The organism is Bradyrhizobium canariense, assembly GCF_019402665.1.
In the GTDB taxonomy this organism is placed as follows: domain Bacteria; phylum Pseudomonadota; class Alphaproteobacteria; order Rhizobiales; family Xanthobacteraceae; genus Bradyrhizobium; species Bradyrhizobium canariense.
Map to the genome: position 1 here is coordinate 1 of NZ_VSST01000063.1, position 57,671 is coordinate 57,671.

The following is a 57,671-nucleotide window of genomic DNA, read 5'->3' on the forward strand; positions in this document are numbered from 1 at the left end:
TCGGCCCATAGATGCGCGCTGGTTTCCGCATCCACGAGCTGAACGTTTACGCGAAGTCGATCGCCGGCTCCCTGCATAGAACCCTTTAGCACGTACCGAACATTCAGTTCTCGGCCAATCTGCTTGAGATCGATCGCTTTGCCCTTGTACGCGAATGCGGTGTGTCGGCCGGTAACGAACGAGCCGGAGATGCGCGACAAATCTGTGGTCAAACTCTCGGTCACGCCATCGACAAAGTAGTCCTGCCCAGGATCGTCACTGAGGTTAGCGAAGGGCAACACAATGATGGAAAGGCGGGGCGGTGAAAGTGCGCTTGATCCCGCCCCTGGAGATAGCGCCGCCGTGCCGAACCCATCCAGAACCACAGCATAAGCTCGAACCGGACGCCCGATGTTTTTGAGGTTCTGTTCACCAATATCGGCGAACCTGTCGCCAAACTTGCCCTGGACCTGATCGTAAACAGCCGAAGAGATGCAGATGCCGCCGGGTGCTGCGACGCTCTCAAGCCGTGCGGCGATATTCACCCCATCGCCAAAGATGTCGTGGGGCTCGACGATGACGTCACCAATATTAATGCCCACTCGAAAAGCGATGCGCCTGTCTTCCGGGGCGCCGGCGGTAAGTTCGCGAACGCGCGCTTGGAATACCATCGCAGCCCGAAGAGCTTCGACGGCACTCGGAAACTCTGCGAGAAACCCGTCGCCGGTATTCTTGACGATCCGGCCGCTGTGTTCGGCGATTGTTGGATCAACAGCCTCCGCCAAGAGAACTGTCAGTTTGGTATGCGTGGTCTCTTCGTCATGGTGCATGAGCCTCGAATAGCCAGCCACATCGGCGGCCAATATAGCCGCCAACCTCCGTTCGATCCGTCCTAGCCGCTCCTGTGCCATGACCCGCGATCCAATCTGAATGCCATTCTACGCCGGATCGGAAGGAATGCCCACGCGGACCGACAATCGGTTATTGGCCCTAAGAAGAGCGGTTCAGCCTCCCTGACGTCCGCTGTCGCTGGATAAACCGGACGCCGAGCTGCGCGTGGCTCGCCAGCTGCTTTTGACCCACAGCAGACCTTCCCGGACCCCTCGCTCTGGCGGATTTCCTCTCTCACAGCTAGCCTTGGCATTTGTTTGAACGCACCCGGTCATCTGCTGAGAGGGAGGAAGATATGGTACTTCTCCGTGTGCTCGCTGCTGCTATTGTATGCGTCTGTTTTCAAGCTGGATTTGCCCTTGCGGAGGATACAGCGGGGCAACTCGCAGGTAGTTGGAAGCTAAGCTCATGGACAATTCAGATTATCGGTGGAGAGGCGACTGAGCCTTTCGGTCCCAATCCCAAAGGCAGGGCGGTCTTCGCGGCAGACGGATACGTGACATTCGTCATCGTGGCGGCAAATCGCAAACCGGCAACGAGCAATGAGGAGTCGGCAGTCCTTCTGAAGTCACTCCTCGCCTACTCCGGAAAATTTATGATCGAAGGAGACAAGTTTACGACCAAAGTTGATATATCGGGGAATGAGCGTTTGACCGGACAGGACCAAATACGATTCTTCAAGCTGGAAGGAGATAAGCTGACCATTCGAACGGCGGAACAAGTCAGCTCCGTTTTTCCCGGAAAGAGAGTGGTAGGAAGCCTGACTTGGGAACGCGAGCGCTAATAGCGCTGGGGTGGCACCTGTGTTCTGCTCCGCCCCGCGTCGATCAGGCATGAACTAAGAAACGACGACTTCCGTTATCGGACCAACGGAGCCAATATGCGCCGCAGGAAAGCTGCGATGCCAATCACCCTTTGAACCTTTATGGTCCCAACTTTGATTTACATTCATAAATGCGAGCAAATTCGCAGCGCTTGGATAGCGCGGGCTTCGGCCGCCACCGCGCGTGACAACATTAAGCAGTCAAGGAGGTTGAATGCTTTCACGCCGTCGTCTCCTCACCGGCACCGTCGTGACCGGTGTCGCGCTGTCAGTTCATCCGGCCACGACATTTGCGCAGCCAAAACGGGTGATCGTCGATTCGCAGGTTCACCTCTGGCCGGCGAGCACTCCGGAGCGACCTTGGCTACCCGGTGCCAAGCCGCAGCTTCCCGAGCCCTTCACCATCGAGCGGGTCATACCGCTGATGGACGAGGCCGGCGTCGATCGCGTCGTCATCGTTCCGCCGGCATCACTCGAAGGCGAGCGCGTCGACTATGCCCAAGAGGCCGTCAAACGGTATCCGAACCGCTTCGCGATCATGGCGCGTGTGACCCTCAACAAGCCCGAGGGCGCAGCGCGGCTTGCGACGTGGCGCGACCAGCCCGGCGTTCTGGGCGTGAGATTGAACTTCGGGCCCGACGAAGCCGCGTGGCTGACTGACGGGACCGCGGACTGGTTCTGGCCGGCCGCGCAGAAGGCTCGTTTGCCTGTGATGTTTCTCACATCGGGCCAGACGTCGCTGTTCGCACGTATCGCCGAGCGACACCCCGGCCTTACGCTTATCCTCGACCACATGGGCGTCGGCGCGGGTCTTCGCCCTCGTGCTGATTCATCACAATCCGGGAAAAACAACCAAGTGGCGGAAGCTATTGCCGAGGCGGCCGAGCTCGCAAAATACCCGAACGTTTCGGTGAAGCTGTCCTCGGTGCCACTGATCTCGACCGAGTCCTATCCATTCCGCGATACCATTCCGCATATTCAGCGCCTTTTCGACGCGTATGGACCGGAGCGCTGCTATTGGGGCACCGATATTACCAATTCGTTCGCCCGGGCCACCTATCGGCAGCGCGTGACGCAATTTACGGAGGAGCTTCCATTCCTCACCGAAAGCGACAAGGACTGGGTCATGGGTCGGGCGATCTTGGCGCGGCTTCGCTGGGCATGAGCTAACCTTGCGGCGATGCGCGAGTCTGCTGTTGGCCCTTCAGCGACCTCGGCAGACGTCCGCTTTCCCGCCGCTGGTAGGGGGTGAGCGGACATAAGGCGGCCAGCTGCTTAATGAGTACACAGCCTAGGAGGGTCCTGCTGCCAGTTAAATTCGGCGACTGTTCGCGATTCCTCGCCGTGCGCAGACGCCGCCCCTGCACTGGCGGTGATCCACAGGCGATGCTTGCGCTATTCCCGCCGCGGCATGCGGCACGGATCCGTAGCCCGCACATCGCCTGTTTCGTCCAGCCGTTTGCACGCAAATTCCCTGTTCACTACCGATAAATTCCCTGTTCGGATTCGGCGGATCGCGCCCCGGATGCGCTGAATTTCAAGGCAAATGTTCGCATTTCCATGGGATAGCGGCCTCACCGCAGGCGCGCTTTCCCTGTAAAATTCCCTGTTCGCAGGGAATTCGGACCGCATGTTGGCGCAGAGCGAAATGACAACCATCCAGTCGCGCACGAGCGTCCATTGCACGTCCCAGGAGAGATGGCCCGCGATTGGGACCACCCCTGAGACTAGTCAAATTGGGCCATCGGGTCTGTTCGCTTTCGCACTCGCGCGAGAGCCGGACCAGGGAGTCCTGATCGTCTCCCATGATGGTGCGTGCATCCGAACCGCCGATGAAATGGCGGCGGTCGTCGGATCGAACCTAACGATATGAGTTGGCGCATCGGCGCCATTTGCCTGGACGAAGCCACCGGGATCTCCGGTTGTCGTGTTGCGAATACAGCTCTTGGCTGCACTGCCGCGAACCCCGCAGCTGCGGGGCGAGACACCGGCTCGACCTGTGCGCCCGGTCGAATGAGTAACGCTACAAGTGCAGAGGAATGCCAGTCCTTTCTGCAGCAATGTTGTTGCTCATCTTGCGGCCAAATTTGTGGTGCAATCGATAACCGGGAACTTCAAGCGAGCGAGCGGGCGGCCCGGCACCGGCTCTCGCCCAAAAGCGACAAATCAAAGCCAAATGCATGAAGGGACACGGCAATGAATCATGGCGAAAGAACGCCCATTGATCGCCGCACCGGTTACGCTAGAGCCAAAGCCGAACGGTCGATGCCAACAACTCTGCAGGAACACCTTGAACAGGTTGAGCGCGACATCGAATTATACGCAGAGTTTGATAAGGCCGAGAAAGCTCGGTTCAATCGCGAGTCTTACTTATGGACTGCAGAAGAACGCATCGAGTGGCAGGAGACACAATCTGACAATGCCAAAAGAGTTCGTGAATTGCTCGAACAGCGCGGCGCCTTGCGCCGGCAGCGACCAGCAAAGTGGCTGTGAAGCGGAGAGTTGAAACTGTCATTCTAAGTACTTCCGCCATCTTTAATCCGACGGGTCGCCTCGCCACTTTTCTGCAGATGTTGGTATTTGGGTTGCAGCGGGATTATGTTTTGCGGGCGTCCGCCGCAAGTTTTTTGGCCTTCTCGTTCTCCACCTGCTCTTCGACGAACATGAGGATCCTGCGGCGAGTAGCTTCGTATCACACGCTGAAAACCGCAGCATCCAAAGGCCTTCGATAGCGTTCGGCATCAATTGTCCCGGGTAAAGCCGCAAGCGTGATAGGGCTCCGCGGGCTCACAATCGAGGTGCGCGATCGAGGCGTGTGGCTGCTCGGCGCCAGTTCTCCGGGCAACAGTTCGCCGCCGCTCACGACATCCCGACCCGTGCTGCGTTTTCGCGGGGATGAAGCGAATGACCGATTAAGGCTTCTGTCGTGTCGCCCGCCCGCGCCACATCGATTTTCGTCTGTGAAATAGCCTGTGCGGACCGTAGTCTCTTCAGCCCTCAACACGCGGAGTCTAAGGCTCTGAAGTTCGGCAAGCTCCGAACGGGCGCATCGCAATGCTGTCTCAGCAAAATTGCGGAATTATACGCCACAGCACGTTTACTCGTCGCACGCCCCTAGAAATATACGTTGATCAAAAAAGCGGGAACAACATGCAATAGAAGGACAACCTTTGAGTTTACATTAGTCAAGCTGCACCGCGGCGACGTGCGCGAACCACCTCGAAAAGAACTTCAGCAGCACCGCGCTCTTTGGCGAAATTCTGTAGGCGGCGGCCAGTGCAGTTGACCCAAATCACGACGATGGCGGCCGTTACGGTGACTGGGCTTGCGCACTCAGGCGCGATCGGAGCGGCCCGGCCGGTCGCTCGCGGCTGAGGTTAATCGCGGCACCGGAAGGAACTTCCTGCGTCTGTGGTGGATTTGCTGTTCAAACAAAGGGAGATCATCCATGATCAGAAAATCTGCACTCGTGGCACTTGCATGCATTGCTCTGTCCTCACCGGCCTTCGCGCAAGGAGGTGGCGGAGCAGGAGGAGCCGCTGGCGGTGGCAGCGCGGGGGCGGCGGCGAGTTCCGGCGCTGGCACCGGCACCTCAACGAGCAGCACTAATTCCGGAGCCTCAGCTCCCTCAGGCATGGGAACGCAGGACACCACGATTGGCGCCAGCCACAGCAATGCATCGCAGAACAATCCGAACGTCCAGCCGCCGACGCCAAACGGAACATCGCCGACCGCTGCACAGGCGGAGCGAAATAGCGGCGTAGGTCATGCCGCCAACGGGTTGCCGATCGGTAGTCCCGGTACGGGCACCAGCAACGAAGACCAAAAATAGCGCTTCCCTGAGACTAACGCCCGCAAGTTTTGTGGGCCTCTTTCGCGCGCATGCGGCGCGCACTCCGAACCGCGACTGGTGAGGAGCCTTGAAAGTAGGTAGGCAAGACGCTCCTGCATTGATGGGCACCTCCAACTCTATGGCCCGCCGAATGGCGGCAGCGAGATTCTTGAGCGGCAGACTTGAAGTGTTAGCCCGCCCAAGGGAAATGTCTTGGAAGGAGCGAGATCGGGTAGGAAAGCGATGGCGTCTCGACGCAAACTCGGATCACTTGTTCGGCCGATCGCTCATGCGTAGGCTCGTGTAGTCGCCCTTTTGCTTTGGCGCTTTTGCTGCGCGAGGCCCGCTTGCGGCCTTCTGTCTCTGCTTGGCATGGTTGAGACGAGTCTCATCTGCAATGGCCGTCGACAGACAGAGCTCATAATAGACGCTCCGTCCCGGGCGGCCACGCTTGGCCTTCAGCTTGCCACGGACGGCTTGCATGTCCTTTGACGCTTCGGGCGAACAGTCCGTGAAGCGTCGCCTCGTGCGGGTGTAGCTTGGTCGTTCGCCTGTCAAGCTTAACCTCAATCGGCTGCTCCAAAAATCTCGTAAGCTTCGACGGCCGCGGGAAGTGGGCGCTCTTCGGCCGGCCGCGCCGCTGAGGCTGTGGCCGGACTCCAAAGTGCGTTGCTTTAGGCGGCTTGCCGTAGCCGACCTCGTACGGACGTTCCTCGTGCTGCTTCGCAAGTTTGCGGCGGTCGGTGCCACCGCTCTCATCAGCTTCCATCATCTCAACTCCACTTCGGCATCAGCGCCTCGGAGTGAGAGGTCTTGCAGCAGAAAGCCACGAAGACGCCACACGCCCAGGCGCGACAATCGCGCATCTAAAGGCTTGATGACACTTTTTATTTTGACTTGGTTAGTTGGGATCAGCGCCGAATTTGCTTCATTTGCCCTGCTAATTCCCGTTCGGGCGTTCGCCTAAGATGATCGATGGTCGCCCGGCGCGCGCACCACTCCGTTTGAAGCGCTCCGAATAGATCGGACAGTCTGCGACCGGTGTGTTAAAGGCGGGGATGAAAAAATTCATTTTGGCGACGCTGCTCATTACGACGCCGGCATTGGCGCAGACCGAACCGCCAGCTCCGAAGGCCCCATTGACCGATCGCGAACGGGTTCAGGCCGATCGTGCGCAGGCCGCCACGCAGGAGAAGGACGCCCCAACAGCGCGCCCTTGGGACAGAGGGACGGACGGCAAGCGGCCCTGGGAGCGGGGCGCGTCGCCGAAGTAGCGGCCCTCGCGGCAATCGGCGGTCCTTCCTGACGGAGCGAAGTCTTATTTGCCTGGCCCGCTGGCGGTGTTCGGCTTGTGCCCGACCCTGCAGCGCGAGCTGCATGACCAGCTCAAGGCCATCATTCAAAGCCAACACTCAAGGCCAGGGTCAAATACAAGGCTCAAGGCCAAGACGCGCATTCGTGCGCGAGCGCATTCTCAATGGGATCCAAACGAAAACCGCCGCCGCTGGTTGCCCAGTCGTGCGGCGGTTCATTATCGGAGCGCAGCTCGGCTCTTGCCAAGCGCGCACATATCTAGCGGACGTACCAATATCCCCACCAACGCTGGGACACGGGCCGCGCTTCCGCCTTCATGGCCGCGACGTCCTCGACGGAGCGTAGCTGCGGGCCATAGATCGCGGGCGGATAGACGTCATCCCACAACACGACCCCGGTTCGGATATAGGCGGCGTGATGATGTGGCGGAACGAGTGTGAGCTCCGCGGCAGGGGCGGCAGTCGTGGTCAAAGCGAGGCCAAGGGCAGAAAGAGCAATGAATGTACCGGGAGCGCGAAAGTTCATTGGATTGAATCCCTCTCAAAATGCGGCGTGAAAATAATGCGACGGCTTCGGAATGGTTGCAAGTGTCTTCCTGAGCGTCGGCTCATTCCCGAGGGGGATAGTTCGCAACCGAACCGGCTTGAGCAACGCCGCCTTGGAGGCCGTCCGCGCCACTTGCGAAAGCTTGCGCCTCGACGGGCAGAAAGAATGCCGGAGCACCGCTGCTTCCCGACAGAGCAGGCCTGAACAATCTTTCGGCGTCCTCAATCATCGCGAACCATGATGTCGACACACTGCGTGCTCTTGATGGGCATCGCACCATCCAGGACGGTTTCCATGGCTTCTGGATTGTTGGCGTCGTCCCCGGACCTCAACCTTCCGGCATTCCGACAAGCGTTTCGGTCTCATGGGTTCGCGTGACGGGATCTCGTTCGGATAAGACGTCAAAAGAAGGTACAAGGGCATGACCAAGGCGAGGAAGGATGCTCCGAGGCGCTACATCGTAGATGGAGCCGGACAGCGTGTCCTGGTCGGGCTGACGAGTTCGGAAACCGTCGAGTTCGAGAGGCTGGATAGTCCGGAAGGGTCTCTGGGAGGCCCTTCTTTGCTCCAGGAGCACCTTCGCCTTGGTCAGAACAACAGCGATGAGCGCTGGTTGGAACTTTACCTCAAGCACGAGCGGGCCTGGAGCGTTTGGATGGCGGAAAGCCGAGCACGCTCGCATTCGCTGTGCATGCTCAATTAGGTGTCGGTTGGAGGCATATTCGCCCCTCCTCGTAGAGCTCGCCCCGGCCGATCGACAGCAGGCGAATGCGGATCGTTCACACCGCGAGCATTCGGCTTCCCTGGATGCTCATCAGCGTGAGATTGCCCGTCGCATAGGCGCCTGTGTCGATGTTGGCGCGATTGTTTCGCACGTCGGCGCTCCGCACCGGCGTGTGACCGTGCACGATATATTTCCCGAAATGCTTCTCGCTCTCCAGGAACTCCGCGCGAATCCACAAAAGATCGTTTTCCTGCTGTTCGGACAACCCCACGCCCGGTCGGACGCCCGCATGCACGAAGAAGAAATCCCCGCACGTAAAGCTCAGCCGCAGATTGTCCAGAAATTCCAGATGTTCAGTCGGCATTGCGCGAATCAAATCGCGCAAGATCGATGTTGGCTCATCGCGCTTCAGATCTGCCGGAGCGAGTCCATAGGACATCAATGTCTGGGTTCCGCCGACGGCAATCCAATCCTCGAACAGTGAAGGGTCTTCGAGCACCTCCACCAGAAATGCCTCGTGATTACCCTTGAGGAAGACCGCATTTCCTCGGCGACTCCGCTCGACTAGGATGTCGAGGGTGGCGCGCGTGTCCGGACCACGATCGATGTAATCGCCCATGAAGACCTCGATCGCATAGTGCGGGCGGCTGCGAGCCATGTCGGCGTCGATGACCCGCAACATGGGCTGCAGCAGATGCGCACAGCCGTGGATATCCGAGATCGCATAGATGCGAACCCCCTCGGGCAAGTGCGGCTTTTGGATTGGCCGACGTCGTCGGGCGAGAGATATCATGGCGCACAATCGATCAGGTGGTCGACAAAATCTCCCCAAGTCGCCGCACCTGAGAACTCTCCATCTGACGCGAACAGTGTGCGGTGGATAGAGTGACGTCCTCATTCTCCGGTGATCACGCCAAAAGAAGGGCGGAATTCTTTTGTGTGGTCCGCCGGACAACAGGGCCGTGGAAACTGCATTACTGAAGTGCACCGCGCGGCAAAGATGCATGCCTAATGCAAATCCGGGGTACATCCGTAGATAGATATCCGCCGGAGTTCGCGCAAATGACTCCAGTAGCAGTCTCGCAACACGATGGAAACGTCGCAAAGATGAGCGGACACCGCTCGCGCGACCATTGAAGCATCGTGTTGGAATGTGGAACTTGGTTCAGAACAGGGCAACGCGTCACCGATATGTCAGCACTGTGACGAGAGCTTTGAGCGCCACAAATTCGATGCGCATTTTCGACGCGACGCATATCCGGGCATCGTAAATTTGCGTGCGGCGCCACACAATCGCTGCGATCACTTAACACCCTCTGCTTGGGAAGCGGCAAATCTTCAGCATCACAATGACCGCCAGGCACCCTCCACACTTCGAGGATCGAATGGTTGTTGCAGCTTATAGCTCTGAAAGCGCTTATGCGGTGTCCTCCGCACGGGGCACGGCTCTTCAGAGGCCTTTTCAGCTTTTCGTTATCGCGGCCGACCTTTTGCAGATTTTGCTCTGCTACGCGCTAGCGTCGGAGCTTTATAACCTCGCCACGCCGTCATCCAGAGACGGAGCGCCCATCGGCGCCGGATTGATCGTCAGCACAGTGTTTGTTGTGATCGCCTATTCGCAGGGTGTGTATGCAACGCACCGTCTGCTAAATCTGGTCTGGCAATTGCGCAAAGCGGTGATCATCTGGCTGGTGTCACTGACAATCCTTGCGGTCGCGGCGTTTCTATTGAAATCGTCGGACAATCTGTCCCGCGGCACGTTCCTCATCTTTACCGGCGTTGGCGGTGTTGGGCTGCTCAGCCTGCGCTTTGCGTGGCAGTGGGCGCTTCAGACGAGCTTTGCCAAGGGCCGATTGGTCGACCGCAAGGTTGCCCTACTCAGTCTGAAGCCGCTTGATTTCACCTCGAGCCGTTTCAAGGACCTGCGCAAGAATGGGTTCGACGTGGTGCGCCATTTCGTGCTTCCCGCTAATAACGATGGGAACGGTTGGGAGAGGCAAATCCGCGATGTCATCCACCAAGCCCGTGCAGCAGATGTGCAGGAGTACCTGCTGGCGGTTGACTGGAACGAGCTACCGTTGTTGCAGCAACTCGAACTGCACTTGCGCGCCGTGCCACAGCCGATCCGGCTATTGCCGGATAATTCGATCGCCGATCTGGTATCGCGCCCGTTTTTGCCGGTCAGCGGCACGGTGGCAATTGAGATTCAACGGCCACCACTCAGCGTGTTTGAACGTCTCCAGAAGCGCTGCCTCGACATCGGTCTGGCCTTGTTTTCGCTCGTGGCCTTGGCGCCGGTGCTGATCACGGTTTCCATTCTAATCAAGCTGGATTCGCCCGGGAGCGTGATCTTTCGACAGTCGCGCCGCGGCTTCAACGGCAAGCCGTTCGACATTTGGAAATTTCGCAGCATGAACGTGTGCGAGGATGGTCACTCGATTACTCAGGCGACCAAGCGGGACGCCCGCGTCACGAGGATGGGGCGCTTCCTTCGCATGACCAGCATTGACGAGTTGCCCCAGCTCTGGAACGTGCTGCGAGGCGACATGTCGTTGGTCGGACCACGCCCACATGCGCTTGCCCACGACAACTATTATGACGAGATCATCAGCAATTATGTATACCGCCATCACATGAAGCCAGGCCTGACAGGCTGGGCCCAGGTTAACGGCTTTCGGGGCGAAACGCCGACCATCGACCTGATGGAAAAGCGGGTAGAATATGACGTTTGGTATGTAAGGAATTGGAGCATTTGGCTCGACCTGAAAATCATGGCGCGCACGGCGGCTACCGTCATTTCCCAAGAGGCCTACTAGGTCAGCGCAGCGGCTTTGGCGGCTGGGGCCGTGGACTCATTAGCGCTGAGCTAGCTGTGGATTGAGGCAAGCAGGCTCAGCGGAGAAGTTGCGTGTGAGCTTGTCGAAGCGGTCTGGTCGTCGGAACTGTTTACGCTTGCAGAAGAAGCGTTCGGTTTAGGTTGCCCTGACGGCACATCGCAGACCCGCAGATTGGATGTTGGGCTGAGCAACATTGCTCCCGATCGGATCGACCACGGCATTGCTGTCCTCGCCGGCGACGACCCTCGTGCGTAGGCGGGCCGGCGAGAGGTTGAGGTACTGCGCTTGGATCCGAGGCCTGTGAGCGCGAGAGCGGCAATCTCATGGACCAGCCATCTTGATCCACAACAGCGTGGATTTTTACACCAGTCCTCCACGAGAGCGGCCAATTGCGTGATCTATCAGCCGCCACTCCGCCTCGGTCAGACTCTCGCGCGCCATCGCAATGCTCCTTTTGGAGCTCGCGCCAATCACCGACCTTCAGGTTTTATGCCTCCCGCGCATCTTGTTCCACAGCCCCACGATGGCCTTTCTCAGTGCGAGCAGCCGGGGCATCAGGACGAAGAAAACTCCCGTTGCAAGTGATCCGAGAGCGTGGCGAAGGGAGAATTGTTCGTTGTGATCGAGCTGGTCTTGATGCTTTTCGATCGGGACCGGCGCCAAGATTGTTCCTGATCTGTTGAGGCGCGATCGCGACCCGCGGGGAGGAACCACGATGAGCACGAATAAAACGTTGAGCAGCAGCCAGATGCTTACTATGGCAAGTACCGTCATCCAATCCCACCGAAATGCAAGCTCAAATATGGGGCTAAATTAACCTTAGAAACCTCGGAACGGAAAGGCGCATAGCGCGCCTGGAGCGTAGATCGGCTCGTTCCGGCCAATGACGTCCCAAGATACTCTATCTCAATCACCTCACGGCTGCCTTCATCAATCCGTGCAAAATCGGCTACGACAGTGAGGGGCGTTTGTGGACTCCGTACGAACTACGGTCGGCGCTGGAGCCATGGATCGCGCGAGCGCTATGCCACAACGAAGCTCGCGTAGAACCGCTCGACATTCGAGGCGCAGCAGATGAGTCGGAAAGATGATCGAGCGGCAGCTCTCGGAGTGTCTCGCGCAACGGCGCTCGGCTCCCGCACTGCCATGAACCCCGTCTGGATGGGCATGACAATATGTCGGGCTACGGTGGAAATCGTACGTATAGCGCAGGAGAACTGATTATGAAAGGCAAACGCGCAGCGACGCGCCACGCACAACGGTTTGCCTGAACGATGGACGACCTGAAGCTGTGACGAAGCGGTAAACTCGGGCATCACCCCAGATCGGATCTGGTGAGGTTGAGAAGACCTGGTCAACTAGGTTCGGGCGACTGCAGCGAAGCGCGCCCACTAAACGCCACGAGGTCAACCGCGCAGTGTCGCTAGGAAGGACGAATCGATCGATCCAACGGCATCTTCCAGGAAAGTCTTGCCCAGTTTTGATGCCCGCCGATAAGCGGACACGAGTGCTGATCTCGACCCGGGTCGGCGAATTAGGATGAGCCGAACGTCACTGCGTACGAGGTCCTTGACGTCCGGAAGGGCGAGTGCGTCGAAGCGGGTCGCCATGTCGATCCGCGCCGGCATCAATCGCGCGTCGTTTGGTGCGACGAAATATGCCATCTTCAGGGCCTCGACCACGACCGGATCGTGCGGGTCGCGCTGGACCTGAAGCAGCGCCAGCGCCAGCCATAGTTCAGGATTGTAAGGAGACATCGACAGCGTTCGCCGGACCCGGCTGAGAGCGTCGGTATGCGCTATGGATCGCAGGATCGTGGCCCTTTGCCGACCGGACTCAATTGTCTGCAGCGCGGCGATCAAGGCATGATTGCTCTCCAGCTCCGATCCAAACGGCGGGCGCGTTTCCAGCAATGAGGGCGCGTCTCCAGTCCACCGCGCCCCAATCTCGGCCGCATCTGTAGGAAATGTCGTCCGACCCAGCGCCGTCACCTCCGTTACGGCCGACACAATCGCATAGGATCCGACCGTCAAGGTCAACGCCATCAAAAGAATGCGAAATGTGCTCGATGAATTCATTTTCGATGCATTGTTCATACAAAGCCAATGTTACGGCGCGCGCGTCATTCCGCCGAGCGGTCGGCGCCACTGGTCCGTCCTACCGATTGTGCAAGTCCAACTCCGACCATCACCGCCACGATCGCCTGAATCGTGGGGTTTGAGAGGCTTGAATCAAGAAAGCTCTCGCAGAGCGCGACGACGACGACGGCCGCCGCGGCGGCGGCGAAAAAGGAATCGCGTCCTCGCCGAACGGCGCCGCGAAAGCTAACGAGGAAGAACTGGGCGGCGAAGGCTGCCAGGATGGCGCTCGCCAATCTTCCTGCCTCGACAGCCATCAAGACTGCGGTGGAAGGAGGATCTGCCAGAGCAGCGCCGAACTCCCGATAGGCTATCGAAGTCAGCCTAAAGGTTCCGAGACCATTCCCCCACGTCGGTGCATCAGAGAGCAGGTGCTTTGCCGGCGTAATTGCTTCCGGGGGAAGGCTGACGAATCCAAGGAGGCCCAAGCCGCCGGATAGAGAGTGCGGCACAACCATCGCGCTGGCGATTGCTGCAAGGCCCGAGAACAACAGCGCCGAAGGCCAAAACCGAAATCCCAAGCGTCGCACAGCGGCTATGAAAACAAGGACCATCAATCCGCAGCCAGTAACCGCCACCAATGTGTGTTGTTCGAGGGCCATAAGTGCGGCGAGCGCTACGGTAATTCCCAACAAGCCCCAGAAAACGCCGACCCACAGTTGGGGCGAGGCCAGATTGCGGATGTCCTGCTGGTGCAGGTGGCGTTCGACGGCCCGGGCGACGAGTGCGCCATTTATCAACATTGCAAGAGCGGCTGCTGCCGGAAACAGATTCGTCGCCGCGCCTGTCTGGGGAATGAATCCAGCGAATGAATCGAGCTGGCTGAGTAGGAACTCGACTGATATGAGGGTCGTCACTGCGCTCAATACGTACAGGATCGTTTCGGCCGTGCGGCGATCCCTGGTGATGACGACAGTCGACACCAGGAGCGACACATTGACCAGATAGAGGAACAGGCTTTGCAACGTTGCGCCCGGATCAACGCTGATGCGGCCCGGCAACGATGGTTGATTCAACGCGATCGAAGTCGCCGACCAGATCGGGTTCGCAAGCGATGACATTGGAAAGATTTGCAACGTCATCCAGACGACCGGAAGCAAGAATATGAGGAGAAATTGCTTCAGCAATTGCGCGGCAGACGCGATTTGCGTCTCCGGACCTCTTGTTATCACGGCCACCATCACCGCAGTAGCAAGTGAAATCACATGCTGTGCGGAGGAGCCGTCTGTGATGGCCAATATCGGAGTCGCGGCCAGCAATGCGATCAAAAGCCGGGACGCCACGAACAATCGGAGAACCGTGAGACGAGGAAGCGGGAATAGAGTGCAGCATTACACGAGTGGGACATTGATATGCGCCGCATGGCCAAGAAGGCGACGCCACCCTCGTCTCGGTGATTGCCACTATGACCCATCATCATTACGCGCCCTCCCAACTGGCCCCAGCATGCGGTTGATTTGCGGCATTCGCGCGGCATGACAGTTCCGGGCCAAATTATCGAACGTAGCAGTACTGCGACAAGTAACGGAGAGCCGTCGCCAGTCCAGCCATCGGCACCGCTCCGTGGATCGCACTCGGCGCGGTCCCAATTTCAACCGCAAGCTCGTTTGCGTTTTGCCAGTCGCTGGCAGCAAGCTTCGAGGCGTCGGCGGGTAGTAGGAGCGCCACGCCGCTCTGGATCACAGATGCCTGGAACTCTGCGCGCTTCTCTCCTGCTATGAGGGCTACGTTCGGTTGCGCCGAGCGGGACAGTGGCTCGAGTACAATGAGTACAATTTCGATACCACCTTTTCCACATTGCAGGCTCAGGCCAGCAAGGCCCGTATCCGACTTGGCACTATCGACGACATGCATCACTGAAATGGCATCGGCGCCACCGTCCGGATTTTTGCTCTTCACCAGTCGCCATCCGCTCTCAAGCTGTGTCGATTGGCTGCCGGACTGGATCTGCTTGAACGCCTCTTCGTCGCAACGTCGACGCTGCTCGGCGGTGATCCCAGACCCGCAGTTCACAATGCCCGGACTCACCGGCTCGGCTCGGCCGGGAGTTGTCGTCATCAAGAGACCAACACAGAGCAGAATTGAGCGCACCATCAGAAGTCCCGAATGCGCTAGCGCCAAATCATTCATGTTGTACCCAACGGCCCTGTCAAATATCGGGCAAGCGCTGCCCGCAGCTCCGGATCAAGCATCGGATGTTAATCGACGTAACCGTACCTCTTGTAGTATCGATTGCGATAGTAGGTCGCGCCGTACGTATCGTAGCGGCTCATCACTGACACGTTCACCTTGTTGAGAACCGCACCGAGCATACGCTCGCGTACAACCGGCGTTTCGCTTAGCACGCGCTCGACGATATCCACTTTGGACTTCGCCCATTCGATGACAAGGATATAGGAATCAGCCAGCCCCCTGGTCGCCCGGACGTCGACGACGGGCGCCAACGGGCTAAGATCAAGAACGATACGATCAAAGTGCTGCCGTAGTTCCTGGAACAGGTCTTCCATCTGTTTCGAGGCCAGCAGGTCGCTCGAATTCGAGAAGCGCGATGTGATGGCACAAGGCAGAAATTGTAGATTCGTCTGCGGGTCTATCCAGACGACATCCCTCCAGTCGGCTTGGCCCAGGACGACATGGATCAAGCCGCCCTGCGCAGCCGGAGTAAGCCTCGCCGTGAGGCTTGGGTTGCGAATGTCGCCGTCCATCAGCAGTGTACGGCAGCCGCTTTGCGCCAAGGTTTGGGCCAGCGCTTCGCTGATGGTTGACTTTCCCTCGTTCGGAAGAGCGGAGGTAATCCCCAGGACCTTGCTGGAGCCTGCACCGAAATTCGCAAAATCGCTGGCTAGCTTAATCGACCGAAATCCCTCTGCGAAGCGTGAAAACGGGGCATTGATCACGTGCCGCCCGACGCTCTCTTCGGTCGAAAGCAGACGGTCGCGGTGGGACTGCTGGTGGCTGAACCCGGGCGCGGATCCGTGGAGTGGCAACGTCGTGCCGGATCTTCCGTAGTTCGTGGGTGCCTGCTGCAGATTGGGCTTGTCGCGTTTGCCGAATCGCCAGGCCGCTTTGCCGGATTGAGCGGAATTCGCTTTGACGGCGCCCCGCTCTATCACCGGAATCGAAGCGAGACAGCGGGTATCCACGAATTGCTCGACCTGCGAAACGGTACGGAAGACGCGATCCATCATGTCAAGCAGGATTGCAACGAGAGCTGCGAGAATCGACCCAGCCACGATCGCCGCAAGTAGGATGAGTGTCGTTCTTGGCGACGTCTTGTTGGGCAGAGTCGACGCGGCCTGGCTGATCACCCTCGCTTCGGTAATGGGAAACGACTGCTGCTGAACCGAGACCATGTAGAGTTGCAGGAAGTTGTCAGACAATGCGCGAGCGCTCTGAGCGTTGCTTTCCAGATCTCTGAGGACGATTTGGGCCTGACCTGTATTATTCGAGATCGCTATCGTATCGTTCAAGCTCTTCTGGCTGGACTCTTCGCGCGCCTTGGCAATTTCAAGGTCACTCTTGTAGACCTCGGCGGTGCGCCGCAATTCGTCAATGATCGAGCGTCGGAGTTCCCGCATCTGGTTGCGCAAATTGACGACCGCCAGATGTGTTGGTCCATATCGGTTCGACCAATCGGCCTGCTTGGCCGCGTACTCGAGATAGGTCTGGCGCAATTTGGTGATGACCGGGTTGGCCATCGTCTCGCTCACAGTCGCGAGGTCATTCAGAATGACCTTAGAATCGTCGCTGTCCGCATTCAATATCGCGGTGATGCGTTCGAGCTTAGCTTGTGCCTCCGCACGCTGGCTACGCGCAGCCGTCAGCGAAGTATTGATTTCAGCGAGTTGCTGCTCGGTGAGCAGTCGCCCGCCGGCGTCGATGATGTTGTTCTTGGCCTTGAAATCCGCAACAGTGCGTTCGGCAGAAGATGCCTGCGACCGCAATTCCTTCAATCGGTCCTGCAGCCAGACCGCCGCCCGTCTCGATGACTGATATTTCGATTCTAACGAGTCCAAGATATAGCCGTCGGCAACTGCGTTGGCGATCCGCGCTGCCAGCTCCTGCGATAATGCCTGAAAGGAGATCTCGATAACATAAGTCACGCCGACGCGCTTGATGCTGAGGCCGCTCGCAAAGCGAGAGAGTGCTGCGCGCAGTATTTGCTCTTCCGTGGGCGGGGTCGATTCGGAGAATATTCCGGTAATCGCGCCACTGATGCTGCTGAGCAATCCGCCACCATCGCTCATGAAGTCTGCCGACCCCACAAGTTTTAAGTCCTTGATGACTTTGGTGGCGATCGCTTCGGACTTGAGAAGTTCGACCTGACTGTCGACCATCGCCGAGTCGATCGGGTTATCTCCGCCGCTCGCGGGCGCTTGTGTCTGCAGGCCCTGCATCTTACGGCTGTCGATCATCAGGATCGCCGTTCCGGTATATCGCTTCGGTGCCGTGAACACGTAGATGCCGGCAAGACCGATGCACAGGAGCAGCGTGAAAATCATCACAGGATACTGCCGGCTCACCAGCGCAAGCACGGAGGAGATGGTCTGCTCCAGCGATGGAGCCTCCGGCGCGGTGGTTTCGATCTCTCGAGATGTGATCTTCTGAAGCATCCCGCCCGCCTACCTAAATCTCTGTGAATGCGGCAACAGGCTGCCTTGCCGCCGCGCTGATTCTTGAATGGTAAAGTGCCGCTTAGAAGTCATGCCTTGGCAGAACTCGACACGCCGGATGTGGTGATCGAGATCGCGGCGCTCGAGGGTCGACCAATGCCATCGAGGCTCCGGCGAAACACCTACTTGGATCGTCCGACACGCTGTTTGGTCAGACAGGTTTCGGCAACGCTGCCGGGCCAACGTCGGTGCCGATCGCCGCAAAATCGTCACAATGCCTCTCCGCCAACTCTGCCAAAAAAAGGGACCTTCAAAACTAACGATTTACGCCGCCTGAGAAGATCAAGGGTTGCCCATGATCTGGGCAGACAGCTCGACCCGCCTGGCGCCGCGGTGGATTACGCGCGACCAGCATCGAATTCTGCAATGCAATATCGGCCTCAGTGTGACGGACAAGCATGAGGATCGAGCAACTCCCAGAGGCAAGGGATCCGGTCCGGAGTTACGTCCGAGCACGAGATGCCGGAGTGCGAACGAGCCGGGGGGCTTCGGAGCATCCGCTGTAGTGGCGAGGGTCGGCTTTGGAGTTCCACCGGTGAATCTCTGATCGGCCGGGCACTTAAAAATTAAGCCAACGAGACCTCAATCAAAATCCTTGGTCGAGGATTCCCGATGCCAATCGACAAGCGAGCTTGCCAGGTCGTAGTCGAATTTGAACCCGCTTGCGATCAGATGCTTCGGCAGAATGTTCGTAGAAAACCACAACTTCTTGATCCGGTCACGATTGATGCCGGTCTTGATGCCGACGGCCTGCAGCACCTCGAATGGAAGCACGGCGAGATCCATCAGCCATACCGGAATCGTTATCGTCGGCTTGGGGTATTCGGCAGCTTGAGAGAAGGCGGAGCAAATCTGGCTGATGGTGTAACGGTGCTCATAGCAGAAATTGTAGATCGACAGACTGTCGTTGCGAGACGCCATGAAGAGCATCGACGAGACGAGGTCCTTCACGTAGCCGCACGACTTGATAGTGTCGGTTCGGCCGGGATAGATGAAGGCCCGCCTTTCGAGAAGCCTCGACAATCGCGTGAAATTGCCTCGCTCGTAGCGGCCATAGATGACGGCGGGACGTACGATGGTCAGCCGCCTGTCCGGGTGTTCGGACTGCCATAGACGATGGATCGCTTCGGCCGAGAGTTTGGAGCGTCCATAGGCACTGACAGGGACTGGCGTCGCATCTTCGGTAAGTGGGGTTTCCGTCGGACCGTAGACCGATATCGAACTGGTAAAAATGATGTTCCGGCTGCCAGTGTCTTTCGCAAATCGGCAGACGTGCACCGCCCCCAGCACGTTTGTATAATAATAGTCTCCGTCCGGATGACCCGGGGTGACATGGATCGCAGCCAGGTTGAAGATGTCGGCAGGCACCCCGCCACCCAGCTTCGGGTCGATTGGCTCACGGACATCATGATGGACATATTCGACGCCTTCGACGTGCGCCCTAGGCTTCCCGATATCCACCGAAACGATCCGGTTGTAGCGCCCGGAAGCGAGCATCCGCGTCATCAGATGTGTACCGATGAAGCCTGCGCCTCCAAATACAATAGCCTGGGTGAGATTGGACATGTGCGCGAGGGTCAATGTGAGTGAAGGTGCCGAGTTAACTGCGATGAACTTCGGTCAAGGCTCCCCGGTAATCGAGCGCGCGCATCAGAGAGCTGCACGGCCCGCCGGTGCAAAAATTGTGCCCGCCAAAACCGAGATCGCTTGACGTGTGGTGCCCCCGCCGGCGAGCGTTGTTGCTTCTGCAGATCAAGCATGCGTGGCTCATGCGGCGAGAACAACATCGTTAGCGGGTGTGACATGCTCAGCGTCATCGGTTCCATTTAGGTGATCCTGAATGCGGTGGCACTGGTTCGATCGGCAACGCGAGTAGATGGGAGGATGTGTTCGCCACGGGTATGATCGTAGATGTCTTGTGAAGGTATCATTTCGCGTTCAACCAGGTTGCTCGTTTGGTTCAGCAGCTCAATAGAGCTCGCGATACTCAAATTGAAAATTCGTTGATCCGGCCGCGATCCCCAACAGCCTTTGCAGCTTCTGGTATCCTGCGAGTGGCACGTCCATGCAATCGGAACTTCCCGCGTAGCAAACCCGAACCCGGATCGATTGACCGCAAATGTTTTGAACCAGCACAATCTGCTCGATGATCTTGGGGTTGTTGGCTTGGGGGTGCGTCAACGGATTGACTGATATGCAAAGCTTTCCGTCTACTGTCGTGTGATTTGGAGCGAACGTACCTTCCATCGGCCGAACCGAACTCGAAGGCCGAGTGGAAATGCCGGAGCCGCCATACATCGGAGGAGACGTGCGACCGAAGCCTGAAATTTGAGCATCGGCTGTCGTTGCGACGAGCGATGAAGCGATCACCACAGAGATCGCCAAATAACCGTCTAAGTGCCTAGATAGGTTATCATGCATCTTCACTGCTCTGCACATCCATGATGGTTGGAAGCCGCGGTTATCGGCGGCAGGATAGAATTGCAGTTGCGGCAACAGAATGACGGGTAAAATAGTTCCGTGGAATTGCGGGCGAGGAACTTGCCTCTTCCTTGCGCTTGAAAACACGTGCTAAAGGCTGCACCTTCCTGGATTGGTGTCTGACGTCCGTTGAGTGTGATGTTCTCTCGGCCGTCATGCGACGTACTTACAACGCGAGTATTCTAGGCGGCGAATGTTGAAGAGACCAGGACACGCTGTGTTGTCGGAAGTCGAGCTGGCGATCCTGCCGCGCCTCTCGGTCGTCATTCCGAACCACAATTACGCAGCTTACGTGGGATCCGCGATCCGCAGCGCGCTGGATATACGATGGCCAAACGTCGAGGTGATCGTCGTCGATGACGGGTCGACGGACCATTCACTCCACGAGATCAACGAATTTGCAGACGAAGTCACAATCATCAGCCAGGCGAACGCCGGGCAAATGATGTCCTGCGTGAATGGCTTTCGCAGGTCGTCCGGCGATATCGTCATATTTCTCGATTCGGACGATGCCTTGCACCCTGATGTGATGACGGAGATCGTATCCGTTTGGTCCAAAGCCGCGAGCAAATATCAGTTTCAGATGCGCGTGATCGATGCCGAGGGGCAGCCGACCGGAAACCTCCTGCCGCAGTACTTCTCCTGTCCAACCTCGGAGGACGTCCGCAAGTGGATGGCAACCACCGGCGCTTATCCGACCCCGCCCGGGTCTGGAAATGCCTACCCGAAATGGTTTGTCGAGCGTATTTTCGATTTTGAGTCCGACTTCGTTGATCGGGCTCCCGACAGTTATCTGTTGGCGGCCGCTCCCGCCTGTGGCGAGATCGTGACGATCACCAAACCATTAGCATATTATCGGGTGCACGGCCTCAATCACGGGGCGTTCCTTCAACTAGACGATACCCGCTTTGCCAGAGAGATCGACCTCACGCAGAGGCGGTACGGATTCTTTTCCGAGATCGCACGCACGGAGAAGCTGCCGGTTGCGCCCGATGCGCTTAAGAGTAATTTGATATTTCTTTGCTTGCGGATAGCGTCGTTCAAGCTGCGGCCGGACCTTCATCCAATCGCGGCGGATAGTTCATTGAGCATCGCTGTCGATGCCCTTGGAGCGGCTGCGTCGCCACAAGGCTTCTCAAGGTCGCAGCGTATATCGCTGCTGGCGTGGATCTTCTGCATCCTCATCAGTCCGCGGTACTTTCGTCGTGCCCTGGTGAGTTTGCGGTACGTGCCCGCCCAGCGGCCGAAATGGTTGCGTGCGTTGCTCGGTCGATTCCGCATCATTCGATGATGGGGCTGGCTGGGACACTTCGGTCAGAGAGCCTGAGGACGGATCGACCTCAGGGCAGCGCCTGGCGATTGCGACCATACGCACAGCATTGCCATCAAGATCAGGAATGGAGCCATGGCGAGGTTGCCGCCGCCGAGCTGATAGCAGGCCAGCATTGTCAATGCGAGCATCGAGTTGTCTTTTCTGAATATGGAGAGGACGAGATAGAACAGGAAAATCAGTAGCCCGACAATTCCGTAGTCCGCAACGAGCTTGAGAACGGGATTTCCGCTGCCGCCGAAGTAGGCGGGCGACCGTTCCAATCCGCCGGGCCCGGAGCCGATAAGCACTCTGTCGGTCTGAAAGAGATAGTCCCAGGTCTGCAGTTGTGCGACGTAGCGGGCATAGCCGCTCGACTTGGTTGAACTGAATTCATCAAGCCTACTAACGATGGGATCAAAAGGCTCCGGTGCAATGAGGTACGTTGTACCGATCATCAAGGCAACGGCCGCCCCGATGGCGATAACCCGTAGTGATTTGAGCGGAGCAATCAGGGGATAGACACTCAGGGACACGACGAGCACCAGGAGGCCTGATCCGGACCGGGTGAGCACGTACGAGATGGCGTATAACGGAAGATAGGCAAGTCGCCGCAAAATGAACACATCGACGACAACTCCTATAGCGAGCAATTGGGACAGCGCTCCCGGCTCCATCGGGAAAAACCCGTTCGCGCGCCGATTCAGCGAGCCATAAAATTCCACCGCATTTTGATTGTAGGCGGACTCGACGAGGACGGGATCGAGCGCCGGGATTGTATCCTTGAACGAGAAGATCCGTATTCCGCCGAATTGAAGAACGATCTGGACGATTGCCAGAACGGCGCACAGGCGAACATAGAACAGGAAGACGGGAAGGACCGCCTCGTTGGAGAATCTCGTCGAGGGTCCGAACAGGAAGATCGAATTCGTGACAAGAACCATCGCAAGCGATGCCGAGCTGATCTCCACACCGCGATCGGGAGATTCGGCTGCGGCGACCGCGCTGAAGAGAAACCAGACGACGACGAGTCCGAATGCGAGAGTCTGCGGCCCGCGAATGCTCACCAGACCAACCCACCATCCCCACGCGACGAGCGCGAAGAATCCGAACAGCGAAAAGAAGATCTGTCCGGTTCCAATGAGGAGTCCGAAGCGCTGCATGCAAATGCACAGAATGAAGGCGATGTGCGCGAAAATGACGCTATTGGTCTCGTCGCTTGACGCTGCTGCAGCGCGCTTGTTAGACGAGGTTCTGGCTGGGAATGTGTCGAGGCTCACCATGTTGGGACTCGTCGATTACTGTTTCGTGGCGCCTCGGTTGGTGGGTGCGTCTGGGCACAGGGTAACGATCGCGATCCACCTTGGTCTCTCTCGTGAGGCTGTTCACCCTCTATACTAGAGCCTGTAGCGACTTCCCACATGGAACACAACGCGAGCGCAAGAATTAACCCTTACGTTCATGGTGCCAGAGGTTTGTTTTGCCTCATGGTATTCGTCTATCACGTCGTTCATTCCGGATTACCCACGTTCGATCTGTTTGCCAGAGGGCTGTTGGGTGAAGCGCTGCAGTCCGGAAAATTCGGTGTCGAGTTCTTCTTCGGCATCAGTGGAATCGTGATTCTGCCAAGCCTTTATCGAGCATCCTCGGTCGTGACCTTTATTCTTGATCGCTATGCGAGGATTCTTCCTGTGCTCTGGACGACCGTGATCGCCATCGCGATTTCTGGCTGGCTTTCAGGAAAGGGTCCAAGTCTGCTGTTGGTTGGTGCAAATCTGTTGGCGCCGCCGCCATTTATTGACATCATCCAGATCAATCCCGCGGCGTGGTCGCTCGGATACGAATTCCTGTTCTATGGAGTATGTGCCGTCGTTTTCCTAGTCAGCGGCGTCAGTCGGCCGCTGGCGCTGACGTTAGCCGTCAGTTCGCTGGTCTTGCTCGTGTACTATCCCCGCGCGCTCCTGATGATTGGTGGCGTGCTCATTGCGGAGAAGTACCTATCGTCGACGTCGTTGCAATCGCTGGCGAAGTACCCGGCGATCTTCTTCGTGCTGTTCCTGACTGTCTGGAGAGGCCTCGAGCTTGCCAGTGCAACAGACTACGTTGGCTTTGTCACGCCGGCATATTTGCCATTCCATGACTGGATCTCTGCTTTTCCATTTGTTGTTCTTGGTGGCGTCTTCGGGACTATTTTCCTGCTTGGCATGTCCCGAGGGAACGGCCTGTTCGGAAGAATGCTGCGTTGGCAAATGATGCAGTGGCTTGGAACGATCAGCTTCAGTTTCTATCTCTGGCCGCCGATCGTCATGGCCGGGGTCAAGCTGATCATGTATCGAACGGGCATGGTCGATGCATTGGGGAGCGGATCGCAACTGTTTTTTCTCCTGGCCTCGCTTCCGCCGTCGCTTGTCGTTGCAACGATCAGCCATCGCCTGCTTGAAGTGAAGATGACGGGACAGATTCGAAGCCGGCTTGACCGCGCCGCGAACCGGCAGTCCGGCCGATCAATCAAGCACTCGACGGCACTCAAGGAGGGAACCTGATCGGGGAACAGTCAAATGTTCTTGATTGTTCGACAAGTCACCGCCCCAAAACGATCGCAAGTTGCACGTCTACTTGCGAAAAAGCCGCAGGGCCGTGCGCTTGCGTGTGCCGGCTCGCGACGTGGCAGCGTCACCATTGCCAAAGTCTTTGCGCATTGAGCCGGCACAGCGTTTCTCAGCCGGCTAACAGCCGTACCGAAAGGATCTCGTTGATGTTCGCAGCCGTGCGCAGGCAAGTCCTTTGTGTCGCCTCGATAGTCGTTGCATTCGGATCCGCAACGCCGGCCTGGTGCGCTGGCTGGGAGCTGGTGTTTTCGGATGAGTTCAACGGCGACAAGCTTGATCGAACCAAATGGGCGACCCGATACATCTACAACAACGAAACGATGGATCATTTCAACGATGAAAAGCAGCGCTACCGCGACAACCACGTGGTGTCCGAAGGTACGCTGAATCTGACTGCAAAAAAGAATGAGGGGGCGGACACGTTCGATTCCGGGATGATCCGGAGCCATCAGACATTCTACTACGGCTACTATGAAGCGCGGGTCTTTCTTCCGAATGCGCGGGGATCGTGGCCGGCATTCTGGCTCGAAGCCGATTACGATATCGATGGAAAGTTCTGGCATCCGCCGGAGATCGACATTTTCGAGTACGTCATCAATGGTGTGGAAGACAAGCCGAACATGCTGCACTCGAATGCCATGACTAAAGATAAGTGGACGCCGCAGTCCTACACGTATGTGGACAGCTCCTTCGTGCTCAGGTTTCAGGACATGGTCAGCAAGGAGGATCTGAACAAGGACTGGCATATTGCCGGCTTCGTTTGGGCTCCTGACCGCATTTCGTTCTTCTGGGATGGCCGTCTCGTCTACACGCGCATGTACCAGTGGCTCAGGAAGGATGGCCAACTGGGACCACCGGCGCACATCGATCTCAATTTTGCTGTCGGCGGAGCAGCCTGGGCCGGCCGGCACGGGATCGATGATGCGGCTTTCCCGCAGGCGTTCAAGATCGACTACGTTCGCGTCTGCCAGTTCACGCCCTCCGAACGGGGAAGCCGAAAATGCGGTCCGAGCGACGTGACACCGGATCCGAATGATTTTGGATATAGGGCAGCGCTCAACGACATGCCCAAGCCGACATTCCTCAACGTTACGAACGTAGTAGCGGATAAGAAGCCGAACGCGGGGGTATTGTCGCTGGGCACGACCGATCCGCTCAAGATCGAAATTCCGATCAAGATTCCGGACGACTATCCGACAAATCGAACGCTTCACGCGTACGTCTTCGACGAAATAACCGGCGCTATGGTCGCATCGGCAAAGAAGCCGCTGCAACAGGACTCTCGCAAGGAAGGGGAAAATGGCGTCAGCGTGATCGAGTTTGCGCTGCCGGCCGTGCCGCGTGAAGGGAACTATCTGCTGGGCAGCAAACTGACGGCCGAAGTCGCGGGCGAGGTCGGCCCCAAAGAAGTCCCAGTTGCTTGCGACACCACGGTGATCCAACCAAAAAAAGCCAGATCTTGCCGTCTACTGTCGCTGCATGTGCACCGCTGATCGGAGGGGTGCACATGCAGCGTGAGCACAGCTCCGTGTGATCTGAATCAAGCCGAGTACCGCTGATTGCGCTCGGCACGCTATCCGAAGGTCGGTCTGAATTTTGCTTGGCTGTGGCAGGTGAGCCGTCATGCGGGCTTGCCTGTCACGGTCAGTGTCTCTTGCATTGGTAGTTGTCCATGAACTCAAAAGTTCGCGCCGTCAGGCAAATCCTCCGTGGTACATTGCGCGGCAGCCCGAGCCGGCTTTGTGATCATCGCACGTGGCGAAGTGAACATCCGCATACGTGGGTCACTGCCGTCGAGGAACAGGTCCTGACCCGGAAGGCACCGGTTCGATTCGGCAGCCGCGACGCAGGTTTCGGTGAAAGCGTTGACAACAGAATGCCCGAGCTGGGCGTTCTCCGCCTGGACAAGGCCCGCATCCTCGGTCCCGACGGCTGGCTCGTGACGGAGGATGGATCGCTGCTCTACGAGAGCACTTGGTACGGATCGTCGTTCTCGCGCCATCCGCGATCAGTTGCCTATGGGACGCCGCTGCCGCTAAGCGGCACCTGTCTCTCGCTAGCGAGTGATTTCGCCGGAGGGAACTATGGGCACTTCCTGCTCGATTGCCTGGGACGCTTGGCGCTATTCCAGAAAAGTGGCCTGTCGCTCGAGGATGTCGACTATGTCTATTTGCCCAAGCCTGCGTCCGAAACGGCAGCCAAACTCGTTCGCCGGCTTGGAATTCCAGTGCACAAGTGCGTGTGGGCAGGCCAGGAGGACATCCAGGCCGATCTCGTGATCGGCACTTCGTTTCCAGGCTTGCGACGGAATTATGCACCATGGCTTACGGAGTTCTTCCGCTTGCCGGTCGCCAAGTCGCCGCTTCGTCACGACAGGCGCGTATACGTTCCGCGCAAAGGACAAAGGAAGGTTGCCAACGAACAAGAGCTGATGCCTGCACTGAGAAAGTTCGGCTTCCAGATCTACGATTTTGATGACGTTGAGGATGAAGCGGCGTTTTTCTCGGAATGCGCGATTGTCGTTGGCCCACACGGTGCGGGGCTGACCAATCTCGTATTCTGCTCGCCTGGAACGAAAGTCCTGGAGCTGATCCCCTCAGACCACGTGCATCCCTATTACTACACGATCGCTACGTCGGCCGGCGCGCACTATTCTTACATCGTGGGAGACAGCAAGGGAACACGCCCGCGGGGAGCGTTTGGGCCCAGTCCATTCGATTTCGAGGTTGCGCCTGACATCTTCGAGCGCGCACTGGAAACCATCTGTCAATGAGCGAGCATTGAAAATGGTCGCTATTGGTGCGCGTACGGCGCTCCCTTTGTCGAAAAATTCAATCGCCATCGGAGCCGCCTGGATCGGCGTGAGCCGGCTGGTGGTTGCCAGTCTCGGCTTGCTGAACACGCTCATATTGGCGAGAATGCTCACGCCGGAAGATTTCGGCCTGGTTGCCGTCGCGACGGCCATCATTGCTGTTCTGACGTCGATGACGGAACTGTCCCTGGCATCGGCGCTCATTCACCACAAGGATCCTAGTGAGGATCAATTCCACGCCGCGTGGACGTTGAGCCTGGCTCGCGGCTGCTTGCTGGCACTCTTGCTCTCGCTGCTCGCTTATCCGGTGGCATTGTCGTACGGCGATGGCCGCTTGATTCCGATCCTGTTGGTCCTGAGCTGCTCGATTGTGATATCTGGGCTTCGAAATCCGATGCTTGCGATGATGCAGCGTCAACTCGTCTTCTGGCAGGAATTTGTGACGAGCAGCAGCCGGGCGCTCGCAACCATCCTCGTCTCATCCGGGATCGCCATTTGCTTCAGGAGCTACTGGGCGCTTATCGCAGGAGCCGTCATCGCCAACTTCATCGATGTCGTCGCCTCTTATCTCATCCATCCGTTCCGGCCGAAATTCCGGATAACGGGGAGCCGCTCCCTATTCTCGTTCTCTGTTTGGCTATCACTCGGACAGGCCGTCAGCACGCTCAACTGGCGTTTCGACCAAATCATCATCGGATATTTTCTCGGGAAATCCGCCCTGGGTGCGTATGTGCTGGGCAGCGACCTGGCCGCCACGCCGACAAGAGAAGCAACAAATCCACTCGCCGGGACACTGTTTCCCGCGTTTGTGAGGCTGAGGGACGACAAGGCCGCCCTTCAACGCGCTTATCTGTCGGCGCAATCAATGCTGTGTGCGATTGCCTTTCCGGCTGGGTTCGGCTTCGCGTTGATCGCCGATCAATTCGTTCCGCTCGCACTGGGTGAAGCCTGGGCAGGCGCGACAATCGTGATCCAGCTCCTCGGTGGTGCAATTGCGTTGCATACGCTCAGTGCGACCGTCCAACCCCTTGGTCTGGCCCTTGGGCAGACGCGCAGGTTATTTCATCGCGACGTTGCGATCCTGATCGTGAGGCTGCCTGTCATCGTGGCGGGCTTGTGGGTCGGGGGGGTACTTGGCCTGCTGGTCGCTCGCGTGGCGGTTACGCTCGGCGGTGTCGTCTACAACATGGTCCTGGTCCGCGAATTGATTGACACTTCTGTCTCCCGACAATTTCTCGTGAATCTGAGGACCGCTTTGTCCACCTGCACGATGATCATTGTCGGTCTTCTGACCAATTGGAGTTTCATCACATCGTTTGGCCATGAGTCTCACGTCTATGCTCGGTTGATCGCCATTGTTCTCGTGAGCGCTCTCGCTTATGTCGGGTCCCTCTTTGGAGTCTGGCGAGCGACAGGCGCGCCGGCCGGGCCAGAGCGTGAGATCCTGCGAATCCTCGGCGCAATTGCCAACAGGTTTCGGGAAACTGGGAAAATCGTCGATGATAACCGAGGAGTCGGGTGAGTAATATGGATGAAAGGTCGAAGCGCCGCGTCGCGCTGGTTACGGGCGTCACCGGTCAGGATGGTGCCTATCTCGCCGAGTATCTGGTCGGGCTAGGCTACACCGTTCACGGCATCAAGCGGCGATCGTCCTCGTTCAACACCGCCCGTGTCGATCATCTTTATCAGGATCCGCATGCCGACAATGTGCGGTTCCTGATGCATTACGGCGACATGACGGATTCGACAAACCTGATCCGTCTAATGCAGCAGATCCGACCAACCGAGATCTATAATCTGGCTGCACAGAGCCATGTGGCGGTTAGTTTCGAGAGCCCGGAGTACACCGCGAACGCCGACGCGATCGGAACGCTGCGGCTATTGGAGGCGATCCGCATTCTTGGCATGGAGAAGGAGACACGGTTCTATCAGGCGTCCACCTCCGAGCTCTACGGCCTCGTGCAGGAAGTGCCGCAGAAGGAAACGACCCCCTTCTACCCGCGCTCCCCTTACGCGGTGGCGAAGCTTTATGCGTATTGGATCACCGTGAACTACCGCGAGGCCTACGGCATGTTCGCCTCGAACGGCATTCTCTTCAACCACGAGAGTCCGATCCGCGGCGAAACCTTCGTCACCCGCAAAATCACGCGTGCCGTTGCCCGCATCGAGACGGGCCTCGAAGAGACGCTGTATCTCGGGAATCTCGAGGCCAAGCGCGACTGGGGCCACGCCAGGGATTATGTCGAAGGCATGCACATGATCCTGCAGGCCGACCGGCCCGATGATTTCGTACTGGCGACCGGGGAGACCCGCTCGGTGCGCGAGTTCGTGGAGCTCGCCTTTGCGGAAGTCGGCCGCAAAATCGAATGGCAAGGCAGGGGCGTCGAAGAAACCGGCCTCGACAAGGAGTCAGGCAGGATCGTCGTGCGGATCGACCCGACTTATTTTCGTCCCACCGAGGTCGATCTCCTGATCGGCGATCCCAGCAAGGTGCGCGAGAAGCTCGGCTGGAAATCCAGGACCCCGTTCGCGCAGCTGGTCAAGGAAATGATGGCTTGCGATTTGCTCGAGGCGAGGCGAGAGGTTGCCAATGGCAAGTACTCCATTTGAACTGGCCGGCAAGACCGTCTTCGTCGCCGGCCATCGCGGCATGGTTGGCTCCGCGTTGGTGCGGCGACTCGCTGAGGAAAATGTCGAACTGCTGACGGCCTCGCGGAGCGAGGTCGACCTGCGTGACCAGACCGCCGTCGATAAATGGTTCGCTGCTAGGCGTCCGCAGGTAGTGTTCCTTGCTGCCGCCAAGGTCGGCGGTATCGTCGCCAACAACACGCTGCGGGCGGAGTTCCTCTACGAAAATCTCGCGATCGCTACCAATGTCATTCACGCAGCGCATGTCAATCGATGCGAGAAGCTGATGTTCTTTGGCTCCTCCTGCATCTACCCCAAACTGGCAGTCCAGCCGCTGCGCGAAGAGTCGATGCTGACAGGCCCGCTGGAGCCGACCAATGAACCCTACGCGATTGCCAAGATCGCCGGCATCAAGATGGTCGAAGCCTATCGCAGCCAGTACGGTTCAAACTTTATCAGTGTGATGCCGACTAACCTTTATGGTCGCGGCGACAATTATCATCCCGAATACAGCCACGTCGTCGCGGCGTTGATCCGCCGCTTCCATGAGGCCAAAACGTCGGGGGCGAAGAACGTCATGGTGTGGGGCACCGGCACGCCGCGGCGCGAATTCCTCTTTGTCGACGATCTGGCGGACGCCTGCATCCACCTCATGAAGACCTATTCGAGCGGCGAGCTCGTCAACGTCGGTACCGGCACGGACATTGCGATCGCCGAATTCGCCCGGGTGGTCGCGGCGACCGTCGGCTATTCCGGCGAGATCAGCTTTGACAGCTCGCGCCCCGACGGCACTCCGCGCAAATTGCTCGACGTCAACCGGTTGGCGAAACTGGGTTGGCGGGCCAAGACCCCGCTCGAGGATGGGCTCAAGCTGGCCTATCAGGCATATCTCGGCGAGAACCGGCAGTCCGGAGAGTAGGAAGCGCACTTCCGCCATTGCGAGCCGACGGTCGCGCACCCGATGTCCGCGGCTGGCGCGATTCATCGGTGGGGCCACGGTGGCGATCACCCCGGAGCGAACCAGCATTTCGGCAGCACGACATCATCCCTATTGGCGACGTTTCTCCTGTCGAGGTCGTGAGGAAACCTTCTGGCAGGCGCTCGGCGAGAAACGCGATCCTTGCGCAAGAACGAGAATTCCATGATCGGCGGGACCTTGAAGTCCCTGTATTCGATGGGTTTGAAGTAATTATTCGGATGAATGTGTACGACGTCGAAGTGCTTGGTGATCTTCTTGAAAACAGCGCCGATCAGCTTGAGACCGATAGGATTGAAAATTCTGTCCAAGGAATGGAACTCGATGATCATGATCCTGAAGCGCTTCAGGTCGTCGCAGCTCGTTTCGATGATAACCTCGTATTCGCCGCCTTCAACGTCCATCTGGAGGATGAGATCGCCGGTCCGAGCGCCCTTTCTCGACATCCAGTTCTCTAAAGTCATGAACTTGGCGTTGTTTTCGTTTCCGAGGAATTTTTTTTCGAAATCGAGCAGGTCATTTTGGGTCGCGGGTGCATCCACCGAGAAGTCGGCGAGGAAGCACGGGATGCCGCGTTCGGCAAGGCCGAGCTCGAAGTCAGAGACGTTGTAGACGCCCGGCGAAAAGCAACCGACGCAGCCTTCGAGGTCATCCGGAACCAAATAGCCGCCATCAGCGGATCCGCCCAGTCGAACTAATTTCTTGTCCGTAACGACAGGGAAAAGGTCCCGGAAGAATTCCCTGAGCTCCTCCTCCTTTGAGGTGCCGGATATCATAACGTCGCTGTTGAGCAGGCGTGTCTTCACGTAGTCTTTTAATAAACCGATCATGCGATGACTCCGAGCTCGCTAACGCACCTGGGTGCAAGACGTGCTGCAAGAATCGGCATTCCTGCAGGCTCGCTGCCTATGTTCGTTGCGATCAACACATTTGCCTGCCTTAAGACTCCAATAGATTCGATTCTTGTCATGAATATGTGCGGTGGTATCGCTATTCGGCAGTGTTGCCGAGACTTGCCTTTTGGCTGCTAAGCCGATCTATTCCGTGCTCTGGAACCGGTCGGCTTCCGCATCGGCGAGGGGACCGAGTGAGGCACGAGAGCGTAGAGGCGGAAGCGGCTGAGCGCGAAGATCGAATGACAGACGCGGGAAGCTCGCAGCGCAAACATCCGGCGTCCGCGCTGGTGGCGCGCAGATGCGTTGTTTGCACAACCGTTGCGGGTGCTTGGCGCAATGGCAGAAGTGGATTAGTCGAATGGGAAGTTTTGCCGATGCATCGAAAGCCATTCGATGCTGTGATGCGACCGATGGGACCGAACTCAGGACGATGGCCGAAATTCCCATGAAGGATTCTCGTACACTGATTGCAGAACTGCAGGATGAGATCGAAAAGGTCATCGGGCCCCATCTGGTGGGTGTCGAGAATTTCGCGCTGGTGGATTTCCCCAACCACTCCAATGTGGGCGACAGCGCCATATGGTTGGGTGAAGAGACCTATCTGCAGAAAAAGCTAGGTCGAGCACCCTCCTATGTCTGCACCTATGACACCTGGTCAAAGAAGGAATTCGAAAGAGCCGTTCCTGTTGGACCGATCCTTATCCATGGTGGGGGCAATTTTGGCGACCTGTGGCCCAGCCATCAGGAGTTTCGGCTCAGGCTTCTGTCGGAGTTTCCGGATCGCCCGATCATTCAGTTGCCACAAACTATACACTTCTCCTCGAAGGCAAGTCTCAAGCGCGCCGCGGAGATCATCAACTCGCACAAAAAATTCCGGATTCTGGTCCGTGACGTGCAAAGTTTGAATATCGCGACAGCGGAATTTACTGCGCCCGTGGATCTCTGTCCGGACATGGCGTTCTGCCTGGGGGCGCAGAGCTCGCCAGCGGCAGTAACCAAGAAATTGTTGCTGCTGCTCCGAACCGATCACGAGAAGGTAGAGCAAAAGCATTTTCCGCCGCTCCCAAACTTTGCTGTTGTCGAGGACTGGCTCAACGAACAACGAGGCTTGGGAAAGTGGTTGTTTGTCAAGGCGCTGCTCGAGACGGCGCTCCTCTTGCTCAAGGGCAGGACGTCGTCGGAGCTCGACGTGCGCATTCGGTGGTTTCACCTGCTGGCGTCGAATCGTGTAGCCCGTGGAATGAGGCAGGTTGGATCGTCGGCCTACGTGATCACGGACCGGCTTCACACGCACATCTTTTGCGTGTTGCTGAATCTGCCGCACTCGGTTCTTGACAATAATTATGGGAAAATCAGCACGTTCGTCGATGCGTGGAGCAAGCCCTTCGAAAAGTTGAGCCGGCCACTGAGCACGAGTGTGGACGGCGCCCTCGCAAAGTTTCTGGATATCTGCCAGGGCAGTTCGGCGCCGACGGATCAACGTTGAGGGTCGAGCATCATCCTCCGTACGGGCGGTTCGCCGGCTCGTGCGCGTGGACGGTGAACGTTGTTGTGCTCTTTGTGGTCTGGCCCGCATTGTTCGCGCAGGAGATTGTTAGGTTGGCGACCCCTGCCGCCGTGGGAACGCCATTGATCAGTCCGGTGGAAGGGTCAAAGGCGAGCCCCTGCGGCAGTCCTTTGACGGACAAAATCTTCGGCATCATGACGCCGACATCGCACTCCCCATAGATATCGTGGTGATAGCTGTCGCCTGCGGCGGCTGAAAGGGGGGGCGTCGTCACGCGCGGGCCGCGATTGATGGAGAATCGCAGGGGCTCCATCGTTGAGCCGTCAGGTTTGTAGCCGTAAACGACGACATGGGACCGCCCGGGATTTCCCGTAGCGGTGGTGAAGTCCGCCTTGATCGTGCGCGCCGCCGCATCGTACGAAATTCCTTCCGGGAATTGCGTAAACGTCGACTGCTCCGCCATGCCCGGTTCGGAGCTGTCGTAGGGTACGACCTGGACGAATTCGGTGACGCTTGCATCACCCCACAGGGCCTTGGCGCTCGGGAGCACGACCTTGCCGCTGCCGTCATAATCGACATTAAGGTCTTCGACCGAAACCAGCGGCTTCCAATGCGCGACGCCTGCCGTCCGCCAGCCGCGAATCCAATCGACATCGAGATAGGCCCCGGTCGTGGAGCTGGCCCACGCCGCGGCGTCGTACGCCTCGCCCGCGAACGTATTGTTGAATATGTGTGACGTCAGCAGCAGAAATGAGGGCATATTCTTGGTATTGGAGTCCACGCCAATAAACTGGGACCGAAGGGCACTATCGACGTAAAGCTGGGTGCTTCCGCCGTTTCGAAAGACGAAGCTGAAGACGTGGAACGTATCGTCCATATAGTCGAACGGTCCGGCGCTGTTGTCGGTCGAGATTGCCCCCGAGGTGTGGACGATATTGCTGAAATGCATCCCTTGAGAGTTGCACTCCAGATCCCACTCGTTGCCGGTTGGGTTGAGCACGGGTGCAACGGAATAGGTCCAGAATGCTGGATGAAAGCCAGCCGGATTCGTAAGCCTGGAGCTGAACCGAGCACGTATCTCGACGATGACGGCATTGGTGCTCGGGTAGTATGCAAATGCCCCGGCCGTATGGATCATCGCGGAGAGGTGCGGGCGGACGCCTCCGTTGATGGACCGGTCGGTCGGTGTAAGGAATGCCTGCTCGCGCACTGTTGCCTTGCGCGCCCCGAGCCGCAGCACCGAACTGGAAACCGACATGTTGTCGAAGTCGACCGCGACGCCGCGGTTCCGGTCTTTGTAACCTGTCGTTAGCGGGTCGGCATCAAAGCCTGTCCCTAGCGACGTGGTATTGCCGCGGATGCCTGGATGATAGGCGCCAGTCGGGAAGAACTTGCCGCGCGGGTTTGCCGGACCAACGATATCGAGGGCGTCGAAATCGTCACCCCAGGACAGCGTATAGCCCGCATACAACCCGCTGCCATTCTGGCCGACGACGGCGCCACCGACGATCTGGCTGCTTCGCTTGGAGGGCGTGATGGATCGCAGGCGCTGTCGCACACCATCGTTGCTCAGGCCTAGATAAAGTGCTGAGCCAGCAACAGCCAACGATGCGACGAACAATGCTGCCATGGTGCCGTTGATTCGACGCTTTGATGGCATCCACGCCTCTCTTGCCTAACCGTCATCATTTTTGCGGCGTACACATTCACTCGCAAGTGTGGAAACCTTCGGTTTGCACCAACGCGTTCGAATGCGGACCATTTCAGTGTGTAGCCGCAGATTTCGTGCTGACGGGGATAACAATGTGAAACATCGTCGCGAACATGGCAGCCTGGGCGCTTGCCTCCTCCTTGTCAGCAGAGACAAGTTCGCGCTAATCCTTTTGAGATCATGTGCAATGCGGTTCCAAGTTGACAGCGCAGGACTGACTAATCAATGGGCAGCGATCTCAGAGTTGTGGCGATTAGTTTGGACGGTTCCGTGCGCCGCGAGCGCGCGAGTGCAAATCTGGATTCGCTTGGTATTCCCTGGACCTTCTTTGATGCCTTGCGTGTGCCAGCCACGGGGCTCCCGCAATATGATGAAGCGCTGGCCATCCGCTTTTGGGGCAGGGGCCTTTCACGAGCCGAGATCGGCTGCGCAGCGAGCCATATGAGCATCATGGCGCAACTGGGGGCATCGGACACCGACGATTCATGGACACTTGTGGTGGAAGACGACGTCGTTCTCGATGCCGGATTCAGCTTTCGATCGCTTCCGGATATCTGCAAGGCTGCCGAGATCGGTTATCTCCGGCTGTATGGGCGACACATGGCGCCGTGCAAGCACGTGGCCTGGCTGGATCAGCGGGAATTGGTGCGGTTTGAGCGCGCGCCAATGGGAACGCAGGCCTATCTGATCTCCAGCGGCGCAGCGCGTCGATTTATCCACAGCGTGACGACGATCCATCGGCCAGTCGACTGGGAGATGGATCGCTTCTGGGCAAATGGGCTGTACAACTATGGCTTGTTTCCATTTCCATGCCTTGAGCTGACGCTGCCATCCTCGATTGCAAAAGCGGCGGAGTCGCTCCGCGAGCCTACTGCGCTTGACAGGGCGGCATGGTTTGCGTGGAAATCGAAGGAATACGTTCTGCGCTTGTCGGAAAATATTCGCCTTCGCCAGTCCGACAGGCGGATTCGCGGCCGCCTTGCCGGCGTAACCAGTCTTTACGGGCCAATGCCGGGGACAATTCGCGGGGTTCGAAAGCCTGTGATTGATGCCTGAAGGGCGTGCGACGAGGATCTTGCGAGGTGGGTTGGCTTTGCGCCATCGCGCATTCAGGCGTGCTTGCGTCGGATAACGCTGCCGAACCTCAGGAGCGGCCGAACCTCAGGAGCGGCCTCAGGAGTTCTGCCCTGTTGAACCGGAGCATGATCAGCCGGTATGCAAACCAGGAAGGACTCAAGAATAACACAGTGAACCAGACGATATGAGAGGCGGCGGTCCGCCATTGTGTCGTCTCGGTCAGAGCCAGCCATATGCCGCGACGCAGGAGCGAACTCGATGTGTCCATCTCCTGGGCGACATACCTCAGTCCCAATTTTCGGGACGCTAAGCGATAGTTGATAAAGACGATCTCGTTATCGATTGGCCTTGCCGATTGCACATGTACCGACTTCCTGTCGCAATGCGCCTTCAGGATATCGAACTCGGCGACGCGAAACCCGATTTGCCTAGGGAAATCGGGAAAGCGCTGGGCGCGGCCCTGCGCGTCGTTCCGGCTGATATTTCGACCGTGGAGCCGATATTGCCCCAAGATTGCCTGCACCGTGACGACGTCCCCGTAAAGCGGCGCGATCGTGTTGAGAGCGCCATCGTATCCGACGGGCGGATTGAGAGGGATGACCTGACGAAGAAACTCTCTGGAATACGCATTGCCCGACATGACCGGCCAGATGTACGTTCCTGACCGGATAAATTCTGCATGCACGTCCTGTAACGTATACGACGTCGGAAACGCACAAAATGACCGTCCAAGAGGCGTACCAGCGCCGTCGATGAGTTCCAGATTGAACTGAACTTTCGAGAGACCCTCGCGCCAGTGTGCGGCGACATTTTCCACTGCTGTCGGCATCAGGATATCGTCCGCATCAAGGAACAGCAGCACATCGCCTGTCGCTTCGCGATACCCAACTTCGAATGCTGCGATGTTGCCTTGATTTGCCTGAAATATGGCTCGAATCCTGTCACCATACCCGGCGATGATCTGACGGGAACCGTCGATCGAGCCATCGTCGACGACAACAATTTCATCCGCTGGACGCGTCTGATTCAACGCGCTGTCGATTGCGAATCCGACATACCGTTCGTAATTGTAGACTGTTATGACGATGCTAATCTTCAACGCGTCTCGCTCAGGAAATCTGCCAGTGTCATCGAAGGCTATCAATCCATGCGTTGATGAGCCAGAAGTAATTTCACAGTCCGCAAGCATGGTTGGTGAGACAATCGCATGAAAATCGCTCTGATCGATCCGTCACTGTTTACCTGGCCGTATGATCTTAAATTAGCCAAAGGATTGACCGATATTGGGCATGCAGCCAACATTGTCGGGCGCCAGCTTGGGCAGAAGCCGTCCGTCGACGAAGTGCGGTTTCTTGACCGACATTTTTATCCTGGGATGCAGTCGCGCTTTTTCAAGAAACTTCCGCGCAACGTGCAGCTGGGACTGAAGGGTCTCAGTCACGCTGAATCAATGGCTCGGCTGATCAGGCGCTTCAGGAGAGCGCCGCCCGATGTGATCCATTTCCAGTGGGCGCCCTTGGCGATTGTTGACAGCCAGTTCGTTCCCAAGTTCAGAAAGGTCGCGCCAACGGTTCTGACCGTTCATGACTCGAATCCGTTCAACAACAATCCGAGCTCGCGGATACAGCGGATTGGCGCGCTCAAGATTCTGCATTGCTTCGACCATCTCATCGTTCATACGGCCGTTGCACGCGATCGCCTTCTGGGCGTCGGTATCCCGGACGAGAAGATATCCGTTATCGCGCACGGATTGCTGACGGATCATATCGCCCGACCGGCGGACGAGCCTTCGGCCGGTGGCGGGCGCGTTCAAATACTCCTGTTCGGCAAGATAAAGCCCTACAAGGGCGTCGACGTTATGCTTCGCGCACTTGCATTGCTTCCCCGAGAGGTCAGGGCACGTTGCGTGGTGAAGGTCGTGGGCTGGCCGGAAATGGCGATGGAGCCGTTGTTTGCGATGGTGAAGGATCTGCAGCTCGACGACCATGTCGAATTCGACCTGCGGTTCGTTCCGGACGATGAAATGACCTCGCTGGTCGCGCACGCCGACATCCTGGCTTTTCCGTACCGAGACATTGACGCATCGGGGGTGCTGATGCTGGCGATCGCGGCGGGACGTCCGATTGTCGCGTCGAACATTGGAACCTTTGCCGAATGGCTGAGCGATCGGGCAGAGGGAACGCTCGTTCCTCCAGATGACCCCGCCGCATTGTCCCGGTCACTCGAGCGGCTAATTGATGATCCTGATTATCGAAACTCCAAGGGACAAGCAATGCTGGATCTGCGCGACTCCGTGCCGACGTGGACCTCAATTGCCCGCCTGACCGAGGTCGCTTATGCGAAGGCGGGCCGGCATGCAGACGCACCGGTCAGCGCCCAGGTTCTGCAGGATTCAGGAAACTGAAGGGGTCATCTGCCAGGTGGTCTGGCGGATCGACAGGATGCCCCAGAAAAAGCCAAGTGCCCACGCGAAGTGCATCACGACAGCGGCCGGCAGCGCAAGCAACCCGCAAATCGAGCGATGCTTTTGTGCAATTGTCACTGCAGTAAGCCCAAGTATCGCCAGATAAGCCATCGGCAATGTCAACAGTACAGGTGCGAATGGAGACAGAACGATGGCGCAGAACATCAACGCGACGTGAGTCGGTACCAGGAACTGGCGCAGTCGCAACGATCCGGGATGCCGTCTCACGGTTCTCGATCGACCGCGACCGTAGTTGAAGTACTGCTTCGCCAGGCTCAGAAAACCCGACCTCGGTCGATATGAAAGGCGGATGTCCGAATCCAGAAATATCCGGCCGCCGATTGCACGCAGCCGGCAGTCAAACTCTGCATCTTCATTGTGAGTGAAGGTTTCATCGTAACCACCGGCCCTGCGAAAGGCGTCGATGGTCATCGCTGCGTGATGTCCATGATCGACAAAGCCGCTTTTCTTTCCGCCGCGATGTGCCGATCCGCCCGAACCGACCTTTGTGTCCGATACCCAGGCGACGGCCTTTTGCAGGCAGCCGTCACCGCGCGAGTCCATAGGGACCACGACCGAGTCGGCTTGGCGCTCGTCCAAGGTCTTGAGGAGGCGCGAAATATAGTCCGTCGGATATTGGCAATGGGCGTCACACCGCACCAGGACCTGCGCTGCAGCACCGTAGACTTGTACGGCCAGATTAACCCCGGCGCTCTGCAGCCGCTGCGGATTGCGCAACAGATGGACGCCGGCAATCTCCTCGGCCAGCTGGCGCACAATGTCAGCCGTCTCATCGGTGCTGCCGCCATCTGCAACCACGATTGTGCGATCTTCATGAACGCTGTCGCTAGCGAGGTTACGGACAACGGTCTCGATGTGGGGAGCCTCATTCAATACCGGTACGACGATCAGGACTTTTCTGGACACGGTTTAGCTACCATCCTGCGGTTCTTTGCTCAATCCGTTGGCAGGCACAGCATTGTTCTCTGATGCTCGCCAACGGATGTGTCGACGGTCAAATATAACAATGGCCAACTCGTGACCTGCCGCTCTTTTGTTGCCTTGATCAGCCAGTATGCTCAGCTACCAAGCCATAAAATGGCGATATATTTTGGTGGATACTGTGTGGCCGATCGCCTGAAGATCCGGCATCAAACCTGACCGGAGCGATATGTGAAAATTGTTGTCGCCGTCTTCGCGTTGTTGCTCGCGCTATGTCATCCTGCATCAGCTGATCCGATGACACTTGATTTTTCATGGGGCGGGACACGCGGCTGTATCACACTTTTCCCAAATCCCGAGATCCGACTGAGCAATGTTCCCGTGGGCGCCACGTCGATGTCGCTCACACTAGCGCAAGGCACCCGAGAGATGGGAGGCCAGGACGTTCCGGTTCCCCGTAACGGCGTTGTGCCGTCTGGGACGGTCCGGACATTTGGTCCTTGCAAGCCTGGAATGTACGAATGGACCGCTCTGGCGAAATCATCGACAGGGCAGGTTCTCTCGGAAGCGCATCAAACGCGGTTCTATCCCGCGGACGAAACCGCCACGAGGCAATAGTTTCATAGCAATGCGCGCACCAAGGATACCGCTCGCGGCTGCATCCGACACGAGGGGCCGCAGGGGCGCATTTGTCGATTTTGTCAGATGGTTGCTGACCTAAATTCGATGTGACGAAAGTGTCGAGGCCTTGCAACTGCGCGTTCCCGGTTCCTGCGTCCCACCTGCGGCTGCGTCGGAGCCACGCATCGCACCAACTCAGGCCACAATTGCTTTAGATAAGGATCAGCTGGAATTTGGAAGTCGGAGAGTTGACAACAAGAATTTGTGACGAGGAGTAAATGTTGGCGCGAACGAGGCGAATCCTTGTAACGGGCGGTGCCGGCTTTTTGGGTTCGCACCTCTGCGAACGGTTGGTAAGCGCCGGAAACGAAGTTTTGTGTGTCGATAATTTCTACACCGGCTCAAAGGATAATCTGACTGGATTGCTTTCCAACCAAAAAGTTGAAGTAATCCGGCATGACATCACATTTCCTCTCTATGTGGAAGTCGACGAGATATTCAACCTCGCGTGCCCGGCCAGTCCAATTCATTACCAGCACGATCCTGTTCAAACGACCAAAACGAGCGTGCATGGTTCCATCAACATGCTTGGGCTGGCCAAGAGGATACGCGCAAAAATTCTGCAGGCGTCGACTTCGGAAGTTTACGGTGATCCCGAGGTTCATCCGCAAGACGAAACCTATTGGGGCAGGGTCAATCCGATCGGGCCGCGCTCGTGCTACGATGAGGGAAAGCGGTGCGCGGAAACACTGTTTTTCGACTATCGGCGGCAACACAAGCTTTCGATAAAGGTTGCCCGCATCTTCAATACTTACGGTCCACGTATGCGTCCCTATGACGGGCGTGTCATTTCCAATTTCATTGTGCAGGCACTAACCAATCAACCAATCACAATTTACGGTGACGGGCAGCAGACACGCTCATTCTGCTACGTCGATGACCTGATCGACGGTCTGGTCCGGCTGATGAACACATGTGATGACGTCGTCGGTCCTATGAATCTCGGCAACCCCGCTGAGATCACAATGCTTGAATTGGCCGGGATGATCGTGGACCTCACTGGATCCAGATCGGCTATCGAATTCATGCCGCTTCCGATCGACGATCCCAAGCAACGCCGACCCAACATCAGTTTGGCCCAGAAATCGTTGGGATGGCTTCCATCCTTCTCGTTGCGCGACGGCTTACGCAAAACCATTGCATATTTCGAGAGCCTAATGATTGCGCGGGGAGCGGAAGCGGCGAGATGAAAAAGACTGTTCTTGTCACTGGTGGTGCTGGCTACGTCGGCTCGCATTGCTGCAAGGCGTTTGCGATGGCGGGCTGGAACGTCGTGACGCTCGACAATCTTTCCCGAGGCTGGCGCGATGCTGTGCGCTGGGGACCGTTGGTCGAGTGCGATATTCGCAATTCAGCCGGCGTACGCGCAGCGCTGGAAACCTACAAGCCTGACCTCGTCGCGCAGTTTGCGGCACTGGCTTATGTCGGCGAATCGGTGGCTGATCCCGCCATTTACTACGATAACAACACGAGAGGAACGCTTGCCCTCCTGGATGCCATGCGGGCGGTCGGCTGTTCGCGCGTGCTCTTTTCCAGCACGTGTGCCAGTTACGGAGTACCCACGCGCACCCCGATAGACGAAACGCATCCGCAGGCGCCGATTAGTCCCTATGGATGGTCCAAGATGATTATCGAGCGTATGCTCGAGGACTTCGGTCGCGCGTACGAGATGTCGTCGGTTTCGCTGCGCTATTTCAACGCGGCGGGCTGTGATCCTGATGGCGAGATCGGCGAGCGCCACGAACCGGAGACGCACGCCATTCCGCTGGCGATCGAAGCGGTGCGCCGACCCGATCGGCCTTTCACCATTCTGGGAACGGACTTTCCGACGCCGGACGGCACTGCAATAAGGGACTATATACACGTCACTGACCTGGCGCAGGCCCACCTTCTGGCAGGTGACATGCTGGTGGCTCGAGGCGGTACTCATGTCTTCAATCTCGGTACGGGGGTTGGCACGAGTGTGCTCGAACTAGTAGAGGCGGTGAAGCGTGTCTCCGGAAAGGACCCGGTCGTCCGCCGCGGCCCACGCCGCCCAGGGGACCCGCCCACGCTCGTCGCCTCCTTTGCCAAAGCCAAGCGGGAGCTCGGTTGGAGCCCGTGGCAATCCGAGATCGATTTCATTATCAAGACCGCACTGAGGTGGAGCGATAGCCACCCGCCGGCATGATTGCGCACGAAGATGATCGACACCTCATTCGCAAGAATTGGATTGGGAAGAGGCGTGACGCATGTCTCCGTGACGTCGGCGTCCGATGTTGCGGAAACGACGTTGAGCGAGGGCATGACGGTGTTCTGGCGTGCCAACCAACCGATCGGCCATGTGCTGATGCATGAAGGCCAGATAACGGACGCCAGGATCGATCATATCAACGACAGCTTTCTGTCAGCTGTCGACTCCAAAGTGCGAACCCCGACGAAAGTGAGGCTCTCGGCGAGCGTGGTGATCTGCACGCGCGATCGTCCGGACGAGCTGAGCAAATGCTTGTCGTCGTTGCCGCGGCAGACCCATCCTCCACGAGAAATCATTGTGGTGGACAATGCATCGCGCGATCGGAGGACGCGGGATGTCGCGTTGGCCGCGGCAGCAACTTATATTCGCGAGGATCGCCCCGGTCTGGATATTGCGCGCAATGCCGGCGCGCTCCAAGCGACCGGAGATATTGTCGCCTATACGGACGACGATGTGCTGCTTCACCCGCGCTGGCTGGAGCAACTGACATCTGCGTTTGACTCTCCCGAGATCGGTGCAGTGACTGGGCTTGTGCTTCCCGCCGAGCTCGCGACCGAGGCGCAACGGCATTTCGAGACGTATTGGGGATTTGGCAAGGGCTATCGCGAACAGGATTACGACCCCGCAGTTTTCCGATCTCATCGCGGCCAGGTTCTTGCCGCGTGGGAGATCGGCGCCGGAGCGAGCATGGCGTTCCGGCGCGAGGTGTTTCAGGCCGTCGGGCTCTTTGATGAGCGCCTGGACGTCGGTCAGGCCGGTTGCTCGGGCGACTCGGAGTACTGGTATCGATTGCTCGCGGGCGGCTACACGTGTCGTTATACTCCGGCGTCAGTCGCATTCCACTTTCACCGCAGTACAATGGATGGACTGGCCAGCCAGATCTATCACTACATGCGCGGTCATGCAGCCGCACTTTTGGTGCAGTATGAGCGAACGGGGATCTCGGCGAACCGGTGTCTGGCCTACTATTACAAGCCGCGTTGGTATCTCTATCGGCTGCTCCGGAATGCAATGGAAGGAGGGAGCATTCGCGACCGCTTCCTCAAAGAGGAGGTGACGGGGTATTTCGCCGGATTGCTGTTCTATCATCGCCGAAGGTTTCGAAGATGACGGCCCATCCGCGTACGTCCGTCGTGGTGGCCGCCCGCGATGCTGCAGGTACCATTGCCGAAACGCTTGACGGCCTGCTCGCGCAGCGCGACCTCGACTGGGAAGCTCTTGTCGTGGATGACGGTTCGACCGATGCCACGGCCGCGATCGTCGCCGAATATGCGGCGCGGGATTCCCGCTTTCGGGTTCTGCAGTCTGGCGGAGTAGGCGCTTCAGGTGCCCGCAATAAGGGAATTGCAAGCGCGCGCGGCGAACGAATACTGTTCCTTGACAGTGACGATTGGATTGATCGGTCCTTCCTTGCCCGAATGAATGATGCGCTGGATCTCGATCCTTCGGCGGTGGCTGCCTATTGCAACTGTTGCCGGGTCATGCCTGACGGCAGTGAATCTCCCGTTCGCTGCGATCCGGCCATCCAGGACAACGCCTTCGAGCGGTTCGCTCGTACGTGTGCCACGTTCATTCATGGCGTGCTCGTCTTGAAGAGCGCTGTTGCAAAGGTCGGCGGCTTTGAGGCCAGCCTCCGCACGTGCGAAGATTGGGACCTGTGGCAACGGATCGCCCGCTGCGGCGGCAGGTGGATCCATGTTGATGAGAAATTGAGCTATTACCGGACAAGCGACCGTTCACTGACGCAAGATGTCAAACGGATGCTGGCCGACGCGCAGGTGGTCATTGCTCGCGGATTTTCGAGTGATGATCGCGTTAGCGCGCCGGCACCCGCACATCGGGCGGGAGCGTCAACTGCATACGGCGGCGCCGCGGCGGCGTACGCGTACTTCGCGCTCTGGTGTGCCGGATTTGAATGCGGGCGCAGAAACGCCAGCCATCCAATGCTGGAAACGCTCAGGGACATTCCAAAAGCCCAGACGGCGGCGGACGAGATCACCAGCGTCCTGCTCGAAGCCGTCGTGGTCGGCGCCAGAACGGTGCCTGCCAAGTTGGCGGAACGGTGGTCGCAGTACGGGGACGGGGTAACCGGCCTCATCTTGGCAATCGGCTGTGCGTGGAACGACCCCGCGGCGGGGCGAAAGTGCCAATACAGGTTTGAGCGGAAAGTGCTCGAGTATGACGACCTTTCGGCACCCAGGGTGCTCACACTGACGCTCGGCATGCGCGTTGACCTTCGCCGTATCGCCACCATCAGGCCGATCGGGACCATTGATCGATTATACGTCTATCTCTGCGACGGCCCTCGCATCCTGGCGCTGCTGGATATTGGTGCCCTCGGCACTATCGACAGCCGGTTCTGGATCGCGCTGGCCTCCAATGGCCTGGTTCATTCCCAGATCAGAGCACAGCTCGGAAATCTCGTTCGTGCAAGAATCGAACTTCACAAGTGGACCGGAATGCTTCGTCGTTTCATGCGAGACGGCCGAGATACTCACCGGGCGCGACTGCGCGAGCTGGCCTCGCGAGCTTCAGGCCAGGCGCGGCCGCTGGCCATTTCGGGTATACCCGATTCCAGCAGCCGGATTCGATGTGCCGAAAGGTCTCGACACACCGCGCGCAAGCAATTTTGGGAAGGTCTGTTCGAGCAGGAAGATCCCTGGAACTACGGTTCGCCGTATGAACAGGAAAAGTACAGCCGGCAACTTGAGCTCCTTCCAGACCAACCAGTGGACGACGCGCTTGAGCTTGCCTGTGCGGAGGGACATTTCACGCGGCAATTGGCTCCCAGGGTCAAGCGCCTCCAGGCCACCGATATTTCGACTAAGGCGCTCGATCGCGCCCGTGTCCGGTGCAATGGGCATCAGAATATCGAATTCTCCCAACTGGATTTGTCCGCCAATCCGCTCCCGCAGGACATCGATCTGATCGTCTGCTCCGAGGTCCTTTACTACCTCGATGACGAGGCTGAACTCCAATCGGTGGCGAAGCGACTGGTGCAGGCGCTGCGTCCTGGCGGTTACCTGGTGGTTGGGCACGCCTTTGTGCTGAAGGACAACATGTCGCGAACGGGGCTCGACTGGGAGAGTCCGTATGGGGCGGAGACGATCACGCGAATTATCCAGAGCGTACCCGGACTTGCCCTGGAGACGTCGATCGAGACGGAGCTGTACCGTATCGATCGATTCAGGCGGTTACTCCCGGGTGAAGCTGCCCCTGACACACAGGTGAAATGCGCGGCTATCGACGCCCCGATTGAAGTCGAGGTTGTGCGGTACATCGTGTGGGGTGGTGCCGTCGCGCGCAGGTCTGACGTCGCGCAATCCGAAAGACGCGCGCACGCTCCGGTCCTGATGTACCACAGAGTTGCGGTTGAAGGACCACGTGAATTGGCGCGGTACCGGCTGTCTCCCGATGCGTTCCGGCAACAGATGCTGTGGCTTCGCCGCAATGGATACCATACCATCAATTCGGATCAGCTCGCCTGGTTCGTGGCAAGCAATCATCCGTTCGTCGGCAGGCCGGTGCTGATCACCTTCGACGATGGGTACGAGGATTTTGCCGAGCATGCATGGCCGATCTTGCAGGCAAACGATTTCTCGGCAGAGGTGTTCGTTGCGACCGACTTCGTGGGAAAGCGGGCGGAATGGGATGCTCCGTTCGGAGAGCCCGCTCCACTGCTCGACGCGGTCAGGATCGCCGGGCTTGCCGCCGAGGGCGTATCCTTTGGTAGCCATTTGGCGAGCCATCCGCGCGGCGAGGAACTTGCGACCTGGACTCTCGCCGAGGAATTGACGCGATCTCGTGCACAGTTGGAACGATGGCTTAGGCGACCCGTAACGTCACTTGCCGCGCCTTTTGGCTCCACAGATCAGCGGCTTGGAATTCTCGCAGCCGAATGCGGCTACAAGACGCTGTTCAATACTGTCAACCGGGCCGCCACACTAAGGGACAATTTGTTAGACCTGCCGCGAATTGAGATCAGAGGCGATTTTACGCTGGACACATTCGCGCGCTGCCTGGAGCAGTATCAATGAATATGGATGCGTTTCTGGTCGGTGTAGTTATTCCGGCCTTCAACGCCAGTGCAACGATCGACGAGACGCTTCGCAGCGTCAGATCCCAGTCGCACCGGGAGCTGGAAATTATTGTCGTGGACGACGGCTCCACAGACGACACGGTCGCAGTTGTGCAGCGGCATCTGATTCAGGATTCTCGAGTAACAATCATAGAACAAAGTAATGCGGGGGTGGCGGCCGCTCGGAATGCGGGCTGGCAGGCGGCGCGCGCGGACTTCGTCGCGTTCATTGATGCTGATGATCTCTGGACGCCCTGCAAGATTAAACGACAGCTTCAAGCCTTGCTTGATGGAGGAGAACGGACTGGTCTTGTCTACAGCTGGTATGACTGGATCGATGCCGATAGTCGCGTAAGCGCCAGGTCCGATCCCGTGTTTCATGCGGGCGAGGTGCTGGACTATCTCTGTCAGGGAAATTTCATCGGCAACGGCAGCTCGTCACTGGTCCGCCGAGAAGCCCTCATAGTTTCAAAAGGATTCGAGAGTGGACTCAGGGCATCGGGGGCAGAAGGCTGTGAAGATCTGCTGTTCTATTGCCGTGTCGCGGAAGCGTATCGTTTCGCGGTCGTGCCCGAGTACCAGATTGGATATCGCTACCTCCCGAACAACATGTCGAGCAACAAGACCCGGATGTTCCGGTCGTGGATGCTGGTCGCGGATGAGATCATGATGCGGCACCCCGAGCGCGCGGCGCTCCTTGACCTGGGCTTCAGAAACTATGCGCGTTGGTTGCTTCGGAGAGCTCTGACGGGCGGTGAGTTGTGGTACTTCGTTTCAATCTTTGGACTCCTTTTCAAACGGAATCCCTTGCTCGCGCTCAGGGTCGCGGTGCACGATGTGCCGCGGGATACCGTCTCGGAAATCCGGTGGAAATGGCGTCATCGGCGTCGCAGGGCGGTTCGACCCCCGGCTTCGTTGTTTGCCATCGGCGATCCCAGTCAATCGCTATGACACAACACGCGAACAACGCACGAAGACCGAGAGCTGCTCGCCGCGCTGCATTGGTCGAACTGTTCAAGCTGCTCAAGCTTGCTCCGCTGCCCGGTTGGGTGACGCCCGCACTAATTGTCCTTGGCTTGGCTACATCGTTGGCGGAGACGGTCGGGATCACCCTCGTGCTCCTGTTCTTCTATTTCGCCATGGGGCAGGTGGAACTTGCAACGTCGACCAGTGGCCTCCTGGGCGAAGCGCTCCGATACGCGGCGAATTGGTTTCAGAGCTCGACCGAAACTGCTGTCGTTCTGCTCCTTCTCATCATTGCTCGCGGTGCTCTTTCCTTCGTCAACACACTAGTCAGTGCGCGTGTTGGAGAGAAGATCAATGAGGTCGCGCGCAACCGCGTTCATCTGCAGTATCTGTCAACTTCCTATTCGTTCTTCCAACGCCATGACGAAGCATATCTCATGGAGGTGTTGGGAACCGAGACGTGGGTGATCTCCGGGGCATACGCGAGTCTTACCCGCATTATCGTGAGCTCGTGTTCGGTGTTTCTCTTCGCGTCCTTTCTGTTGGCGCTCTCAATCAAGGTAACCGTCCTCGCCCTCGTCGCTTCGATGATTGTGTCGGCCGGATTGCGGCATCTTTCGTTGCCCATGCAGCAGTTGGGTGCCGGTGTAAAGCTGGTTCATCAAAAGCTGGGTGAGCATATGCTGATGACACTCCAGGGTATGCGCACGATCCGCGCGTATGGCCAGGAGGAGATTCACCAGAAACGCTTCGAGCAGGCCTCGACGCAGGCCCGACAGGTCGCACTGCGGCTTGCGCGCCTAACCGCTATGATCTCGCCTCTGACGGAGGTGGGATATCTTGTCGTGCTGTTTCTCGTAGTCGCGTTCGCTGACTTATGGGGAATCGGTTTCGCGACGAGCCTGACCGCGGTCGCGTTGCTCTATCGATTGCAGCCGCACATGCGAGATTTGGAAGGGAACCTGCTGTATATGGCGCAGATCGAGCCTCAGCTTCGGTCCATCAGACACATGCTGTCGACAGATGACAAGGAATATCCGAAGGCCGGGCACGTGGCGGTGGCTAAACTGGAGGACGGCATCTCCTTTCGCAACGTGACGTTCCGCTATGATGCCGGTACGGAGCCCGCTCTTTTGGATGCTTCGTTTGACATTCCGGCGGGGAAGACCACTGCGCTCATTGGAGCCAGCGGAGCGGGCAAGACCACGATCGTAAATCTATTGTTACGCCTGTATTCGGCCAGCGAGGGTGACATACGGGTTGATGGCCGATCCATCGAAGACGTTCGTCGAACCGATTGGCTCGGCATGCTCGCGATTGCGGGCCAGGATGTCGACCTGGTCGAAGGCACGGTAATCGAGAACGTTCGGATGGCCAAGAACGACGCCTCCGAGGAAGAGGTTCGGCAGGCGCTGCGGGTCGCGGGCATTTCAGAGGTCGTCGAGGCCTTACCCGACAAATACGACACCTGGATAGGACAGCATGGCCTGCGCTTCTCGGGCGGTCAGCGGCAGCGTCTTGGTCTTGCACGAGCGGTTGTGCGCAATCCGAAGTTCCTCATCCTCGACGAAGCGATGAGCGCGCTCGATCTGACGCTTGAGGACAGCATTCGACGCGCTATCCAGCTGCAGTTCAAGAACCGAACCTTGTTGCTCATAACGCATCGCCTGGATTCCGTGCGCGATGCGGACCACGTGGTGTGCATTGAAAACGGCCGGGTTCGTGCTGAGGGCCCTCCGGCGAAAGTCCTGGTGAGTCGAGGAGCGTGCGTAACAGGAATTTCGCAAGATGATGTGGTTACCTACCGCATGCGGAATACGGTTCCCTAGTCGGAACCCAGGGTGTCGGCGCCCGCCCGTGAATGACGAGCCCTGCACTGAGCCTCCTGTTGCAAAGCAGCGCGGTTCACACGAGCCCGTAGCATTACGGTGTCTGTGCAGAAATATCCAGCCACCAGCCGATTCGCTCGTCATGCGTCAAATTGCGTCGAATCCATAAGGCTCTTTTGAACGCATGCATAGTTGTGTGCCACGTAAAAGGAGCACGCAATCCATCATGACGATTATCAATGGAAGCGCCGGTGCCGACGTTCTGTTTGGCGGTACTGGAAATGATGTTCTGACCGGAGGAACAGGCAGCGATACTTTCGTCGTCTCGAAGGGGTACGGCTCCGATACCGTCACTGATTTTCAGGCGGGCTTAGGCGGCGATGTGTTGCGATTGCAAAACTACGGCTTTGCGACGTTCGCCAGTTTCCTGGCAGCGGCCGCCCAAATGGGCTCCGATACGGTTGTGACGCTGTCATCCACCGAAACCTTGACGCTGCAGAACGTCGCGCTTTCGACCTTGGTTGCCAGCAATGTCGCACTGGACAGTCCGCTGCCAGCGAGCGGAACGGCATGGAACTGGGCGGGTACCGTCCTCGCGGGCGGCACGCTGACGACCGGGCCGACAAATGACGGCATGGAGGCCGGCGGCACGGGCGTCACGCTTATCGGCGGAGCAGGGGACGACACCTACTATGTCTATGACCACAACACCAAGGTCGTGGAGCAGGCCGGAGAGGGTATCGATACGATCCGTGTCTGGAACATCAACGGATACAGCCTGGTCAATGCGCCGAACGTCGAGAATCTTGTCCTGACGGATAGCGTTCCGTCTCCCGCCACCGGTAACGACCTCAACAACATCATTGTCGGCAATGCCGGCGACAACATGATCGACGGCGGGCGGGGCAACGATGTGCTGACCGGTGGGGCCGGTCGCGACACCCTTGTCGTCACCGCGGGCAACGGCAACGACATCGTCACCGACTTTCAGGCGGGCGCCGGCGGAGATGTCCTGCAGCTCAACAACACAGGCTTCAAGACGTTCGCCGACGTTACGGCGGCCATGAAGCAGGTGGGCACTGACCTTGTCCTGACGACCGCCAACGGCGAAACGATAACGCTTGAAAACACCAGCCTCCAGAATCTCACGGCCGCCAATATAAGCATCGTCAGTCCCCCGACCGGACTGGTCCAGACCTTCAACGACGACTTCAACGCGCTCTCCGCGGGCCAGGATCCGAGCCTGACCTGGCGCACGAGCTATGCCTGGAGCGGAGCCGCAGGGTACGGGCTGGCCGGCGAACAGGAAGTGTATGTCGATCCCAGCTTTTCCGGGCTGCCGGCCACTCAGGCATCAACGTCGCTCGGGCTTAATCCGTTCTCGATTCAGAACGGTCACCTCGTCATCACGGCGCAACCGCTGCCTGCGAGCGCAACGCCTTATACGGGCAGTGCCATATTTTCGTCGGGCATGATCTCGACTCAAAACAGCTTTACCCAGACCTACGGCTATTTCGAGATGACGGCCACGCTGCCCAGTACAAGCGGCGCGTGGCCGGCGTTTTGGATGTTGCCGAGCACTGCCAATAACCTCAACACGGAAATCGATGTGCTCGAAGCCTTTGGTCAGGACCCTGACCAGGCGCATTGGGCCATTCACTCACCGTACGCGCCTTCGACGAACGGGGCCTGGGCCAATACGGCCAACCTGACCGCTGGAGAGCACACGTTTGCGCTCAAATGGACGCCCTACGACCTGACATTGTTCGTCGACGGGAAAGAGGTCGCACAGCAGGCGACACCCTCCGACATGAACACGGCGATGTACATGATCGCCAACCTGGCAATGGGCGGGAGCTGGCCGGGCAACGCCACTGCAGGATCGACGGCGACGATGACCATCGATTCCATCACGGCCTATCAATTGCCGGAGTACACGCTTGCGAACTACACCCTGCTCACGAGTGGCGCGCCGACCAACACGATCGCGGGAAGCGCGGCAGCAGACACACTGACCGGCACATCCGGCAATGACCTGATCGGTGGTGCAGGAGGCGCCGATGTCATGACCGGCGGCGCCGGCGATGACACTTATGTCGTGACCGATTCCGGTGCGAAGGTTATCGAGGCCTATGGCGGAGGCATCGACACCGTAAACTCCTCGGTGACGTATACGCTTTCGAGCTACGTCGAAAATCTGACGCTCACCGATTCGACGGTCGTCAATGCCACGGGAAATATTCAGTCCAACATCATCATCGGCAATTCCGCGGCGAACGTGATCACCGGCGGGCTCGGCAATGATATCCTGACCGGGGGCGGCAGCGCGGATACCTTCGTATTTAACTCCGGCGACGGTTCGGACATCATCACCGACTTCTCGCCGGGATCGGGCGCCGGACACGATGTTGTCCAGTTGAACGGCTTCGCCTTTACCTCATTCGCCGACGTTCAAGCGGCTATGAGCCAGGTCGGAAGCGACGTGTATCTGAAGCTGACGAGCCAGGATACCTTGGTGTTCCGCAACACGACGGTCTCGGCGTTTACCGGCGACGACTTTCAGTTGCCTGCGACGCCGCCGGTCGGGGGGACGATCACATCATGGATCAGCGGGAAAGCGAGCAGCCGCATGGTGTATGGCACCGCGGCCAACGACAAGCTCTCGGCGCTCAATATCGATGACACGCTCATCGGAGGGAACGGCGACGACACCTACGTCATCGGAAGCGCAAACCAGAAGATCGTCGAGAATCCCGGCGGCGGCATCGACAGTGTGGAGGCATGGACGTCGCACACGCTGTCCACGAACGTCGAAAACCTGACGTTGATGATGGGCGGGCTCGCGGGTGTCGGCAATCAAATGGCAAACCGTATGGTCGGTTCGAGCGGCGACGACATCCTGGACGGCGCCGGCGGGAATGACTGGCTCTCCGGAGGAGCCGGAAACGATACGTTCATTTACAATGGAGGCAGCGGCAACGATACGGTCGCCGATTTCCACGTCTTCACGAGTGCGACTGCCGAACACGACAAGCTGAGTCTGAAAGGTTACGACAGCGGCGCCTATTTGACCCATGTGAACGATGTGTGGACCGTTCACTACGCTGGTGGAGCGGATACGCTGCGCATTGCCGGCGTCACCAGCTTGACGTCGGCGGACTATTCATTCATTTCCGCGACGAATTCGCCGATGGCGATGAGGTCTATCGCCGTGCCGACGATCTCGGCGGTCAACGACAGTGGCTCGATCGTGTCGGGCCTCATCAATACAAATCATCTGGTTCTCACGGGTCGCGCGCAACCAGGTTTAACCGTCAAGGTTTTCGACGGGGCAAATCAGATCGGCACGACGATCGCCGACGGCAACGGTAGCTGGAGTACGGCGACGGCATTGCTGGCTGAAGGCGGGCACGCTTTTGCCGCCTCAGCGATGGACGGGGTCGGAAACCTCACCGCGCTTTCAGCCGGGGTCAATGTCACCATCGATACGCTCGCCCCGAACGTGCCCAAGCTCGCGTCGTTCTCGCCAGACAGCAACGTTGCCGGCGATGGCATCACCAATGTCAACCACGTGAATTTGACTGGAACCGCGGACGCCGGGAGCACCGTTCAGGTCTTCGACGGAGCGACGATGATCGGAACGGCGATCGCCGATGCCAACGGAGCCTGGTCTTTTGACACAGCAACGTTGGCGGACGGTAATCACACCTTTACCGGCAAGACCGCGGACGCCGCCGGAAACGTCAGCGCTTCCTCCGGCGCGTTGAAGGTCGCGGTCGATACGCGTGCGCCGGTTGCACCTATCCTGACCTCGGGCGCACCTGGAGCTTCGGGCGCGATAATCGTTTCCGGCACGGCCGAGGCCGGAAGTACTGTCCGCCTGCACGAGGGCTCGACTTTGCTCGGCACGGGCGTCGCGGCGACGAGTGGGGCCTGGAGCGTCACCACCGGGGCGCTCACGGCGGGGCAACACAGCTTCACCGCGACCGCCACCGACATCGCCGGTAATTTGAGCCTGCTTTCGAACGCTCTCAGCTCCGCCGTCGGTACGGTGATCGAAGCGGCGGGCACGACATCGCTTATCAAGTCGGGAAGCAACTTTTACCTTTCGACGGCCGGCTCATCGGTGATCCTGAAGAATGGCGGAACAGCGGTTGTCGCGGGGCAGCTTGGCTCATGGGTGCCAGTGGCTGCGGAAGCGTCATCGAACGGCTACCTCGTCGCGTGGAAGATTCCCTCGACCGGCCAGTTCGCAGTCTGGAGCACCGACAGCAACGGCAATTTCGTATTCAACTATTTGAACAAGCTGCCCGGCACCGATCCGGCTCTTACATCGAGCGAGACCCTCTTTCATCAGGATCTCAACGGGGATGGCGTGATTGGTCTTCCACCAGCGCCTCAGAAGGTTTCGGGCACGACAATCGAGGCGTCCGGCTCGACCAGCCTGGTTCTGGTTGGCTCGAATTACTTGTTCGACGCGATGGCCAGCGGCGCGGGGCCGACCTTGAAGTACGGTGGCGTAGCGGTTGTGTCAGGACAGTTCGGCGCCTGGACGCCGGTGGGCGTGGAACAAACGACCAGCGGCTATGATGTAGCCTGGAAGATTCCGGCCACCGGCGAACTCTGTGTGTGGATCACGGACAGCAATGGCAACTATGTATCGAACCTCCTGAACAAGATGTCCCCGACCGACCCTGCTCTTAAAGCAGTCGAGACGACTTTTTATCAAGACCTCAATGGCGATGGTGTAATCAATACGTCATCGACCATCCTCAAAATCTCCGGAAATGTCGTACTGAATCTGGGCAATATGTCACAGGCCGTGACGGTCGACCCGGGCGCCACGCTCGAATTGTCTGGCGCCGCTTCCGGGTCGATCACCTTCAAGGCGTCGACCGGCAATCTGGTGTTGGACCACGCGTCACAATTTACGGGAACGCTCATCGGTCTGACGGGTGACGGCACCGCGTCCAATTCCAACCATATCGACCTGAAGGACATCGCGTACGGAGCGGGAACGTCGGCGTCCTTTTCCGGCAGCACAGCCGGTGGCGTGTTGACCGTGGTCGATGCTCAAAATCACACGGCACATATCTCGCTTGTTGGCGACTACACCAACTCGACCTTCAATCTCTCGAGCGACGGATCCGGGGGCACGCTGGTCATCGATCCTCCGAAGGCCGGCTTCGACTTTTCGGCGGTTGCGCCGTCGCAGCCGCCTGCTGCCGCACCGGCCGTCGGCCCCGCGCGCCTGGGGGACGGTGGCTTCGTGTTCGAGCAGTCCGCTAGCTCCAACGGACATGACATAATCGGCCAGGCGTTTGATCAATCGACCGGGGCAGTGTTCCTCTCGGCGACCACTTGGCCAGGTGTTGACACAGGCGTTCATCAGGTCGACGCCGTTCACGCGATCGCCGCGATCGATGTCCATCTAGCCGCGTTGCACGGCTTCATCCTTCACTAAAGGCCTTTGCCTTTCGAAAAACGTTGCGCAATACGCGTTTCGCCAATGCCCGTTTTCCCGCGAAGAAGGTCATGGGGAGGAGATATGATGCATAGGCAAGCGCCAGCAGCGCAGCCAGCCCAGCGAAGGAGTTTCCATCCAATGAGATGATCGAAATGCTTGTGACGGCCGCCGCAACGCCACAACCGATCCAATGCGGGACAGTCGTCTTGATCAGGCTCCTTGTCGTCACGGGGCCATGACGACCGATCGATATGGCGTAAAGCGGCAGCACGACCGTGCAGTTCACCAGCGTATACGCCGCGGCGATTCCAAGCGCGCCCCAGGGAAGACCGATGAGGAATGAGGTCACGTTGATCAGGGCGGTCCAAACGCCGAGCCTGAAGTACTCTTGGCCACGTCCTTGACTGAGGAATAGCCAAGCTGCCGTCGCGGTCGCGACCTGGATCAAGCCCGCGACGCCAAGCCAAGAAAAAATCGGGGCGGCACCCACCCAATGCTCGCCAAGGAGAACTCTGAAGAGCGGCTCCGAGAGCAGGATGGCGAAGACGATGCCCGGCTGACATATCAGCATAACCATGGAAAGGGCATCGTTGTAGGTGCTCAGATATCTCTCCTTCTCGAAACGAAGCCGTGAAAGCAACGGGACAATCACCTGGCCGATGGGGTTGTGTAATTGGATGATCGGCAGCAGCAACAGCTTATAGGCCCGATCGTACAGGCCGAGTTCGTCGCTCCCTCGAAATCTGCCGATCAGAATGTTGTCCGCATTTCTCGAGAGATAGTTGGCCAGATTGAACCCTGACACGTGCAGGCCAAATCGCGCCATGTGCCGCGTCTCGCTGTCCAGACGGGGATATCCAGGGCGATAGCCAGAGTACGCCCAGATCCCGACTGTCGAAATGAGCGTGAGAACGAGCGTGGACAGGTAAAGTGCCCAATAGTCTCTCAAGATGATTACGGCGACGATCCCTGCGGCAACGGAAGCGGTTGTCGCAGCGACGTCCAGGATTGCCAGGGGCTTGAACCGGGATTCTCTGGCAAGTAGCGCCGCCGGAACGGTCGGAAGGCCAGCAATGAAGCTTAGGCCGGCAATTGCGATCATGAGCTGTTGAAGCCTCCTATCGCCGTAAAACAGCGCAGCCGGATGGGCGCACAACGCCAGAACGAGAGCGGATGCCGCGGAAGCGAGCACCGACAGCCAGAACAGCGCATCGATCTGGCCCTTGGCGATTTCCGTGCGTTGAATGATGGTCTGTCCAATGCCGATGTCCTTGATGAGCCCGAGGAACGTTGCAGCCGTCGCAGACATGGCCAGCAGGCCGAAGTCTGACGGGGCAAGATTTCGCGTCGAGAATATCATCAAGACAAAACCGGCCGTCAGTTTCCAGGCCTGGGAACCGCCCGTTATGAGGATGTTGGTTACGGCCCGTGACTTGCTATCTCTGTCCAACGAGCTCACCCCCGCCACCTCAACAGTCTTGCGCGGTCTTGCGCCTGCCAGCAATGCCGCGGGAAATCCAGCGCGCTGAACGATGGCGGTTCCGATCGTCTCCGGCTTTTAGCTTGGCCTTGACACGAACGGAAGACGTGATCGGGCGATGTGGAATCGGCTACCTGGGCGAGCCTGGTCGAAATAGATTTCAAACGAGGGCCTGACCATCACCAATGTCAATGCCGAGATTTGTGGTCCAATCGATGCCCGCAGTGTGTCCTATTTCAATTCGCAGTGCTGAGGTTCCCGTGAGATGATTTTGTGAGCACTCACGCCAGGGGAAAGGCAACATGCGCTTGCGATGTTTGCAGACCGCTGCTGATTCTATATGTTCGGTTGATCTCGATGGCGAAGCACCGGAGTTCGAGACGGGATGACGTTGTATACCGTTGCATCACGGCAGGGAACCCGGTCTGGCGTCACGTCACTTGCGGGACCTCTCTTCCTCCTTGCAGTAGCCGTCATTCTTTCGGCGATTTCGCGGCGGGCCGTCACGCATCTCGCGCGCTGGTCTGACATTTACGCACTGGTGCTGGTTTGCTTGGCATTTGCCGGCGCGCTCGCCTTCAACTCCATTCGCTACCGTGATTTCTCGCCGCCATTGCGGATCACGGCCGTCGCGATCGGAATGGCGATCTTCGTGCAGTTGTTGTTCGATTCATTGGGGCCTTTTGCGGGGCCTCCCAACATCCTGTTCGGCTCGAGCGACAAAACACTGTTCTTCCGCTACGGTGCGGTGCTTGCGGTTGTGGCAGGAATAGCCGCGATCTGGCGACCTTCATTTCTGCTGCCGCTGTTTTACTTCTATCATGCATGGCGCGAAATGGTGAGCGTCGTGTCCAGCATCTTCGTGACCGAGACCGATTATCTCGGCATGCTCGACATCGGTAACTTCGTCGTCCTTGGCGTGCTCGGCACGATCGTCCTCACCAGCGCCCCGGTGATCGATCGCGTGCCGCGGCTGCGCACACTGTTCGCTTCCGCAGACAACGTGACGCAGCTTCGCGATCGCACCTATGGCTTGATTTGGGCGTGCGCCGTCGGGGCGCATCTCGGCAGCTATTTTTGGTCGGGAATCTCAAAGCTGCAGGCTGGTGGCGAGAAGCCATGGACCTGGCTGCTCGCAAATCCCACGCAAACCTCAATCCTGATGGGACTGGAACGCGGCGACGCCCCTCTCGGCCTATGGCCGGGCGCGTTGCAGACGATCTGGGACGCGATCGCGAGCAACCAGCTGATCTTCAACGTCTTCGTGCTGGGTGCCCAGCTCCTGTCGCCGCTGGGTGCGATCTCGACGCGCGTGCTGTCGTTCTTCTGCCTGCTGTTCGACATCTTCCACATCGGCGTGTACTTCACGCTCGGGGCTCTGTTCTTCTTCTGGATTGCGCTCAACCTGTTCATCGTAGCCGCGGCACGCACGCTGCCACGTGGTGGGTTTACCCCGGCGATGAAGGTTGTGATGGTCGTGACAATCATCTGTGGCCGGCTCTTCTTCTACACCAATTACCTTGGATGGCTGGACGGGCCGAAGCTGGCGAGCCCGCGGCTTTTCGTCGAGACTCGGGATGGTCGCCAGATTCTCGCGCCTTCCACGTATTTCGGTATCTACTCGTACATGATCGGAACCGGAACCATGTACATCCCTGAGAATCATTTCCGGGCTCGCGTTGGCGGCAACAACCACGATCTTGCGACTTGGCACGACGCGACTACCTGCGGCCCGGAGATGCTTCCGCGCCAGGACACAGGCGTAGCC

39 protein-coding genes (1 of these 39 running past the window's edge) are annotated in these 57,671 nt (G+C 58.3%); 23 read left to right on the forward strand and 16 right to left on the reverse strand.

Annotation, left to right across the window (positions count from 1 at the left end; translation table 11 throughout):
* The coding region (locus tag FXB41_RS30475; RefSeq protein WP_219684425.1) for an adenylate/guanylate cyclase domain-containing protein at nucleotides 1-890 on the reverse strand (890 nt) is incomplete at its 3' end.
* 275 nt (nucleotides 891-1,165) lie between these two features.
* On the opposite strand from FXB41_RS30475, the gene FXB41_RS30480 reads away from it, so the two are divergent.
* The 4 genes from FXB41_RS30480 to FXB41_RS30495 all read left to right on the forward strand — a co-directional run bounded on the left by FXB41_RS30480 (nucleotide 1,166) and on the right by FXB41_RS30495 (nucleotide 6,799).
* On the forward strand, nucleotides 1,166-1,654 hold the full coding sequence (locus tag FXB41_RS30480) for a lipocalin-like domain-containing protein (RefSeq protein ID WP_219684426.1): 489 nt from the start codon (nucleotides 1,166-1,168) through the stop codon (nucleotides 1,652-1,654).
* 289 nt (nucleotides 1,655-1,943) lie between these two features.
* Nucleotides 1,944-2,858, forward strand: coding sequence for an amidohydrolase family protein (locus FXB41_RS30485; protein WP_311985926.1), 915 nt, complete (start codon nucleotides 1,944-1,946; stop codon nucleotides 2,856-2,858).
* Nucleotides 2,859-3,889: 1,031 nt separating this feature from the next.
* A complete protein-coding gene (locus tag FXB41_RS30490; RefSeq protein WP_246649357.1) occupies nucleotides 3,890-4,186 on the forward strand; it encodes a hypothetical protein in 297 nt (98 codons plus the stop codon).
* A 2,397-nt stretch (nucleotides 4,187-6,583) separates the two neighbouring features.
* Nucleotides 6,584-6,799, forward strand: coding sequence for a hypothetical protein (locus FXB41_RS30495; RefSeq protein WP_007595348.1), 216 nt, complete (start codon nucleotides 6,584-6,586; stop codon nucleotides 6,797-6,799).
* 298 nt (nucleotides 6,800-7,097) lie between these two features.
* Here the strand turns inward: FXB41_RS30495 and FXB41_RS30500 are convergent, their stop codons facing one another.
* Together FXB41_RS30500 and FXB41_RS30505 are read right to left on the reverse strand one after the other, a co-directional pair.
* Nucleotides 7,098-7,364: a hypothetical protein gene (locus FXB41_RS30500; RefSeq protein WP_007595347.1), complete on the reverse strand. Its 267-nt coding sequence runs from the start codon at nucleotides 7,362-7,364 to the stop codon at nucleotides 7,098-7,100.
* An 800-nt stretch (nucleotides 7,365-8,164) separates the two neighbouring features.
* A complete protein-coding gene (locus FXB41_RS30505; protein ID WP_007595343.1) occupies nucleotides 8,165-8,902 on the reverse strand; it encodes a metallophosphoesterase in 738 nt (245 codons plus the stop codon).
* A gap of 592 nt (nucleotides 8,903-9,494) precedes the next feature.
* Here FXB41_RS30505 and FXB41_RS30510 point away from each other — a divergent pair.
* Entirely contained in the window at nucleotides 9,495-10,925 is a 1,431-nt protein-coding gene (locus FXB41_RS30510; RefSeq protein ID WP_219684428.1) for an undecaprenyl-phosphate glucose phosphotransferase, read from the forward strand.
* 501 nt (nucleotides 10,926-11,426) lie between these two features.
* Here FXB41_RS30510 and FXB41_RS30515 read toward each other — a convergent pair.
* The 7 genes from FXB41_RS30515 to FXB41_RS30545 all read right to left on the reverse strand — a co-directional run bounded on the left by FXB41_RS30515 (nucleotide 11,427) and on the right by FXB41_RS30545 (nucleotide 20,184).
* Nucleotides 11,427-11,720, reverse strand: coding sequence for a hypothetical protein (locus FXB41_RS30515; protein WP_219684429.1), 294 nt, complete (start codon nucleotides 11,718-11,720; stop codon nucleotides 11,427-11,429).
* A 632-nt stretch (nucleotides 11,721-12,352) separates the two neighbouring features.
* On the reverse strand, nucleotides 12,353-13,042 hold the full coding sequence (locus FXB41_RS30520) for a hypothetical protein (RefSeq protein WP_157158589.1): 690 nt from the start codon (nucleotides 13,040-13,042) through the stop codon (nucleotides 12,353-12,355).
* Between the two features lie 26 nt (nucleotides 13,043-13,068).
* Nucleotides 13,069-14,352, reverse strand: coding sequence for a hypothetical protein (locus FXB41_RS30525; protein ID WP_219684430.1), 1,284 nt, complete (start codon nucleotides 14,350-14,352; stop codon nucleotides 13,069-13,071).
* A 226-nt stretch (nucleotides 14,353-14,578) separates the two neighbouring features.
* The gene (locus FXB41_RS30530; protein WP_219684431.1) at nucleotides 14,579-15,214 is read right to left on the reverse strand and encodes a hypothetical protein; all 636 of its coding nucleotides are present in this window, start codon (nucleotides 15,212-15,214) and stop codon (nucleotides 14,579-14,581) included.
* 68 nt (nucleotides 15,215-15,282) lie between these two features.
* A complete protein-coding gene (locus tag FXB41_RS30535) occupies nucleotides 15,283-17,697 on the reverse strand; it encodes a polysaccharide biosynthesis tyrosine autokinase (protein ID WP_007595333.1) in 2,415 nt (804 codons plus the stop codon).
* 642 nt (nucleotides 17,698-18,339) lie between these two features.
* Entirely contained in the window at nucleotides 18,340-19,323 is a 984-nt protein-coding gene (locus tag FXB41_RS30540) for an NAD-dependent epimerase/dehydratase family protein (RefSeq protein ID WP_007595332.1), read from the reverse strand.
* Between the two features lie 402 nt (nucleotides 19,324-19,725).
* Nucleotides 19,726-20,184 (reverse strand): hypothetical protein, encoded by a 459-nt coding sequence (locus FXB41_RS30545; RefSeq protein WP_157158587.1) that lies wholly within the window; start codon nucleotides 20,182-20,184, stop codon nucleotides 19,726-19,728.
* A gap of 274 nt (nucleotides 20,185-20,458) precedes the next feature.
* Here FXB41_RS30545 and FXB41_RS30550 point away from each other — a divergent pair, with 274 nt between their 5' ends.
* Nucleotides 20,459-21,529, forward strand: a complete 1,071-nt coding sequence (locus FXB41_RS30550; protein WP_007595327.1) for a glycosyltransferase family 2 protein — start codon at nucleotides 20,459-20,461, stop codon at nucleotides 21,527-21,529.
* 23 nt (nucleotides 21,530-21,552) lie between these two features.
* Here FXB41_RS30550 and FXB41_RS30555 read toward each other — a convergent pair whose 3' ends face one another.
* Nucleotides 21,553-22,830, reverse strand: a complete 1,278-nt coding sequence (locus FXB41_RS30555; RefSeq protein ID WP_007595325.1) for an O-antigen ligase family protein — start codon at nucleotides 22,828-22,830, stop codon at nucleotides 21,553-21,555.
* Between the two features lie 138 nt (nucleotides 22,831-22,968).
* Here FXB41_RS30555 and FXB41_RS30560 point away from each other — a divergent pair, with 138 nt between their 5' ends.
* The 6 genes from FXB41_RS30560 to fcl all read left to right on the forward strand — a co-directional run bounded on the left by FXB41_RS30560 (nucleotide 22,969) and on the right by fcl (nucleotide 30,515).
* Nucleotides 22,969-24,090, forward strand: coding sequence for an acyltransferase family protein (locus tag FXB41_RS30560; RefSeq protein WP_219684432.1), 1,122 nt, complete (start codon nucleotides 22,969-22,971; stop codon nucleotides 24,088-24,090).
* Nucleotides 24,091-24,302: 212 nt separating this feature from the next.
* Entirely contained in the window at nucleotides 24,303-25,649 is a 1,347-nt protein-coding gene (locus FXB41_RS30565) for a glycoside hydrolase family 16 protein (protein WP_219684433.1), read from the forward strand.
* 179 nt (nucleotides 25,650-25,828) lie between these two features.
* Nucleotides 25,829-26,929 carry a glycosyltransferase family 61 protein gene (locus FXB41_RS30570; protein ID WP_007595320.1) on the forward strand — a complete coding sequence of 367 codons (1,101 nt, stop codon included), beginning with the start codon at nucleotides 25,829-25,831 and terminating at the stop codon, nucleotides 26,927-26,929.
* Nucleotides 26,930-26,942: 13 nt separating this feature from the next.
* On the forward strand, nucleotides 26,943-28,490 hold the full coding sequence (locus tag FXB41_RS30575) for a lipopolysaccharide biosynthesis protein (RefSeq protein WP_246649361.1): 1,548 nt from the start codon (nucleotides 26,943-26,945) through the stop codon (nucleotides 28,488-28,490).
* A gap of 5 nt (nucleotides 28,491-28,495) precedes the next feature.
* A complete protein-coding gene (gene gmd / locus FXB41_RS30580; protein WP_035993338.1) occupies nucleotides 28,496-29,578 on the forward strand; it encodes a GDP-mannose 4,6-dehydratase in 1,083 nt (360 codons plus the stop codon).
* Nucleotides 29,559-30,515 (forward strand): GDP-L-fucose synthase, encoded by a 957-nt coding sequence (gene fcl, locus FXB41_RS30585; RefSeq protein WP_007595314.1) that lies wholly within the window; start codon nucleotides 29,559-29,561, stop codon nucleotides 30,513-30,515. Before gmd ends, fcl begins: the two co-directional genes overlap by 20 nt.
* A gap of 86 nt (nucleotides 30,516-30,601) precedes the next feature.
* On the opposite strand, the gene FXB41_RS30590 is transcribed toward fcl, so the two are convergent.
* Nucleotides 30,602-31,402: an FkbM family methyltransferase gene (locus FXB41_RS30590; RefSeq protein ID WP_007595312.1), complete on the reverse strand. Its 801-nt coding sequence runs from the start codon at nucleotides 31,400-31,402 to the stop codon at nucleotides 30,602-30,604.
* A 424-nt stretch (nucleotides 31,403-31,826) separates the two neighbouring features.
* Here FXB41_RS30590 and FXB41_RS30595 point away from each other — a divergent pair, with 424 nt between their 5' ends.
* A complete protein-coding gene (locus FXB41_RS30595; RefSeq protein WP_007595310.1) occupies nucleotides 31,827-32,954 on the forward strand; it encodes a polysaccharide pyruvyl transferase family protein in 1,128 nt (375 codons plus the stop codon).
* Between the two features lie 10 nt (nucleotides 32,955-32,964).
* Here FXB41_RS30595 and FXB41_RS30600 read toward each other — a convergent pair whose 3' ends face one another.
* Nucleotides 32,965-34,635, reverse strand: a complete 1,671-nt coding sequence (locus FXB41_RS30600) for a putative Ig domain-containing protein (protein ID WP_219684435.1) — start codon at nucleotides 34,633-34,635, stop codon at nucleotides 32,965-32,967.
* A 276-nt stretch (nucleotides 34,636-34,911) separates the two neighbouring features.
* On the opposite strand from FXB41_RS30600, the gene FXB41_RS30605 reads away from it, so the two are divergent.
* A complete protein-coding gene (locus tag FXB41_RS30605) occupies nucleotides 34,912-35,742 on the forward strand; it encodes a glycosyltransferase family 25 protein (protein WP_007595306.1) in 831 nt (276 codons plus the stop codon).
* A gap of 88 nt (nucleotides 35,743-35,830) precedes the next feature.
* On the opposite strand, the gene FXB41_RS30610 is transcribed toward FXB41_RS30605, so the two are convergent.
* A complete protein-coding gene (locus FXB41_RS30610) occupies nucleotides 35,831-36,862 on the reverse strand; it encodes a glycosyltransferase family 2 protein (RefSeq protein ID WP_007595304.1) in 1,032 nt (343 codons plus the stop codon).
* A gap of 108 nt (nucleotides 36,863-36,970) precedes the next feature.
* Here FXB41_RS30610 and FXB41_RS30615 point away from each other — a divergent pair, with 108 nt between their 5' ends.
* Nucleotides 36,971-38,167, forward strand: a complete 1,197-nt coding sequence (locus FXB41_RS30615) for a glycosyltransferase (RefSeq protein WP_219684436.1) — start codon at nucleotides 36,971-36,973, stop codon at nucleotides 38,165-38,167.
* On the opposite strand, the gene FXB41_RS30620 is transcribed toward FXB41_RS30615, so the two are convergent.
* Nucleotides 38,156-39,154, reverse strand: coding sequence for a glycosyltransferase family 2 protein (locus tag FXB41_RS30620; protein WP_007595299.1), 999 nt, complete (start codon nucleotides 39,152-39,154; stop codon nucleotides 38,156-38,158). The genes FXB41_RS30615 and FXB41_RS30620 overlap by 12 nt on opposite strands.
* Nucleotides 39,155-40,068: 914 nt before the next feature.
* Here FXB41_RS30620 and FXB41_RS30625 point away from each other — a divergent pair.
* The 7 genes from FXB41_RS30625 to FXB41_RS30655 all read left to right on the forward strand — a co-directional run bounded on the left by FXB41_RS30625 (nucleotide 40,069) and on the right by FXB41_RS30655 (nucleotide 54,420).
* Complete coding sequence (locus FXB41_RS30625) at nucleotides 40,069-41,040, forward strand: UDP-glucuronic acid decarboxylase family protein (RefSeq protein ID WP_007595297.1); 972 nt, start codon at nucleotides 40,069-40,071, stop codon at nucleotides 41,038-41,040.
* Entirely contained in the window at nucleotides 41,037-42,020 is a 984-nt protein-coding gene (gene galE, locus FXB41_RS30630; RefSeq protein WP_007595295.1) for a UDP-glucose 4-epimerase GalE, read from the forward strand. Before FXB41_RS30625 ends, galE begins: the two co-directional genes overlap by 4 nt.
* Before the next feature lie 12 nt (nucleotides 42,021-42,032).
* On the forward strand, nucleotides 42,033-43,193 hold the full coding sequence (locus FXB41_RS30635) for a glycosyltransferase family 2 protein (protein ID WP_198288247.1): 1,161 nt from the start codon (nucleotides 42,033-42,035) through the stop codon (nucleotides 43,191-43,193).
* Nucleotides 43,190-46,120, forward strand: coding sequence for a trifunctional glycosyltransferase/class I SAM-dependent methyltransferase/polysaccharide deacetylase (locus tag FXB41_RS30640; protein WP_219684437.1), 2,931 nt, complete (start codon nucleotides 43,190-43,192; stop codon nucleotides 46,118-46,120). The genes FXB41_RS30635 and FXB41_RS30640 overlap by 4 nt, the downstream gene beginning before the upstream one ends.
* Complete coding sequence (locus tag FXB41_RS30645) at nucleotides 46,117-47,112, forward strand: glycosyltransferase family 2 protein (RefSeq protein ID WP_007595290.1); 996 nt, start codon at nucleotides 46,117-46,119, stop codon at nucleotides 47,110-47,112. Before FXB41_RS30640 ends, FXB41_RS30645 begins: the two co-directional genes overlap by 4 nt.
* A 50-nt stretch (nucleotides 47,113-47,162) precedes the next feature.
* Nucleotides 47,163-48,956 (forward strand): ABC transporter ATP-binding protein, encoded by a 1,794-nt coding sequence (locus FXB41_RS30650; protein WP_198288246.1) that lies wholly within the window; start codon nucleotides 47,163-47,165, stop codon nucleotides 48,954-48,956.
* A 226-nt stretch (nucleotides 48,957-49,182) separates the two neighbouring features.
* Nucleotides 49,183-54,420 carry an Ig-like domain-containing protein gene (locus tag FXB41_RS30655; RefSeq protein WP_219684438.1) on the forward strand — a complete coding sequence of 1,746 codons (5,238 nt, stop codon included), beginning with the start codon at nucleotides 49,183-49,185 and terminating at the stop codon, nucleotides 54,418-54,420.
* Here FXB41_RS30655 and FXB41_RS30660 read toward each other — a convergent pair.
* On the reverse strand, nucleotides 54,407-55,873 hold the full coding sequence (locus FXB41_RS30660) for a lipopolysaccharide biosynthesis protein (protein ID WP_157158586.1): 1,467 nt from the start codon (nucleotides 55,871-55,873) through the stop codon (nucleotides 54,407-54,409). The two genes, FXB41_RS30655 and FXB41_RS30660, sit on opposite strands and share 14 nt — an antisense overlap.
* A gap of 415 nt (nucleotides 55,874-56,288) precedes the next feature.
* Between FXB41_RS30660 and FXB41_RS30665 the strand changes: the two genes are divergently transcribed.
* Nucleotides 56,289-57,671, forward strand: partial view of a hypothetical protein gene (locus FXB41_RS30665; RefSeq protein ID WP_219684439.1) — the 5' portion only. 258 nt of this gene lie beyond the right edge of the window; the window shows 1,383 of its 1,641 coding nt (coding positions 1-1,383); the start codon lies at nucleotides 56,289-56,291; the stop codon falls past the right edge of the window.

Bases quoted from the DNA above. Each gene is read 5' to 3' on its own strand.
- galE (WP_007595295.1), top strand. From the start codon at position 41,037: ATGAAAAAGACTGTTCTTGTCACTGGTGGTGCTGGCTACGTCGGCTCG.
- FXB41_RS30480 (WP_219684426.1), top strand. From the start codon at position 1,166: ATGGTACTTCTCCGTGTGCTCGCTGCTGCTATTGTATGCGTCTGTTTT.
- FXB41_RS30625 (WP_007595297.1), top strand. From the start codon at position 40,069: ATGTTGGCGCGAACGAGGCGAATCCTTGTAACGGGCGGTGCCGGCTTT.
- FXB41_RS30640 (WP_219684437.1), top strand. From the start codon at position 43,190: ATGACGGCCCATCCGCGTACGTCCGTCGTGGTGGCCGCCCGCGATGCT.
- FXB41_RS30505 (WP_007595343.1), bottom strand. From the start codon at position 8,902: ATGATATCTCTCGCCCGACGACGTCGGCCAATCCAAAAGCCGCACTTG.
- FXB41_RS30595 (WP_007595310.1), top strand. From the start codon at position 31,827: ATGGGAAGTTTTGCCGATGCATCGAAAGCCATTCGATGCTGTGATGCG.
- FXB41_RS30520 (WP_157158589.1), bottom strand. From the start codon at position 13,042: ATGAACAATGCATCGAAAATGAATTCATCGAGCACATTTCGCATTCTT.
- FXB41_RS30575 (WP_246649361.1), top strand. From the start codon at position 26,943: ATGGTCGCTATTGGTGCGCGTACGGCGCTCCCTTTGTCGAAAAATTCA.
- FXB41_RS30645 (WP_007595290.1), top strand. From the start codon at position 46,117: ATGAATATGGATGCGTTTCTGGTCGGTGTAGTTATTCCGGCCTTCAAC.
- FXB41_RS30510 (WP_219684428.1), top strand. From the start codon at position 9,495: ATGGTTGTTGCAGCTTATAGCTCTGAAAGCGCTTATGCGGTGTCCTCC.
- fcl (WP_007595314.1), top strand. From the start codon at position 29,559: ATGGCAAGTACTCCATTTGAACTGGCCGGCAAGACCGTCTTCGTCGCC.
- FXB41_RS30600 (WP_219684435.1), bottom strand. From the start codon at position 34,635: ATGCCATCAAAGCGTCGAATCAACGGCACCATGGCAGCATTGTTCGTC.
- FXB41_RS30515 (WP_219684429.1), bottom strand. From the start codon at position 11,720: ATGACGGTACTTGCCATAGTAAGCATCTGGCTGCTGCTCAACGTTTTA.
- FXB41_RS30495 (WP_007595348.1), top strand. From the start codon at position 6,584: ATGAAAAAATTCATTTTGGCGACGCTGCTCATTACGACGCCGGCATTG.
- FXB41_RS30540 (WP_007595332.1), bottom strand. From the start codon at position 19,323: ATGTCCAATCTCACCCAGGCTATTGTATTTGGAGGCGCAGGCTTCATC.
- FXB41_RS30590 (WP_007595312.1), bottom strand. From the start codon at position 31,402: ATGATCGGTTTATTAAAAGACTACGTGAAGACACGCCTGCTCAACAGC.
- FXB41_RS30500 (WP_007595347.1), bottom strand. From the start codon at position 7,364: ATGAACTTTCGCGCTCCCGGTACATTCATTGCTCTTTCTGCCCTTGGC.
- FXB41_RS30605 (WP_007595306.1), top strand. From the start codon at position 34,912: ATGGGCAGCGATCTCAGAGTTGTGGCGATTAGTTTGGACGGTTCCGTG.
- FXB41_RS30635 (WP_198288247.1), top strand. From the start codon at position 42,033: ATGATCGACACCTCATTCGCAAGAATTGGATTGGGAAGAGGCGTGACG.
- gmd (WP_035993338.1), top strand. From the start codon at position 28,496: ATGGATGAAAGGTCGAAGCGCCGCGTCGCGCTGGTTACGGGCGTCACC.
- FXB41_RS30535 (WP_007595333.1), bottom strand. From the start codon at position 17,697: ATGCTTCAGAAGATCACATCTCGAGAGATCGAAACCACCGCGCCGGAG.
- FXB41_RS30565 (WP_219684433.1), top strand. From the start codon at position 24,303: ATGTTCGCAGCCGTGCGCAGGCAAGTCCTTTGTGTCGCCTCGATAGTC.
- FXB41_RS30560 (WP_219684432.1), top strand. From the start codon at position 22,969: ATGGAACACAACGCGAGCGCAAGAATTAACCCTTACGTTCATGGTGCC.
- FXB41_RS30555 (WP_007595325.1), bottom strand. From the start codon at position 22,830: ATGGTGAGCCTCGACACATTCCCAGCCAGAACCTCGTCTAACAAGCGC.
- FXB41_RS30570 (WP_007595320.1), top strand. From the start codon at position 25,829: ATGAACTCAAAAGTTCGCGCCGTCAGGCAAATCCTCCGTGGTACATTG.
- FXB41_RS30655 (WP_219684438.1), top strand. From the start codon at position 49,183: ATGACGATTATCAATGGAAGCGCCGGTGCCGACGTTCTGTTTGGCGGT.
- FXB41_RS30530 (WP_219684431.1), bottom strand. From the start codon at position 15,214: ATGAATGATTTGGCGCTAGCGCATTCGGGACTTCTGATGGTGCGCTCA.
- FXB41_RS30615 (WP_219684436.1), top strand. From the start codon at position 36,971: ATGAAAATCGCTCTGATCGATCCGTCACTGTTTACCTGGCCGTATGAT.
- FXB41_RS30490 (WP_246649357.1), top strand. From the start codon at position 3,890: ATGAATCATGGCGAAAGAACGCCCATTGATCGCCGCACCGGTTACGCT.